Source organism: Streptomyces flaveolus, from assembly GCF_000716535.1.
Taxonomy (GTDB): domain Bacteria; phylum Actinomycetota; class Actinomycetes; order Streptomycetales; family Streptomycetaceae; genus Streptomyces; species Streptomyces flaveolus_A.
The window spans coordinates 1-55,702 of sequence record NZ_JNWV01000057.1; the positions used below are offsets into that span (position 1 = coordinate 1).

53 protein-coding genes and 2 pseudogenes (1 of these 55 cut by a window edge) are annotated in these 55,702 nt (G+C 71.4%); 25 read left to right on the plus strand and 30 right to left on the minus strand.

Translation table 11 applies throughout. From position 1 onward, the window contains the following. From OO52_RS53445 to OO52_RS41465, 4 genes and pseudogenes are all read right to left on the minus strand, one after another. Positions 1 to 168: pseudogene (locus OO52_RS53445) on the minus strand (LLM class flavin-dependent oxidoreductase); the annotation flags it as partial. Positions 169 to 374: 206 nt separating this feature from the next. After that, a complete protein-coding gene (locus OO52_RS53450; protein ID WP_231406201.1) occupies positions 375 to 770 on the minus strand; it encodes a DUF3566 domain-containing protein in 396 nt (131 codons plus the stop codon). Positions 771 to 1,462: 692 nt separating this feature from the next. Beyond that, positions 1,463 to 2,044, minus strand: coding sequence for a GNAT family N-acetyltransferase (locus tag OO52_RS41460; protein WP_030657311.1), 582 nt, complete (start codon positions 2,042 to 2,044; stop codon positions 1,463 to 1,465). A 286-nt stretch (positions 2,045 to 2,330) separates the two neighbouring features. Then, the gene (locus OO52_RS41465; protein ID WP_030657313.1) at positions 2,331 to 2,924 is read right to left on the minus strand and encodes a DinB family protein; all 594 of its coding nucleotides are present in this window, start codon (positions 2,922 to 2,924) and stop codon (positions 2,331 to 2,333) included. A gap of 103 nt (positions 2,925 to 3,027) precedes the next feature. Here OO52_RS41465 and OO52_RS41470 point away from each other — a divergent pair, with 103 nt between their 5' ends. After that, positions 3,028 to 3,873, plus strand: coding sequence for an inositol monophosphatase family protein (locus OO52_RS41470; protein WP_051819025.1), 846 nt, complete (start codon positions 3,028 to 3,030; stop codon positions 3,871 to 3,873). Positions 3,874 to 4,385: 512 nt separating this feature from the next. On the opposite strand, the gene OO52_RS41480 is transcribed toward OO52_RS41470, so the two are convergent. The 4 genes from OO52_RS41480 to OO52_RS41495 all read right to left on the minus strand — a co-directional run bounded on the left by OO52_RS41480 (position 4,386) and on the right by OO52_RS41495 (position 7,506). Beyond that, positions 4,386 to 5,297 carry an EamA family transporter gene (locus OO52_RS41480; RefSeq protein ID WP_030657319.1) on the minus strand — a complete coding sequence of 304 codons (912 nt, stop codon included), beginning with the start codon at positions 5,295 to 5,297 and terminating at the stop codon, positions 4,386 to 4,388. A gap of 64 nt (positions 5,298 to 5,361) precedes the next feature. Further along, positions 5,362 to 5,742, minus strand: a complete 381-nt coding sequence (locus OO52_RS41485) for a dihydrofolate reductase family protein (RefSeq protein WP_234339944.1) — start codon at positions 5,740 to 5,742, stop codon at positions 5,362 to 5,364. A 400-nt stretch (positions 5,743 to 6,142) separates the two neighbouring features. Beyond that, positions 6,143 to 6,700, minus strand: a complete 558-nt coding sequence (locus tag OO52_RS41490; RefSeq protein ID WP_030657323.1) for a pyridoxamine 5'-phosphate oxidase family protein — start codon at positions 6,698 to 6,700, stop codon at positions 6,143 to 6,145. Between the two features lie 143 nt (positions 6,701 to 6,843). After that, on the minus strand, positions 6,844 to 7,506 hold the full coding sequence (locus tag OO52_RS41495) for a TetR/AcrR family transcriptional regulator (protein ID WP_420711458.1): 663 nt from the start codon (positions 7,504 to 7,506) through the stop codon (positions 6,844 to 6,846). Between OO52_RS41495 and OO52_RS41500 the strand changes: the two genes are divergently transcribed. Further along, positions 7,456 to 8,157 (plus strand): MFS transporter, encoded by a 702-nt coding sequence (locus OO52_RS41500; protein WP_234339945.1) that lies wholly within the window; start codon positions 7,456 to 7,458, stop codon positions 8,155 to 8,157. The two genes, OO52_RS41495 and OO52_RS41500, sit on opposite strands and share 51 nt — an antisense overlap. A 35-nt stretch (positions 8,158 to 8,192) precedes the next feature. On the opposite strand, the gene OO52_RS41505 is transcribed toward OO52_RS41500, so the two are convergent. After that, positions 8,193 to 9,338 carry a serine hydrolase domain-containing protein gene (locus OO52_RS41505; protein ID WP_030657327.1) on the minus strand — a complete coding sequence of 382 codons (1,146 nt, stop codon included), beginning with the start codon at positions 9,336 to 9,338 and terminating at the stop codon, positions 8,193 to 8,195. 1,347 nt (positions 9,339 to 10,685) lie between these two features. Here OO52_RS41505 and OO52_RS52300 point away from each other — a divergent pair. From OO52_RS52300 to OO52_RS41525, 4 genes are read left to right on the plus strand one after another with little or no spacing between them, the layout of a single operon-like run. Then, entirely contained in the window at positions 10,686 to 11,222 is a 537-nt protein-coding gene (locus OO52_RS52300; RefSeq protein WP_030657330.1) for an EF-hand domain-containing protein, read from the plus strand. After that, the gene (locus OO52_RS52305; protein ID WP_051819033.1) at positions 11,219 to 12,352 is read left to right on the plus strand and encodes an isocitrate/isopropylmalate family dehydrogenase; all 1,134 of its coding nucleotides are present in this window, start codon (positions 11,219 to 11,221) and stop codon (positions 12,350 to 12,352) included. Before OO52_RS52300 ends, OO52_RS52305 begins: the two co-directional genes overlap by 4 nt. Continuing rightward, positions 12,349 to 13,053, plus strand: a complete 705-nt coding sequence (locus OO52_RS41520) for a cysteine hydrolase family protein (RefSeq protein WP_030657334.1) — start codon at positions 12,349 to 12,351, stop codon at positions 13,051 to 13,053. Before OO52_RS52305 ends, OO52_RS41520 begins: the two co-directional genes overlap by 4 nt. Next, positions 13,032 to 13,961 (plus strand): class I SAM-dependent methyltransferase, encoded by a 930-nt coding sequence (locus tag OO52_RS41525; protein ID WP_234337994.1) that lies wholly within the window; start codon positions 13,032 to 13,034, stop codon positions 13,959 to 13,961. Before OO52_RS41520 ends, OO52_RS41525 begins: the two co-directional genes overlap by 22 nt. 25 nt (positions 13,962 to 13,986) lie before the next feature. On the opposite strand, the pseudogene OO52_RS54395 reads toward OO52_RS41525, so the two are convergent. Then, positions 13,987 to 14,031 (minus strand): annotated as a pseudogene (locus OO52_RS54395) (hypothetical protein); the annotation flags it as partial. Between the two features lie 104 nt (positions 14,032 to 14,135). Here OO52_RS54395 and map point away from each other — a divergent pair. After that, complete coding sequence (gene map / locus OO52_RS41530; RefSeq protein ID WP_030657339.1) at positions 14,136 to 14,903, plus strand: type I methionyl aminopeptidase; 768 nt, start codon at positions 14,136 to 14,138, stop codon at positions 14,901 to 14,903. Between the two features lie 52 nt (positions 14,904 to 14,955). On the opposite strand, the gene OO52_RS41535 is transcribed toward map, so the two are convergent. Both OO52_RS41535 and OO52_RS41540 read right to left on the minus strand, forming a co-directional pair. Beyond that, a complete protein-coding gene (locus OO52_RS41535) occupies positions 14,956 to 15,624 on the minus strand; it encodes a hypothetical protein (protein WP_030657340.1) in 669 nt (222 codons plus the stop codon). 145 nt (positions 15,625 to 15,769) lie between these two features. Then, the gene (locus OO52_RS41540; protein ID WP_030657342.1) at positions 15,770 to 16,363 is read right to left on the minus strand and encodes a TetR/AcrR family transcriptional regulator; all 594 of its coding nucleotides are present in this window, start codon (positions 16,361 to 16,363) and stop codon (positions 15,770 to 15,772) included. Between the two features lie 136 nt (positions 16,364 to 16,499). On the opposite strand from OO52_RS41540, the gene OO52_RS41545 reads away from it, so the two are divergent. Then, positions 16,500 to 17,516: an NADP-dependent oxidoreductase gene (locus OO52_RS41545; protein WP_030657344.1), complete on the plus strand. Its 1,017-nt coding sequence runs from the start codon at positions 16,500 to 16,502 to the stop codon at positions 17,514 to 17,516. 322 nt (positions 17,517 to 17,838) lie between these two features. Next, a complete protein-coding gene (locus tag OO52_RS41550; protein WP_030657347.1) occupies positions 17,839 to 18,393 on the plus strand; it encodes a hypothetical protein in 555 nt (184 codons plus the stop codon). An 80-nt stretch (positions 18,394 to 18,473) separates the two neighbouring features. On the opposite strand, the gene OO52_RS41555 is transcribed toward OO52_RS41550, so the two are convergent. Beyond that, positions 18,474 to 19,769, minus strand: a complete 1,296-nt coding sequence (locus OO52_RS41555) for an MFS transporter (RefSeq protein WP_234339946.1) — start codon at positions 19,767 to 19,769, stop codon at positions 18,474 to 18,476. Positions 19,770 to 20,013: 244 nt separating this feature from the next. Next, complete coding sequence (locus tag OO52_RS41560; RefSeq protein ID WP_030657351.1) at positions 20,014 to 20,679, minus strand: DUF4097 family beta strand repeat-containing protein; 666 nt, start codon at positions 20,677 to 20,679, stop codon at positions 20,014 to 20,016. A 234-nt stretch (positions 20,680 to 20,913) separates the two neighbouring features. Between OO52_RS41560 and OO52_RS41565 the strand changes: the two genes are divergently transcribed. After that, positions 20,914 to 21,669, plus strand: coding sequence for a helix-turn-helix domain-containing protein (locus OO52_RS41565; protein WP_030657353.1), 756 nt, complete (start codon positions 20,914 to 20,916; stop codon positions 21,667 to 21,669). A 208-nt stretch (positions 21,670 to 21,877) separates the two neighbouring features. Here OO52_RS41565 and OO52_RS41570 read toward each other — a convergent pair whose 3' ends face one another. Next, entirely contained in the window at positions 21,878 to 22,309 is a 432-nt protein-coding gene (locus OO52_RS41570) for a MarR family winged helix-turn-helix transcriptional regulator (RefSeq protein WP_030657355.1), read from the minus strand. A gap of 154 nt (positions 22,310 to 22,463) precedes the next feature. Here OO52_RS41570 and OO52_RS41575 point away from each other — a divergent pair, with 154 nt between their 5' ends. Next, the gene (locus tag OO52_RS41575) at positions 22,464 to 23,870 is read left to right on the plus strand and encodes a DHA2 family efflux MFS transporter permease subunit (RefSeq protein WP_234329419.1); all 1,407 of its coding nucleotides are present in this window, start codon (positions 22,464 to 22,466) and stop codon (positions 23,868 to 23,870) included. 121 nt (positions 23,871 to 23,991) lie between these two features. On the opposite strand, the gene OO52_RS41580 is transcribed toward OO52_RS41575, so the two are convergent. Further along, the gene (locus OO52_RS41580; protein WP_051819036.1) at positions 23,992 to 24,213 is read right to left on the minus strand and encodes a hypothetical protein; all 222 of its coding nucleotides are present in this window, start codon (positions 24,211 to 24,213) and stop codon (positions 23,992 to 23,994) included. 336 nt (positions 24,214 to 24,549) lie between these two features. Between OO52_RS41580 and OO52_RS41585 the strand changes: the two genes are divergently transcribed. Continuing rightward, positions 24,550 to 27,189, plus strand: a complete 2,640-nt coding sequence (locus tag OO52_RS41585; RefSeq protein WP_030657361.1) for a hypothetical protein — start codon at positions 24,550 to 24,552, stop codon at positions 27,187 to 27,189. Between the two features lie 280 nt (positions 27,190 to 27,469). Here OO52_RS41585 and OO52_RS41590 read toward each other — a convergent pair whose 3' ends face one another. The 5 genes from OO52_RS41590 to OO52_RS41610 all read right to left on the minus strand — a co-directional run bounded on the left by OO52_RS41590 (position 27,470) and on the right by OO52_RS41610 (position 32,993). Continuing rightward, a complete protein-coding gene (locus OO52_RS41590; RefSeq protein ID WP_030657363.1) occupies positions 27,470 to 28,369 on the minus strand; it encodes a Gfo/Idh/MocA family protein in 900 nt (299 codons plus the stop codon). Positions 28,370 to 28,453: 84 nt separating this feature from the next. Further along, complete coding sequence (locus OO52_RS41595; protein WP_234329415.1) at positions 28,454 to 29,656, minus strand: ROK family transcriptional regulator; 1,203 nt, start codon at positions 29,654 to 29,656, stop codon at positions 28,454 to 28,456. Positions 29,657 to 29,672: 16 nt separating this feature from the next. Beyond that, entirely contained in the window at positions 29,673 to 30,539 is an 867-nt protein-coding gene (locus OO52_RS41600; RefSeq protein WP_030657367.1) for a carbohydrate ABC transporter permease, read from the minus strand. Next, positions 30,539 to 31,558 carry a carbohydrate ABC transporter permease gene (locus OO52_RS41605; RefSeq protein WP_030657369.1) on the minus strand — a complete coding sequence of 340 codons (1,020 nt, stop codon included), beginning with the start codon at positions 31,556 to 31,558 and terminating at the stop codon, positions 30,539 to 30,541. Before OO52_RS41605 ends, OO52_RS41600 begins: the two co-directional genes overlap by 1 nt. 31 nt (positions 31,559 to 31,589) lie before the next feature. Then, a complete protein-coding gene (locus tag OO52_RS41610; protein ID WP_030657372.1) occupies positions 31,590 to 32,993 on the minus strand; it encodes an ABC transporter substrate-binding protein in 1,404 nt (467 codons plus the stop codon). Positions 32,994 to 33,119: 126 nt separating this feature from the next. On the opposite strand from OO52_RS41610, the gene OO52_RS41615 reads away from it, so the two are divergent. Genes OO52_RS41615 through OO52_RS41630 form a run of 4 tightly spaced genes read left to right on the plus strand, consistent with a single transcriptional unit; the run spans position 33,120 to position 38,239 of the window. Further along, positions 33,120 to 34,166 (plus strand): zinc-dependent alcohol dehydrogenase, encoded by a 1,047-nt coding sequence (locus OO52_RS41615; RefSeq protein WP_030657374.1) that lies wholly within the window; start codon positions 33,120 to 33,122, stop codon positions 34,164 to 34,166. 19 nt (positions 34,167 to 34,185) lie between these two features. Continuing rightward, the gene (locus OO52_RS41620) at positions 34,186 to 34,986 is read left to right on the plus strand and encodes a sugar phosphate isomerase/epimerase family protein (protein ID WP_030657376.1); all 801 of its coding nucleotides are present in this window, start codon (positions 34,186 to 34,188) and stop codon (positions 34,984 to 34,986) included. After that, positions 34,983 to 36,338, plus strand: a complete 1,356-nt coding sequence (locus OO52_RS41625) for an MGH1-like glycoside hydrolase domain-containing protein (protein WP_030657380.1) — start codon at positions 34,983 to 34,985, stop codon at positions 36,336 to 36,338. The genes OO52_RS41620 and OO52_RS41625 overlap by 4 nt, the downstream gene beginning before the upstream one ends. Continuing rightward, entirely contained in the window at positions 36,335 to 38,239 is a 1,905-nt protein-coding gene (locus OO52_RS41630) for an amylo-alpha-1,6-glucosidase (RefSeq protein WP_030657382.1), read from the plus strand. Before OO52_RS41625 ends, OO52_RS41630 begins: the two co-directional genes overlap by 4 nt. A 345-nt stretch (positions 38,240 to 38,584) precedes the next feature. Here the strand turns inward: OO52_RS41630 and OO52_RS41640 are convergent, their stop codons facing one another. After that, the gene (locus OO52_RS41640; RefSeq protein WP_030657385.1) at positions 38,585 to 39,298 is read right to left on the minus strand and encodes an SDR family NAD(P)-dependent oxidoreductase; all 714 of its coding nucleotides are present in this window, start codon (positions 39,296 to 39,298) and stop codon (positions 38,585 to 38,587) included. Positions 39,299 to 39,726: 428 nt separating this feature from the next. Here OO52_RS41640 and OO52_RS41645 point away from each other — a divergent pair, with 428 nt between their 5' ends. After that, positions 39,727 to 40,884, plus strand: a complete 1,158-nt coding sequence (locus OO52_RS41645) for a YbfB/YjiJ family MFS transporter (RefSeq protein ID WP_051819038.1) — start codon at positions 39,727 to 39,729, stop codon at positions 40,882 to 40,884. 189 nt (positions 40,885 to 41,073) lie between these two features. On the opposite strand, the gene OO52_RS41650 is transcribed toward OO52_RS41645, so the two are convergent. Beyond that, positions 41,074 to 42,186, minus strand: a complete 1,113-nt coding sequence (locus OO52_RS41650) for an aminotransferase class V-fold PLP-dependent enzyme (protein ID WP_030657387.1) — start codon at positions 42,184 to 42,186, stop codon at positions 41,074 to 41,076. Between the two features lie 223 nt (positions 42,187 to 42,409). Here OO52_RS41650 and OO52_RS41655 point away from each other — a divergent pair, with 223 nt between their 5' ends. Then, positions 42,410 to 43,105, plus strand: coding sequence for a type 1 glutamine amidotransferase domain-containing protein (locus OO52_RS41655; RefSeq protein WP_030657389.1), 696 nt, complete (start codon positions 42,410 to 42,412; stop codon positions 43,103 to 43,105). Positions 43,106 to 43,622: 517 nt separating this feature from the next. On the opposite strand, the gene OO52_RS41660 is transcribed toward OO52_RS41655, so the two are convergent. The 4 genes from OO52_RS41660 to OO52_RS41675 form a co-directional block, all read right to left on the minus strand. After that, positions 43,623 to 44,534 carry a carbohydrate ABC transporter permease gene (locus tag OO52_RS41660; RefSeq protein ID WP_078877456.1) on the minus strand — a complete coding sequence of 304 codons (912 nt, stop codon included), beginning with the start codon at positions 44,532 to 44,534 and terminating at the stop codon, positions 43,623 to 43,625. Further along, the gene (locus tag OO52_RS41665; protein WP_234317350.1) at positions 44,531 to 45,385 is read right to left on the minus strand and encodes a carbohydrate ABC transporter permease; all 855 of its coding nucleotides are present in this window, start codon (positions 45,383 to 45,385) and stop codon (positions 44,531 to 44,533) included. The genes OO52_RS41660 and OO52_RS41665 overlap by 4 nt, the downstream gene beginning before the upstream one ends. A gap of 121 nt (positions 45,386 to 45,506) precedes the next feature. Next, the gene (locus tag OO52_RS41670; RefSeq protein ID WP_030657395.1) at positions 45,507 to 46,862 is read right to left on the minus strand and encodes an ABC transporter substrate-binding protein; all 1,356 of its coding nucleotides are present in this window, start codon (positions 46,860 to 46,862) and stop codon (positions 45,507 to 45,509) included. Positions 46,863 to 46,919: 57 nt separating this feature from the next. After that, positions 46,920 to 48,425, minus strand: a complete 1,506-nt coding sequence (locus OO52_RS41675) for an alpha-N-arabinofuranosidase (RefSeq protein WP_030657397.1) — start codon at positions 48,423 to 48,425, stop codon at positions 46,920 to 46,922. 291 nt (positions 48,426 to 48,716) lie between these two features. Here OO52_RS41675 and OO52_RS41680 point away from each other — a divergent pair, with 291 nt between their 5' ends. Further along, positions 48,717 to 49,736 (plus strand): LacI family DNA-binding transcriptional regulator, encoded by a 1,020-nt coding sequence (locus tag OO52_RS41680; RefSeq protein WP_030657400.1) that lies wholly within the window; start codon positions 48,717 to 48,719, stop codon positions 49,734 to 49,736. 96 nt (positions 49,737 to 49,832) lie between these two features. Here the strand turns inward: OO52_RS41680 and OO52_RS53460 are convergent, their stop codons facing one another. Beyond that, a complete protein-coding gene (locus OO52_RS53460; RefSeq protein WP_051847952.1) occupies positions 49,833 to 50,123 on the minus strand; it encodes a hypothetical protein in 291 nt (96 codons plus the stop codon). Beyond that, a complete protein-coding gene (locus OO52_RS53465) occupies positions 50,120 to 50,629 on the minus strand; it encodes an LLM class flavin-dependent oxidoreductase (protein WP_051854397.1) in 510 nt (169 codons plus the stop codon). Before OO52_RS53465 ends, OO52_RS53460 begins: the two co-directional genes overlap by 4 nt. A gap of 218 nt (positions 50,630 to 50,847) precedes the next feature. Here OO52_RS53465 and OO52_RS41690 point away from each other — a divergent pair, with 218 nt between their 5' ends. The 6 genes from OO52_RS41690 to OO52_RS41710 all read left to right on the plus strand — a co-directional run bounded on the left by OO52_RS41690 (position 50,848) and on the right by OO52_RS41710 (position 54,797). Next, on the plus strand, positions 50,848 to 51,753 hold the full coding sequence (locus OO52_RS41690; protein WP_030657402.1) for an NAD(P)H-binding protein: 906 nt from the start codon (positions 50,848 to 50,850) through the stop codon (positions 51,751 to 51,753). A gap of 30 nt (positions 51,754 to 51,783) precedes the next feature. Then, positions 51,784 to 52,257 carry a VOC family protein gene (locus OO52_RS41695; protein WP_030657405.1) on the plus strand — a complete coding sequence of 158 codons (474 nt, stop codon included), beginning with the start codon at positions 51,784 to 51,786 and terminating at the stop codon, positions 52,255 to 52,257. A gap of 97 nt (positions 52,258 to 52,354) precedes the next feature. Beyond that, positions 52,355 to 52,885 (plus strand): nitrilase-related carbon-nitrogen hydrolase, encoded by a 531-nt coding sequence (locus tag OO52_RS54110; RefSeq protein ID WP_199820051.1) that lies wholly within the window; start codon positions 52,355 to 52,357, stop codon positions 52,883 to 52,885. Between the two features lie 4 nt (positions 52,886 to 52,889). After that, positions 52,890 to 53,342: a nitrilase-related carbon-nitrogen hydrolase gene (locus tag OO52_RS54115; protein WP_267885038.1), complete on the plus strand. Its 453-nt coding sequence runs from the start codon at positions 52,890 to 52,892 to the stop codon at positions 53,340 to 53,342. Between the two features lie 31 nt (positions 53,343 to 53,373). After that, complete coding sequence (locus tag OO52_RS41705) at positions 53,374 to 54,090, plus strand: hypothetical protein (RefSeq protein ID WP_030657407.1); 717 nt, start codon at positions 53,374 to 53,376, stop codon at positions 54,088 to 54,090. A gap of 134 nt (positions 54,091 to 54,224) precedes the next feature. Then, positions 54,225 to 54,797 (plus strand): ester cyclase, encoded by a 573-nt coding sequence (locus tag OO52_RS41710; protein WP_030657410.1) that lies wholly within the window; start codon positions 54,225 to 54,227, stop codon positions 54,795 to 54,797. Between the two features lie 572 nt (positions 54,798 to 55,369). Here OO52_RS41710 and OO52_RS41715 read toward each other — a convergent pair. Beyond that, a protein-coding gene (locus OO52_RS41715; RefSeq protein WP_051819034.1) for a TetR/AcrR family transcriptional regulator crosses the window boundary here: on the minus strand, positions 55,370 to 55,702 show its 3' portion. 315 nt of this gene lie beyond the right edge of the window; the window shows 333 of its 648 coding nt (coding positions 316-648); its start codon lies beyond the right edge, outside the window — the gene reads right to left on this strand; its stop codon occupies positions 55,370 to 55,372.

Here is a 55,702-nt window from a genome sequence, read left to right on the forward strand (position 1 = left end):
CTCACCCATCGCGAAGACGTCCAGGCCGACCTCCTCGGCCTTCAGCGCGATGGCGACCATGGCCTTGATCCGCTCGCGCTCGGTCGGGGTCCGCCCCGTAGTGGGGTCCGGCGTGACATCGCCGACCGAAAAGATCCCGAACTGGGTGGGTATTGCGGAGTGTTCCACTGATGTCACGGGGACGTCCTCGGACTCGACGGGCCTGATGACTCGACGCTATGGCGCCGATTCGCCCCGAATGACCTGTCCGTGCACAGAGGTGTGCTCCGTAGCGCACGGTGTGCGCGGCGGGCTGCTCGCCGGCGTCGTCAGGCGCCGCCGGCGCGCGTGAGGACCGTAGGAAGCACCGCGGCCGCTCCGCGGCCCGGCTCAGGTCACCGCGACCCCGAACGCGGCCGGAAGGTGCGCCCGCGCAGGGAGCGGCGCACACGGGCCCGGGTCCTGGCCAGGGCCGGCAGGACCTGGGCGGCCGTCGGGGGCGGCTCCAGATCGTCGGTCACGGACACCTCGACGCCCCCGCTGTACAGCGACGACAGGTTGTAGAGGAAGGTGCCCAGGGTCGCCAGGCCCGTGCCCAGGACCACCTCCACGGTGACGACGCCGATCCCGATGGCGACGACGGTGCCCAGCTCCGGCAGGACGTCCGGCGCCATGGCCTCCATCATGATCCACAGGGCGACCGTGGTGGCGAGCGCCAGGATGCCGACCCCCGCGAGGAGCAGGAAGCTGGTCACCATCACCGACCAGGGATCGCCCTCGGATATGCGCATCCGGATCGTCCGAGGCCTGGGGGCGGCGCCCGCGCCGGACACGGTCGGACGGCCCTCGGCAGGGCGTCCCGTGACCGGGCCGGCCGGGCGGACGGACCGTGGCGCCGGTCCGGGCGGAGCGGGGGAGTGTGGTTCCGGTCCGGCCGGGGCGGGGGGCGCCGATGCGGACCCGACGTGATCGGCAACGCCGGACTCGTCCCCCGGAACCGACCGTTCCGCGGGGTGGGGAGGTGCGGCGGACCCGTTCTCCGGGGAGCTGCGGGCTCCGCCGCCCTGCTGCGCTGCCGCCTGCTCTTCGGCGATGGTACGGGGCCTGCGCTTGGCTCGACTCATGCCTGTCTCCCTGACTGGCCCGGCAGCCTCGCAGTGCCCTCGCACATCGAACGGGCCTCCGTCGACCGCCCGGCGGCCTCTGGGGCCTGCTGGTCCGTGCATCCGACCGTATGGGCGACAGGGCGCCCCCGCACCCAGACGACGTCCCGGAGACCGCGGCCGCGAACGGGCCGCGACGGCACGGCAACCGCCTCACGGCGGGCCGGACCGTACCCGCGGAGAGTTATCGGACCACCTCCGGGCGACACCGCCGAATGGGTGTACGAGCGTGTCGGCCGTACGACGGACACGCGCCCCGAAGGAATGAATCCCGAGGGCCACGGCGACGGCCGCCTCGATGCCCCAGCCGTCGTCCCGCCTCAGCCCGCGCGCCGTGCACCCTCGGACGCGCGCGCCCGCCACTGGTCCCCGGTCATCCGCCAGATGACATGGATCCCCACCTCACCGGGAGCGGTGGGCCCGTCGGGCGCCCGTACGCGTCCGGCCTCGGTGAAACCCAAGCGGGCGGCCACGGCCCCGCTGGCCGGGTTGGCGGCATCGTGATGGATCTCCACGCGGTCGATGCCCGCGAGCTGGAAGCCCTGGTGGACGAGAGCCCCGGCAGCCATCGTGGCGAGACCTCGTCCCGTCCAGCGGGGGTGGAGCCAGTAGCCGATGTCGAGTCCGCCCGCACCGATGCGTCGGTGCAGACCGCAACTGCCGGTCACCACACCACCTGTGGTGATCGCGTAGCCGAAGGCCTGCCCGGTCTCCCACTCCTCGTGGCTGCGGGCCAGGAAGCCGGCGGTCTGCTGCCGGCCGGGGTCGGCTGCCCAGGGCATCCAGGGCACGAGGTGGTCCAGGGACTCGGAGATCGCCTGGTCCAGGGCATCGAGATCGCTCGCCCGCCACCGGCGCAGTACGACCCGGTCGGACGTGAGGGTTTCGGCAGGCTCTTCCATGCCCGGATGTTCTCGCAGCCCAGCTCAGGGCCACAACACAATATGCCCGGCCGCGGTACTCGCTCGGGCAGCCCGCGGGAGCGCCGGGGGAGGGAAACCCCCACCGACGCCGCCACGGAACGGGAACCCGTCGGACGGGAACGGGCACTCGTCAGGCGACCGTGAGCAGATGGCGGGCCGGTCCTTCCCAGCGCCGGCTCTCCCGGCTTCCCTGTCCGCCGTTGCGGGTCATCTCGCTGTGGATGAACACGGAGCGGGGCGCGCAGGTGTGCGTGGGCGGCGTGGGTCAGGCGCCTCGGTCGGCTTCCCGAGCCGCGCGCTCCAGCCGGCTCCGATAGGTCTCCCACCATTCCGAGTCACCGGGCGCCATGCTGTCGCTGCCCTCGTTCATCCCCACCGCACCGTCCAGGAGTTCGCGGACGATGTCGGCGTGCCCGGCGTGCCGGTGCGTATCGGCGATCACGCGCACCACGGCGTGGTGCAACGTCACTTCGTCCCGGCCGTCGGGCCACCACGGCACCCTGCCGACCGTGTCCAGCGCCAGCGCGTCGATCGTCGCGTCGGCGTGCCGCCAGGCCCGGCGGTACAACTCCACGACGAACTCCCGTGACTCGTCGGCGGTGGCCCACATGTCCGCGTTGGTCTCGGCACCTTCGTCGAGCCAGGGCAGCGGCTCGCCGGACGGCCGTCCGAACGTGTCGCCGAGGTAGCCCAACTCCACGCCGGCCACGTGCTTCACCAGACCGAGCAGGTTGGTACCGGTCGGCGTCAGCGGGCGGCGGATGTCGTACTCCGAGAGCCCTTCGAGCTTCCACAGCAGGGCGTCACGGGCGGATTGCAGGTAAAAATTAAGGTCGGACTTGAAATCCGGTGTGATCATGCGGCAAGTCTGCCGCTCGCGCGATCTTCGCACACACCTTTTCCACCGCTCCCCGTGGGAAGCTTCGCCGGGGCGGTGGCTCCGCCTCGGTAGTCTGCACGGCGTGACCAACCCATACGCGGGCTTCGACGATGCCGCAGTCGCGATAGCCGGGGCGCGGGCCGGCGCGGACGTGGTCCGCACCATGTACGGCCGGCGGCTCAACCGCATCGACAAGGGTGCCGGGGACTTCGCCACCGCCGCCGATGTGGAAGCCGAGAAGACGATCCTCGGCGTCATCCGTGCCGCACGCCCTGATGACGCGGTGCTCGGCGAGGAGGGCGGGCGGCAGGGCGCCGCCGACGCTGTGCGCCAGTGGTTGGTGGACCCCCTGTGCGGCACGCTGAACTACGCCGTCGGCAACATGCTGGTGGCCGTCAACGTGGCGCTGCGCGACGGGGCGGCGGCGGTGGCCGACCCGTTCAGCGGCGAGGTGTTCTTCACCGACGGGAAGAGCGCCTGGGTGCGGCACGACGGGGCCGAAGACGCGCCGCTGACGCCCACTCCCGCTACCCGGCTGGTGGACGTCAACCTGGATCCGCCGTTCCCGAGTGCGCCCCGCTTCCGGGCCGTGGACCTGCTGGCCCACCCTGAGTTCGTCCAACACTTCCGGCCACGCGTCGTATCCACGACGCTGGCGCTGGCCTGGGTCGCTGCCGGCAAGCGCGCCGCGTACGTCACCGATGGCGGCGACCTCTCCGGGAGCGTTCATTTCGCGGCCGGCATCGCTCTGTGCCGGGCTGCCGGCTGCGTCGTCACCGGGATCGACGGCGCCCCGACAGGTGAGGCCGGTCGTGGGCTTGTGGTCGCCGCCGACGACGAGACCCACGGGCTGCTGATGTCGATGATCCGCAGCCGAGGCCAGTCCCGTGACCGCATGGGGTCGAGGTCGGATAGAACATCGGAATGAAGCAAGTAGGCGCCCTTTCCGCCGCAGTGGTCCTCATCGGCTGGTTGGTGTGGAACCTGTGGAACCTCTTCCGCATCGTGACGGGCCTTCGAGACCGGTCATGGCGGCGCCCCCTGTGGTGGACACGTGTTTGCTCCGTAGCGCTCTTCGTGGGCCTTACGACATGGATCTGGGGGGTGTTCAGAGGAGGGCTCGACATCCGCGAAACATGTCAGTTCGTCCGTCACGAGTACTACGACAGGGCGTACAGGGATGCACACGCAGCAGAATTCCAGTCGTTCTTTCCACTGCACAACAAGTGCAATGCTCACTTCGACCTGGTTCCCGCATGGGTCAATGGGTCCATCACGGTGTGTGTCGCCATCGCCCTGGCCGCGGTTGCTGTCCTCTTGAAGTTCGGCATCGCACACCTCACCGGATGCTCCAGGACGAAACGTCAGTCATGAGTCACGTCTGGCGTTGCGGCTGCCGCAACACTGGTGAACTTTCAGCGGAGCCACCGTCCTTGCGAGTCATGCGTCCGGGCGCGTGCCGCGGGTGGCGCCCGCCGACGCGGCCACCACGCACAGCACCGCCACCCACTGCGACCAGAGCAGCGACTCGTGCAGCACGACGAGGCCGATGAGGGCCGCCATCGCCGGTTCGAGGCTCATCAGGATGCCGAACACGCGCGGTGGGATCCTGCGCAGTGCTTCCAGATCCAGCGAGTACGGGATCACCGACGACAGCAGGGCCACGCCGAGCCCCGCGAGCAGGACCCACGGCTGAATCAGCGCCGTACCGCTGTCGGCCACGCCGAACGGAACGGCCACCAGCGCCGCGACGGCCATCCCCAGAGCCAGACCGTTGCCCTCCGTGGTGTGGCGGCCCAGCGCCGCGCCGACCAGGATGTACAGGCCCCAGCACGTGCCCGCGCCGAGGGCGAACAGGAACCCGACGAGGTCGAGGTCGCCGCGTCCCTCCATCAGCAGGACCACGCCGCCTGCGGCGAGCAGGGCCCAGAACGCGTCCAGCCATCGCCGCGACCCGGCCAGGGCCACCACCAGCGGCCCGAGGAACTCGGTGGTCACCGCGACGCCCAGCGGAATCCGGGCCAGAGCCAGGTAGAAGCACAGGTTCATCAGGCCGAGGACCACGCCGTAGCCGACCACGACGGTCCACGCGCGACGAGGCATACGCGGCGACGGCCGCCACCACACCACGAGCACCGCCGCCGCGAAGAACAGCCGTAACGCGACGGTCCCGAAGCTGCCCACCGCGCCGAACAGGTGCTTGGCCAGTGCCGAGCCCACCTGGACGCTGACGATGCCGAGCAGCACCAGCGCCGTCGGCGGGATCGCGCCGAAGCCACGTCCGGCCGGCTCGGTCAGGGAGAACCGGGGGGAGGGGCCGCGCTCAGCCGTGTCGACGTTTTCGGTGGCCACGCGGGGATTATTGACGGCCGGGCGCGACGCGTCACCCGATTTTCCCGGCCGGACCGAGGACCTTCTAGGCGGATGCCTTGGTGTAGGTGAGGATGAGGCACCCGTTGTCGAACACGCGACTGCCGGCGAGCTTGAAGGCGCGCGGCGAGAACGCGGCGCGGAAGAGGGGACTTCCGGATCCGGCCACGACCGGGTACTGCTTGACGATCAACTCGTCTATCTCGGCAAGGGGTTGACCCGCCAGGTCGGCACCGCCGCGGAGCCAGATTCCCAGCCCCTCCTCCTGCTTGAGCCGGCGGACCAGCGCGATCGGGTCCTCGGTGGTGACCTCGACGGCCGGATCGGGGCTGACGCCCAGCGAGCGGGAGAAGACGATCTGCCGCAGATGGGCGTAAGGACCGGTGAGTCCCGCGGCCAGGGCCGGCTCGTAGCTGCCGCGGCCCATGAGGATCGTGTCGGCACCATCGACGGCTTCATCGCGGCCCCGGACGGCGACTACGACTTCTTCTCCCCGTACCTCACGGAGGACTACCTCCCGTAGCTCACGGCGGACTTCCCGGAGACGTTGCCCACTCCGGCGCGCGCGGCCGGGTGTCCCGCACGAATTCCCTTGACCGCGGCCCGGGTTGCGGCCACGGCCGAAGATTCTGCGGCACCCCGGTGGACGAGGGGCTGGAACGGGGGCGCTTTCGCAGCCCGGACTCAGCCGTATCCACGCCACGCGGTGGGTCACGGAGCCCCCGGCGCCTGGCAGGCACGGCTGCGCCGGCACACCCCGCCCACCCTCATCACCCAGGGGAGCGAGGACACCTTCTTCGTGACCCGCTCAGATCTTCGTGACCCGCTCAGAACGTCCACCGAGTGTGCGAGTACACCCCGCCGTTCCGGCCGAAGCCGTACGCCGTGGCCGGGGTCAGCGCGAACACCACCGCGTCCCCCCTGCGGAACGCGTCGCCGATGCCGTGGAAGGGGCCCTCGGGTGAGGTGATGTGCGGCCCGTACTTCGCCTCGTACGCCGTGATCACCTTCTCCAGGGCCGCCCGGTCGGTGACGGGCTCCGCCGTCCCCTCGACGACCAGGTCGAGCCCTTCGGTGAGGGAGTTCCCCCCGGTGGTCAGCGCGCAGTGCGCGTCGTGGGCGAGGTTCCTCGCCTTCTGCTCCCCGGGGCCGGTGGCGAAGTACAGCACTCCGTCGTGCCAGGTGGCGATGACGGGGGTGACGTGCAGCCGGCCGTCGGGCCGCACCGTGGAGACCCAGAAGATCTCGGCGCTCTCGAGCTGCCGCTGGGCCTCGGCCCACTCGGTGGCGGTGACGTCCGAGGCGCCGGGGCGGGGGTTGGTCGCGGAGCTGTAGCGGGCGTCGAGCTCGGTCGTGGGGTGAGTCGCGGGGCCTTCTGCGGCCATGGTGGATCTCCCTTCTCTCCCTGGGACACCTGACACAGACCTGATGGGGGCCGGACGTGAAGCCCCTGCCGAAATCATCGTCCCCGGCCGCCCGCCTCACATCCCGTACCGGGCACGCGACCCGAGATCCCAGACCGGCCCGGTCACGGATCTCGCCGTGCCCCCAGGAGCCCGTCGATCATCAGGCCGATGGTGAAGTCGAAGCGGTCCTGCACCGTTCCGGCGGTCAGCTCGGCGGCGTAGCGCTTGGTCTGGGGGAAGGTGTCGGGCAGTGCGGCGAACCGGCGCAGCAGTTCGTCGCGGCCGACCACCCAGGTGTCGTCACTGCGGCTGAGCCGCCTGTTCGCCAGGGAGACCTCCAGGCTGTAGGCGTTGACGTAGAGCTGGAGCGAATCGATCGCCCAGGCGGCGACCTGCGGGTCGACGCCCCCGGCGAGCACGATGGCGAGCATTCCCTCGCTGACGCGCAGCGTGTCCAGATTGGACGGGGCGGCGGCGAAGGCCGCCTGGGAGATGCCCGGGTACCGCAGATACTGGTCGCGCAGCTGGGTGCAGACGCCGATGAGCTGCTGCCGCCAGAGGGCGGGGTCCGGCTCGGGCAGGTCGATCTGCGCGCACAGACGGCCGATGAGCAGCTCGTCCAGGTCCTCTTTGTTGACCACGTGGGCGTAGAGCGACGACGGTCCCGTCTCCAGCGCTGTGGCCACGCGCCGCATGGTCAGGGCCTCGTAGCCCTCTCTCTCCACGATGTCATGATGGCCGCGGCGGTCGTCCTGCTCGCCCTGTTCGTCGTCTCCCAACGGCACAGCGAGCACCCGGTCATCACGCCGTCGCTGTTCCGCAGGCGCAGCTTCGTCGTCGGCCTGGTGATCGTGGCCGGGTTCTACGCGTCGCTGAGCGCGTTCGTCCTCGTCGTCAACCTCCTGCTGCAACAGGGCATGCGCTGGACGCCGTTGCACACGGGCCTCACGCTGATCCCCTGGGCCCTCGGCACCGCCGTCGCCGTCCTGCTCTCGGGCGCCGTACTCGCGGAGAGACTGGGACGCACCGGCCTGCGCGTGGGGCTGGCCGTCGCCGTCCTCGGCCTGCTCGGCCTGTGGTGGTCCCTCGCCCACTGGGGCGCCGGCATCACCGTCTGGAAGCTCGCGCCCGCGCTGCTGCTCACCGGCTTCGGTTCCGGGCTGGTGTTCGTCCCGCTGGTCGACTTCATCATCGGCGATGCCACCGCCGAGGAGGTCGGCACCGGCGCGGGACTGCTCAACGCCGTCCAGCAGTTCGCCGGCGCCCTCGGCGTGGCCGCCCTCGGCACGGTGTTCCTCGCCCGGGTCGGACACCCGTCCGTCGCCTCCCACCTCGCCGCCGCGGAACTGGTCCTCGGCATCGCCGCGGGTCTGAACGTCGTGACGCTCCTGCTGGTGGGCCTGTTGCCCAGGCACGCCCAGCAGGCGCACGGTTAGGGACGGCCGCGCCCTTCGCCCCCGGGGCACCGGTTTCAGCCGCGGGCCACGCTCCTCCAGAAGTCCCGCATCAGCGGCGTCGGTGCCGGGTTCTCCATCGCCACCTGCGTCAGGAGGATCGCCACCGTGCCCGTGGCCGGGACGATATGCGCCGTCGTACCCGTGCCGCCCACCCAGCCGTAGCGTCCGGGGACGTTCCAGGGGTCGGCCGGGGTGACGTCGACCTGGCCGCCGTAGCCCCACCCCTGGCCCTCCAGGAAGAGGGTGGCGCCGGCGCGCTGCTCCGCCGTGAGGTGGTTGGTGGTCATGCGGCTGACCGAGGTACGGGTGAGGAGCCGCCGGCCGTTGCCCTCGCCTCCGTTCAGCAGCATGCGGGCGAAGGCCAGCCAGTCGTCGGCCGTGGAGACCAGGCCCCCGCCGCCCGAGTGGAAGCGCGGGAGGCGGCTCCACAGCCCGTCGGGGGTGTCCGCCGGTTCCAGGTTTCCGTCCGGGGAGGGGGCGTAGGACGAGGTGAAGCGGTGCCGCTCGGCCTGAGGGACCTCGAAGGCCGTGTCCTTCATGCACAGGGGTTCGAAGATCCGTTCCGCGAGGAAGTCGGGGAGCGTACGGCCCGAGGCGCGGGCGACCAGGATGCCCTGGAGGTCGGAGGAGGTGCCGTACAGCCAGGCGTCTCCCGGGTGGTGCAGCATCGGCACCCGCGCGAGGAGGTCCAGCCAGGTGTCGGGGTCCGGCCAGTCCTGGAGGGCGCGGCCGTCCTTCTGCACGGTGAACAGGGCGCGCACCGCCGGGAGGGTGAAGTCGTCGGGGAAGCCCCAGCCGGTGCGGGAGCTGAGCAGGTCCTCGACGGTGATCGGACGGGCCGCCGGTACGACGTCGTCGACCGGGGCGTCGGGGGCGCGCACCACGTTCGGCTTCGCCAACTCCGGCAGCCACCGCTCGACCGGAGCGTCCAGCGCGAGCCGCCCCTCCTCCACGAGCATCAGCACCGCCGCCGCTGTGACGGGCTTGGTGATGGACGCGATGCGGAAGAGCGAGTCCCGCGCCATCGGCGCCGTGCCGCCGGCGTCCACGGAGCCGACGGTCACCACCTCCACGTCGTCCCCCCGGGCGACCAGGCCGACGGCACCCGGCACCTTCCCCTCGTCGACATACCGGTGCAGGGTGTCGCGGAGCGTGTTCATCGGTGGCCTTCCCCTCGGATGGTCGTCCTGTGTACGACTCCCCACGCGGCGGAAAGTCATCGGCTCCGCTGCTCCGCCGGGGTGGCCCGCCGGGCCGGAGGGCAACCGGGCGGCCACGGCCGCCTGTTCGGCGTCAAGGGCGGCGGGACACGGGCTGGGCGGCCGGCAGCGCGGGAAGCAGACCGTCGGTCCGTCGACGGGGGCAGCACGGCGTCGAACGGGCCGTAGCGGTGGGCGGCGCGCCACCAGTAGCCGTGGAACATGCTGTCGCCCAGGGTGGATCCCAACCGCGGGATCCAGCTCCTCGGCGACACCGCGGCGGCGGCACGCGCACACGCCCTCATGCACACCCTCATCGGCGTGGACCGCCGGCCGTGGGGTCGTAGCCCTGCACGAGGGCCCCAGGGGCCGCCGTAGCCTGGGCACCGGCAGACCCCGGGACGAGCAGGGCCGTGGGCAGCCGCGCTCGGACGGTGGAGGGTCGGAGGTGTCCGGACGGCCGCGATGCGCGGCGCGGTCACCTGATCCACCTGGGGAGTTGCCCATGGAATACCGTCTTCTGGGCCGTTCCGGCCTTTCGGTGTCGGCCCTCGCGCTGGGCACGATGACGTTCGGCGACAGCACCCTCGCAGGACGAGGCGTTCGCGCAACTGGACGCGTTCGCCGAGGCCGGCGGCACGCTGGTCGACACCGACTTCTCCGTGATCCGGGCGGCGATCGACCTCATCCGGTACCTGCCGCTGGTCCGGCCGGCCGGGCGGGTGGGAGGAGTCCTCGAGCGCCGGACCGTGCGGCGCCGCACGGAGCAGATCTCCGGAATCCTCGAGCCGGGCGACGGCATCGACGGCGTCACCGTTCACGACGGTCGCGTCCGGCCAGTCGAGCGGGCCTTGCGGCGTGGACGACACCACGGTTGGCGACGGGTCCCTCATCCGCGTGAGCCATGCGTCACGCACGTCGGACCCCTCGGTGCTCAACATCTGCGCGTGTGCCCGATACGTGTCGGCCCCGAACACCGTCCGCTGCTCCTCGCCGTACAAGGCGAGGCGGCGGTCGAGCGACTCGGGGCCGTGCGCCCCCCCTTGACCGAGCCGCGCAGCCGCCGGCGCCCGTCAGGCGCTCGCGCGGAAGTACCGCACCCCCAACCCCCGCCCCTCCCCGAACGGCGCCGCTTTCCAGGACCGTACCGCTTCATGCGCGCGCCACCCGATTGCCTTCTTTCGTGTGCACACACTGGGATTTCCCGGCCGGCCCCCAGGCGGCGAGCCGATAGTGGAGGGGCCGCCAGGGTCCGCCCGGGATCCGGCGGCGGCCCATCGGACAGCGCTACAGCAGAGGTGACACACCATGCCCACCACCGAGGCGAACGACCGCGTCCAGCTCGTCTTCTCCCTGTTCGACGCCGACGGCAACGGCGTGCTGGAGTCCGAGGACTTCGAGCTGATGGGCAAGCGGGTCGTCGCGGCGGTGCCCGAGGCCGGCGACACCGCGAGGAGGGCGATGCTCGGCGCCTTCCGCCGCTACTGGGAGACGCTCGTCCGGGAGTTGGACGCCAACGGCGACGGGCGGATCAGCGCCGAGGAGTTCACCGCCGTGGTGCTCAACCCGGAGCGGTTCGACGCGACCGTCGACGAGTTCGCGGACGCCCTGGCCACCATGGGCGACCCGGACGGCGACGGCTTCGTCGAGCGCCCCCATTTCACCGCCCTGATGACGGCCATCGGCTTCCAACGCCCCAACATCGACGCCCTGTTCGACGCCTTCGAACCGGTCGACGGCGACCGCGTCCCCGTGATCACCTGGGCGGACGGCATCCGGGACTACTACCGCCCGGAGAAGGCCGGCATCCCCGGCGACCACCTCACCGCGGGCCCGGTCCAGTGACCGACCCCCAAGTCGGCGTAACCCCAGGGGAGTTACGTACCGCGAGGCCTGTCATCGGCCTCGCGGCGGGCCGGGGGACCGGACCCGAGGTCGCGGACGTCTTCGAGCGCGTGCTCGGCGCGCTGACCGCCGCCCACCCGCACGGCGTGACGATCGAGCGCTCCCCCCGCCTCTACCACTCCTACGTCTCGCTCCGCGCCGAACGGGACGTCGCCGCAATCCGGGCGCTGACCGCGGAGGACGCGGACCACTACGAGCGGTTCTGCCGCACCCGGGCCGAGCAGGGCACCGAGGCGGTGTTCCGCACCGCCATCAACGCCCAGTCGCTCTACCTCGTCCGGCAGCGGCTGCGCGCCGTGAAGGTCGACCTGCTCACCGACGCCGGGCGCGCCCTGCTCCTCGTCCGGGACCAGGCCCAGGGCTTCTACACCGGGGACAACCGGCACACGCCCGGCGAGGTCACCCGCACCATGACCTTCAGCCGGGAGATCACCGAGGCCGTCGTCACCTACGCGTTGCGGCGAGCCCGGCGGGAATGGCCGGACGGGCACCTCGACCGGGTCGTCATGGCGTACAAGTTCCACCTGCTGGACGGCGCGCTCGACGCCTGGGTGGCCGACCTCGCGGACCGGCTCGGCATACGCATCGACCTGTTCCAGCCGGACACGGTCAACCGCAACCTGCTCACCCACGGCCTGCCCGACCGCACGCTGATCGTCGCCGGGAACGAGTGGGCCGACATCATGCACGTCATGCTGCTCGACCGGTTCGGCTCCGACCGGCAGGAGAACCGCTGCACCGAGAACGTCTGCCTCGACCCCGGCCTGTCCGGCCTGGTCGAGTACCAGACGGTGCACGGGTCCGCCGACGACATCGCCGGGCGTGACCTGGTCAACCCGGTGGCGACGATCCGCGCGGCGGCGCTCGTAGCGGAACGCCACGCCGGATGCCCCGGAGCGGTACGGGCCACCGAGCAGGCCCTGCGCATGCTGGACGAGCGGGGTGTACGCACCCCGGACCTCGGCGGGCGGCACTCCACCACCGCCGTGGTCGACGCCCTGCTCGACCGCCTCGACGTGCCCGGAGCCGACGGGACGCCGAAGGACGCCGCCCTGGTCGGCGGGTCATGACCGCCGGGGAACCGGACGGGACGACGGCCCTGGTCGTCGTGGACCTGCAGAACGACTTCTGCGCCGGCCCGACGGCCCGGGCCCGCTTCGGCACGGCCCGGGCACGCTTCGGCGAGGACAAGTCCCACTTCGGCGAGGACAGGGACCCGGCGGTGCTGGAGTCGGCCGTCGCCGGCTGTGTCCGGGCGGTGGCCCGGGCCCGCGAGCACGGCGTGGAGGTGATCTTCGTACGGTTCGTCGGCGACCCCGAGCACCAGGGGGCCGCCTGGCGGCTGCGGGACCGCACCCTCGGCAAGCGGCCCAAGTGCCTGGAAGGCTCCTGGGGGGCGGAGTTCCACGCCGTCGCCCCGGCTCCGGGCGAGCGGGTCTTCACCAAACGCGCCTGCTTCGACGCCTTCCTGGGCGACGGTTTCGCGGAGCATCTCGCCGCGCGGGGCGTGCGCCACCTGGTCCTCGCCGGGCTGTACGCGGACGTGTGCGTGGACTCCACCGCCCGTACGGCGTTCCAGAAGGGTTTCCACGTGACCGTCCTGACGGACTGCACCGCCGCGCTGCACCTGCCGTACGACGCCGTCCTGCGGTTCATGCGCGTCGTCTACGGCGCCCGGACCACGACCGCGCACGACCCACGGGCGTGGACCGCGCCCGGGCCCCGGCCCGAGGAGACCGAGGAGGAGCCGTGCGTCCTGCCGCCGGGCTGAACAGCGGTGTGACGGAGGGCGTGGGCCGTACCGCCCTCCTGGTGGCCGCGGCCCGTGCCATCGAGACCCATCGCCCGGATGCTCTGGCCCGGGACCGGTTCGCGGAGCACTTCGTGCGCGCGGCACCGGTCTCGGCGGGCTGGCCGGTCCGCCCGGAGCAGGTGCCCGCCGGTGACGCCGACCCGCTGTGGGGCCGCCTCGGCCGCTACTTCGGCCTGCGCACCCGCGTCCTGGACGACCACCTGCTCCGCTCGGCGCACCGGGGCGCCCGCCAGGTGGTGCTGCTGGGCGCGGGCCTGGACTGCCGGGCGTTCCGGCTGGGCTGGCCGCCGGGCTGCCAGGTCCACGAGGTGGACACCACCGGGGTGCTGGCGTTCAAACAAGCGGTCCTCGACCAGGCCGGAGCCACTCCCGCGGCCGACCGCCGCACCCTCGCGGCCGACCTCCGGCTCGACTGGAGCGAGGCACTGCTGGACGCGGGCTTCGATCCCACCGCTCCCACCGCGTGGCTGGCCGAGGGGCTGCTGCTCTACCTCCCGGCGGCGGCCGAGCGTCGCCTCATCGCCACGATCGACCGGCTGAGCGCGCCGGGCAGCACCCTGGCCTACGAGATCAAGCACGTCACCGAGTCACCAGGGGTACGGGCCGGGCCGGTCTACACCGCGGCGAGACAGCGTCTCGGCATCGACCTGCTCGCCCTGTTCGACGGTGAGCCACGCCCCGACTCGGCGGGCCGACTCGCCGGACGCGGCTGGACGGTGACGGTCCGCACCCCGTACGACTTCACCGCCCTGCACGGCCGCGGCCCCCGCCCCGAGCCCGACGACGCCCTGGCGGCGAACCGCTGGATCTTCGCCGAGGCCCCCGCCCGGCGCGGTGACCTGTCTGGCGTCGGAAGAAGCTGGTGAAGTCGCCGGCATCGCGGAATCCGAGGCGGTGAGCACAACTGCCGACGGGTAGGCCGGTGTGGCCGAGCACCCGTTTCGCTTCGAGCAGCCGCTCCTCGGGGCAACCGGCACCGCGACCGTGATACTAATACCGGTATAAGTATTGGGTCGACGTGCTCCCGGGGAGACAAGGACATGGTGGAGATCAAGACCGATGCCGCATTGGACGCGATGCGGGAAGCCGGACGTGTGGTGGCCCACGCCCTGGCCGCAGTGCGAGAGGCAGCCGGCGTGGGCGTGTCCCTGCGGGAACTGGACGAAGTGGCCCGGTCGGTTCTGGCCGAGGCCGGGGCCGGCTCCCCGTTCCTCGGATACCGGCCGTCCTTCGCCCCGGTCGCGTTCCCGGCCGTGATCTGCGCGTCCGTCAACGACGCCGTCTCGCACGGCATCCCCACCGGCTACCGGCTGCGCGACGGCGACCTGGTGAGCATCGACTGCGGTGCCGAGCTCGACGGCTGGACGGGCGACGCGGCCATCACCTTCACCGTGGGAACACCTCGCCCCGGGGACCTCGATCTGATCGACGCCACCCAGCAAGCCCTCGACGCCGGCATCGCCGCCGCCCAGGTGGGCGGTCGCATCGGCGACATCTCCCACGCCATCGACACCGTCGCCCGCAAGGCGGGCTGCGGCATGCCCGCCGACTTCGGCGGCCACGGCATCGGCCGCAGCATGCACGAAGACCCTCACGTCCCCAACCGCGGCCGGCCCGGACGTGGCTTCCCCCTCCGGCACGGCCTGGTACTCGCCATCGAACCCATGCTCATGGCCGGCGGGCGGAACACCTACCGCACCGATGCCGACGGCTGGACCCTGCGCACCACCGACGGCAGCAGGGCCGCCCACATCGAGCACACCGTCGCCATCACCGACGAGGGCCCCCGCATCCTGACCTTGCCCTGACGTCCTCCGCCCGCCCGGCCAGGCTGATGATCTTCCGCTGCATGCCTACGGTCTACGGCTCACCGCTCACGTCGGAGCGGGGTGTGCCGTACCAGCGCCACGTGGTGAGGCGCGGCCGGCCGGGAAGTTCCGCGCGCCCGGTGGCCCAGAGGAGGGTCGGCCACCGGGCGGTATCGGCCGGGGCGTCGGGGAAGAGCCGGGCCAGCACGCGGTCGCACAGGTCGGCGGGCGGCGTCCACTCCAGTCCCAGCCCCTCGGCGACGTCGTGGGTGTGCACCAGGATCTCGACGATGCCCATCGCGGCGAAGCCTTCGGGATCGGCGGCGCCGAAGACGTGGTGTGCCCGGACCGTGGGCGGTGTGGTGCGGACGATCGCGGTCAGCAAGGCGCCACTGGCGTCCAGCACTTGCAGCAGACCGGCCGTACCGGCCTCGCGGTCCGCGAAGACGGTGTTCGCCGGGCCGCCGGGCCTCCTCCGGCTCCACGCGAAGGGGACATGGGTGTCCAGTGGCGGGTTCGCCGGGCCGAGCTGGACGGCGTAGGCGAACAGGTCGTCGGCGAGGTGCTCGACGGTCTCCCAGCAGTCCCACTCCAGCGAACCGGCCTTGACACTCCAGTCCCGCGCCTCGGCCCCACGCAGAGCGGCGAGCGCCGAGCGGACGGCATGTTCGACGTCGGCCGCGGTGATGGGGCCGCTCGCTGATCCCTCTCCTCCGGTCATGGCGGGACCGTATCAATGATCATGCGCACGGCGGACGGGTAACGGTCAAAAGCTCGGCCGCGGACGGGTGATGGCCAAGGGCCCGGACGTAAGGCCGCTCCTCGTCGAGTGCGTGGCCGAGTCCGCCGCTCCGCTGGTGACGGTTTCAGACGCGGGCGCCAGGTTGGCGATCCCCCTCGGCGTCGCCGCTCCCCGCGCTCGTCAGGATCGCGCTCGTGATCACCTCGAAGAGGTGATCGGAGCGTGGCGCGAGCGAGGGCTGGTCACCGAGCCACGCGAGGGCCGCCACCAGCGCGAACAGATCGGTGCCGTCGATGTCGGCCCGCGCGGTGCCCGCGGCCTGGGCGCGGGCGAGGAGGCGCGCACCGGCTGCGCGCAGGGTGACGCACGAAGCGTGGAGTGCGGACTCGGTGTCCTCGATGGCGGCTGCCATCAGTACGGTCACGCCCCGGTACTCCGTGGTCCACGCGACGCAGTCGCGGAGCCACGACACGAGGGCGTCCTCGGGCGTGCTCGACGTTTCGAGCTCGCCCGCCCGTGCCGTCAGCTCGTCGAAGCTCTTGCGGAGCAGGGCGTCGAGCAGCGCCTCGCGCGTCGGGAAGTGGCGGAGCAGGGTGGCGAGTCCCACGTCGGCTCTGCGTGCGATGTCGCGCAGCGACGCGTCGACGCCGTGCTCGGTGAGGACGGCGCCCGCGACGGCGAGCAGGTGGTCACGGTTCTTTCTGGCGTCGGCCCGCATCTGCCCCTCTTTACTATCCGGATCAGTGGTCCACTTGACGATCCGGATCAGTGGTCCATATATTCGGATCAGTGGTCCACTTATGTGGATCGCTGATCCGGATAAGCGTATCCCGCGGCGCGGGCAGGAGAGAACGATGCCGACACACACGATGAGGGCGGTCCGGCTCCACGAGCACGGCGGCCCTGAAGTCCTGCGGTACGACACGGTGCCGATCCCCGAGCCGGGGCCCGGTGAGGTGCTGGTCCGCGTCCACGCGGCCGGCGTCAATCCTCCGGACTGGTACCTGCGCGACGGGCTGACCAAGATGCCCGGGAAGACGGAATCGACCGTCAGCCTGCCGGTGATTCCGGGGACGGACGTCTCGGGCGTCGTCGAGGCCGTCGGCGCGGACGTGGACGGCCTCGCCGTAGGTGACGAAGTCTTCGGCCTTCTGCGGTTTCCCAGCTTCGACGGCAGCGCGTACGCCGAGTACGTGGCCGCACCGGCGTCGGACCTCGCACGCAAACCGGCCGGCATCGACCACGTGCACGCCGCCGGCGCGCCCATGGCCCTGCTGACGGCGTGGCAGTTCCTCATCGAGCTCGGACACGATCACCCCTCTCCCTTCCAGGCGGCGCCGCATCGCCCGGTGGCACTCGGCGCAGGCACGACGGCGCTCGTCAACGGCGCAGCGGGCGGCGTGGGGCACTTCGCGCTACAGCTTGCGAAATGGAAGGGCGCACATGTCATCGCGGTGGCATCGGGCGCGCACGAATCGTTCCTGCGCGAGCTCGGCGCCGACGAGTTCATCGACTACACCCGGAGCCGTCCCGAGGAACTCGTGCACGACGTCGACCTCGTCCTCGACACCGTCGGCGGCCCCCACAGCAGCCGCTTCCTGCGTACGCTCAAGCGCGGCGGCGCCCTGTTCCCCGTGTTCCCCGGGGACTTCGACGAGGAGGAGACCGCGAAGCTGGGCGTCACGGTGTCGAGCGCGCAGGTCCGCTCGAACGGTGCTCAGCTCGCCGTAGCGGGACGCCTGCTCGACGCGGGCACGGTCCGTGTCGCGATCGACAGCACGTTCCCGCTCGCGGACGCCCGGGCGGCGCACGAACGCGCCGCCCGAGGGCACATCCAGGGCAAGATCGTGCTCACGGTCGTCACTCACTGAGACCGGCGCTGGAGCCACGGCACCCCAGGTGGCCGGCAGGCCGCGGATGGCGCGGGAGCCGGCCCGAGCCAAAGGATTCCGTCCCCGTCCCTCTCTGAGGGCGGGGCCGGGGGCGTGGGGGAAACCCGACGGTCTGCCTCCGGCCTGGCCCATGGGTGGATTTTGAGTCCGCTCGACAGCGCTCCGCGCGACCGCTGACCACACTGGGACGCATGGTTCGACTGCGTACCGCGCTGGGCACGGCGACGGACCGGTCGACCACCAGCCCGCTGTCCCTCCCGCGGGGCAGCCACCCGCCCATGGTGCCGATAGGAGGAAAGCGATGAGTGACTCCAAGAAGGTCCTGTCCGACCTGGTCCTGTCCACCTCGACGGAGCACGCGCCGGTCGACGCGCCCTGGGACGCGATCGACATCGCCGACTGGCTGCTGAACCTTCCGGACAAGGAGTACCAGCGCTGTGCTCCGCCCGATCACAAGGCGGCCGGTTACACCACGACCGACGACGGCAGGCCGATGTCGATCAACGTGGAGATGATCGGCACCGGGCTGGTGATCCAGCACTACGTCGCCGAGGTCGCCGAGAAGCACCACTGCCACATGGTGTCCCTCTCGGACGTGCTCACTCCGCACGGCTGGACGACGGTCCAGGTGATCTGGGACCTGTCGGTCGAGGAAAACGGCGACGGCACCCTCACCTACACCAACCAGGTCACCAGCCACCCCACCCAGGAGTTCATGGACTTCATCGAGAAGACCGGAACCAGCTTCGAGGAGGCCGCCGCCGCACGGCAGGCCGCCTCCGGTGACCACTGCCGGCGCGAGACACCGCTGTACGCGGCGAGCATCGCACGCCACGCACGGGCCAGGGCCGAGTAGATCTCCGGTCCGGAAGTGCCAGGACACGGGCCGGGGCGAAGGGACGGCAACCAGGCACCCTGGTCCGGTCCGGCATTCCGTCAGGAGGGCATGGCGTTCCCCGGGTCCTTCCCGGGCAGCGGCACGTCGGCCTCCGGAGGGGTGGTGGAGGTGGGTGTCCCGGCCACGAGGGGCGGGGGCGGGTCCGGCGTCGGCGTGCGCAGCGACCGCACGCCGGGGGACAGGAGCGCGGCCAGCGTGGCGGTGACGATCAGGCCCGCGCACACCAGCAGCATCCGGTCGGTGCCGAAAGCGTCGGCAGCGGGCCCTGCCAGGGCGAGGCCGAGCGGGGCGAGCGCGAGAGAGCCGAACCAGTCGTAGGAACTGACCCGGGACAAGGTCTCCTCGGGTACTTCACGCTGCATGGTGGTGGCCCACAGCACGCCGAAGAAGTCCAGGCTGACGCCGGCGGCGAAGGCACCGGCGGCGACACCCCACAGAGGCGCGCCGGCCCCGAGCAGGGCCAGGGGCGCGGCGGTGGGCAGGGTGAACAGGACCGCGGCGAGGATCGGCCGGCCGACGCGCGTCCGGGCCGCGGCCCCGGCGCCCGCCACGGATCCCAGGGCCTGGGCCGCGACCACCAGCGACCAGGCACGGGCCCCGCCGAAGTGCGCACGCGTCGCCAGCGGGCCCAGCACTCCGGCGCCCGCGTTCATGGCGGCGACCACGATCGAGTACTGGACGACGACCACCCACAGCCACTGGTGGGAAGTGAACTCCCGCCAGCCCTGGCGCAGATCGGTCCAGCCGGAGTGGGACTTCCGCGGGCGGCGGACCAGTCGCAGCGAGGAGGTGAGTGCGGCGCTGACGATGAAGGACAGGCCGTTGAGGGCCAGCGCCCAGCCGGCGCCGACCCAGGCCACGGTCACGCCTGACAGGGCCAGTCCCAGCAGGAGCGACGTGTTGGTACCCACCCGCAGGAGGCCGTTGGCCCGCTGGAGAACGTCCGCGGGCACCAACTGCGGGATCACCCCGTCCATCGCCGGCGAGAAGAGGGCGGTCGCGACACCTGCCGTGACGGCCAGCGCGCACAGCCCGGCGAGCGGAGCGTGCCCGCTGAGCACCATCGCGGCGAGTCCGCCGTAGGACAGGGCACCCAGTACGTCCGAGACGGCCATCAGCCCGGAGCGGGAGACCCGGTCGGCGATCACACCACCCACCAGGACCAGCGCGAGCTGCGGAACGGCCTGGCAGGCGACGACGAGTGAGAGTTCCGCCGGGGTGGCACCGGGCAGCGAGAGGACCGCGAAGGCCAGGGCGACCCGGGCGAACCCGTTACCGAGAACGGACACGATCCGGGCGAGCACAAGGCGGACGAAGCCTGCGTTGCGCAGCAAGGAGGAAGGACGCTCGGCGAGGGACACGGACGGGCACCCTACGCCGCTGCCATGTTCACGGCACAGTGATCCGGCCACTGCCGCAGGGCGAGGCAGCCACCGTCTCGCCACCGGGGGCGCCTCGCGAGACGTCGTGCGGGCGCAGGCCGCCCGGGATGGTCGGGACGGTCGGCAGGGTCCTCGGCGACGGCCGAGCGAAGCTCGGGCGCGCTGGACCCGGCCGGACGGTCCTGGTTCCGCACCCTCAGAGGCTGCGGGCGGAGATGTCACCCTGGGAGGTGGTGGCGCGGATGGCGAGTGCGGCGGTGCCGTCGTTCCGGAGGGCGTTGTCGACGCGGCCGCGGCCGGTCTCGGCGTCCAGGGTCGCCGAGACGCCGTCGGCGGCGGCGACCGAGATGTCGCCGGACTGGGTGCGGAGCACGACCGTTCCGTGAGCGGCCTCGCTGATCCGGATGTCGCCCCTGGCAGTGCTGATGTCCGCCGAACCGTTCAGCCGGCCGACCTCCACGTCGCCGTCGACCGCGGTGAGGCGGACGCTCGCGGCCTCGTCGACCTTGATCCGGCGGTACGCGCCGTCGAAGGCGACGTCCCCGAGGCGCCCGACTCCCCGGAGCTCGGCGCCGCCGGCCTTGCCCTCGACGCCCGAGCCGGCGGGCAGTTGGACGGTGACCTCCAGGGACCCGGAGGGACCGAAGAGCTGGTTGCCGGCGGCCGGGGCCGTGATCCGCAGGACACCGTCGGCGTAGGTGACGGTGGTCTGCTCGGCGGCCTTGGTGTCGCGGCCCTTGGAGGGGTCGGCGGGCAGGACCTCGACGGTCGTGTCGGCGCGGTCCGAGGCGATGAACTGGACGCGCCCGGCGGGGATGTCGATGACGGCGGAGATCGGGGCGGGGGTGTCGAACTTCTGCATCGTGCTCTCCCGTGTTCGTTCTTGTTTCCGACATTGGAAACGCTACGTTGCATTCCATGCTCCGACAATGCATGCGTTGCACTGGGAAGACATTTATGCAGCTCAGTGAGGTCAAAGTGTTGCAACGGCTCCATAGGTAACGCAACGACAAGTCCTGACGTTATTGCAATGAGTGAGAGGTGAACGCTATGGTGGGGTCCTACGACCGCCGTGAAGGATCCCGAGGAGGCCACGTTGCCGGGAGGCAGGCTCACCCAGCAGGAACGCCAGCAGATCGCGCTGGGGCTGGCCGACGGCCTCGCCTACGCCGAGATCGCCCGGCGCCTCGGCCGTCCGACCTCGACGATCACCCGTGAGGTGATGCGCAACGGCGGCCCCACCGGCTACCGTGCCGAGCTGGCCCACCGCGCCACCGAACGCCGCGCACGCCGGCGCAGGCCCGCCTCCGTCAAGGGCCCGCGGTCGGTTGCCCAGCCGCACGGACGCGACGCCGAGGCCGTGGCCGAGTACGAGGAGACGCTCACCACCGTCCTCATGGCCTCCGGACTGCCCAAGATGACGGCCCGGGTGCTGACCTGCCTGTTCACCACCGACGCGGGCAGCCTCACCGCGTCCGAACTGGCCCAGCGCCTCCAGGTCAGCCCGGCGTCCATCTCCAAGGCGATCACGTTCCTGGAAGCCCAGAGCCTCGTCCGCCGGGAACGCGACGAACGCCGCCGCGACCGCTACGTCGTGGACGACGAACTCTTCTACCAGGCGACGATCGCCAGCGCCCGCGCCAACGACCAGCTCGTCGAAACCGCACGCCGGGGCGTCGCCGTCCTCGGGCCCCACACCCCCGCCGCCACCCGGCTGGAGAACATCGCCCGCTTCCTCGACTTCATCAGCGAAAGCATCACCCGCGCCGCCGAGCAGGCCCGCGAAGTACTCCACACCAAACCGGGAACCTCCCCTAACGACACCGCCCGGCCCGGTCCGAACCGCGGATAGCCTGCCTGCCGGGTTGTACCGCGGCGCCGACGCGACCGGGGTACGACGGCGGTACGGCGACGCGGCCGGCCCCGTCCACGCCGCGCACCCGCGAGGCGTTCCGGCGCGGTACCGCAGTCGGCGTGGCCCGCGACGCGGACGGCGGCACCGCGAGGAGGGCACAGCCGGTGTGATCCGCGGCGTGGGGTGCGCGCAGAGGGCGGCGCCGTCAGACCGTGTGGTCGCGGATGCGTGCCAGCAGCGCCCGCAGTTGTTCGCGGTCGTCCGTGTTCAGCGCGGCGGTCGCCTCTGCGAGGGCGAGGCGGTCGATCTCCTCCGCCTCCCGGTGGCAGCGCAGCCCCTCGTCGGTGAGCCGCACCAGCAAGGCCCGCCGGTCCTGCGGGTGGCGTACCCGCTCCACGAGGCCGTCGCGCTCGAGGCTGTCCACGATCGTGGTGGCGGTACGGGCCGCGATGCCCGCCATCTCGCTCAGGTCCCGCATCCGCAGCGGCTTCTGGGCCTGGGCCAGCATGCGCATGGCACGCAGCCGGGCCACGGAGGCCCCCTTCTCCCTCAACCGGGCCTCCACGAACTGCCGTAGCCGGTGCGTCGTCTCGTACAGCTCGTCGATCAGGATGTCGCTGCTGCCCTGCACTGCCATGGTGCCCAGTCTCCCCTGTCCCGCGGCATGGAATCCATATGCTGAGCAAGAGCATAGTGAGTATGCTCAGCATATGCGCCGACGTCACTCCGTGCTGTCCGCACTGCCCGCCCGCATCAGCCAGCGTCTGGTCGTCCCCGTCGTATGCGTCAGCGTGACGTTCATCGCGATCGTCGACGGAGCGATCACGACGGTGGCACTGCCCTCCATCGCCCGTCAGTTCCGGCTCACCACCGCCGCGCTGGACGGGGTGGTCGTCGTCTATCCGGTCTGCCTGGCCATGGCCATACCGGCCTCGGCCTGGCTGGTCGAACGATTCGGCGGCAAACGCGTCCTGCTGACCGCCCTGGCCGGTTTCCTCGGCTCGTCGCTGCTGTGCGGGGCGGCGGCCGGGCTCGGCCAGCTCGTCGCCTACCGGGCCGTACAGGGGTTGTCGGCCGGCGTCCTCTTCCCGGCCTCCAGCGCGCTGCTCTTCGGCACCTTCACCTCCGCCGAGCAGGTGCGCCTCTCCCGGTACATGATCATTCCGCAGCAGATCGCCCCGGCCACGGCCCCCGTGCTGGGCGGGCTGCTGGTGGACCACCTGTCCTGGCGGTGGGTCTTCTACGTCAATCTGCCGATCGGTCTGCCGGCCGTACTCTTCGGCACGCTGTTCCTGGCCGGCGACCGCGGCACCCGGCCAGGCCGTTTCGACCTGCCCGGCCTGCTGCTGAGCGCGGGGGCGCTGGGCACCGCGATGTTCGGCATCAGCGAGGGACCCAACCGGGGCTGGACCTCCGCCACCGTCCTCGTCTCCCTCGTCCTCGGCGGGGTGCTGCTGGCCGCCGCTGTCGCCGTCGAACTGCGCACCGCTCACCCCCTGCTGCGGCTCAGGCTCTTCACCGACCGGCTGTTCCGGGACACCAACCTGATCAATCTCGTGGGCCTCATCCCCATCATGGGCGCCCTGTACCTGACCCCCCTCTTCCTCCAACAGGCCCAGGGCCGCACGGCGCTGGAGTCGGGACTGACCACCTTCCCCGAGGCGTTCGGCGTCCTGCTGACCGTGCAGATCGTCGGCGTCCTGTACGCCAGGGTCGGTCCGCGCCTGATCGTCGGCTGCGGCATGACCGGTGCCGGCGCGGTGCTGCTGCTCCTCGCCACCTGCGACGCGGACACCGGCCTGTGGACCTTCCGCGGCTACATGTTCCTGTTCGGGGCCGCGATCGGCTGCTTCTTCATCCCGACCACGGTCGCCTCCCTGGCCACCATCGCCCGGACGGACCTCGCGCAGGCCACGATGCTGAACACCGTCGTACGCCAGACCGGCGGCGCGCTCGCGCCGGCGGCGGTGACCACGGCCCTCGTCCTCGGCACCCCGCCGGACGCCGTCGCGGCACCACCCGTCACCGCGTACCAGCACGCGTTTCTCGCCCTCGCCGCGATCGCGGCGGTCACGGCGGTCTTCGCCTTCACCCTGCCCGACGGCCCTGCCCGCGCCGCCGCCCGCGGCAGCGGGACGGGAAGCGGGACCGGCCGGCCCGCCGTCCGCCGGCGCCGGCGCGACCGGGTCGGCTCCTGACCGTCCCTGGGGCAGCAGTGGCTACGGGCCCTGGCGTCGCGGGTGAGCCGTACGCCCGGCGCCCGGGACCGACGGAAGGCACGCCTTCACCGCGCAGCCGCGCACCGACGAGGGCCGGAAGTCACTCCCCGTCCTCGGGCAGGTGGAAGTAGACGGTCCCCGACCACCAGGGGCCGTGCTCGGTCGTCTCCGACGAGATCACCACGTCCTGGATCGCGGCGGGGCCCAGCGCCTCGATGGCGTCCGCCAGCCTCCGCAAGAGGGCGGGAACACTGTCGCAGCCGGGGCCGACGGGGTTGGCCTGCGAGAAGTGGCGCGCAGTCCAGTGCGTCGGAGTGTCCATCACGGACCGATCGTAGAGTCTGCCGACGGCCAGTCGGCACGGGAGGGCTGGGACCGGCGACTCAGCCCGGACGGACGAGCCAGTGACCGACCGCCTGGCCGGCCGTACGAGCGGAGGCGCGCCCGTGTCGGCGCGGCCTGACACCGCGGCGGCCGTGGCCATCGGCGGCGGTGCGCCCGTCACCGTCCCGGCCGGCTCACTCGCCCGTCACGGTCGCGGCATGCCGGTGTCGATGGCAGGTTCTGGTCAAAAGCTTCTTCAAGTGACGGACACCTCCCGTCCCCGGTGGTCGGGTTCTCCTCGACGGCTGTACAACCCCCGTTTCCGGAGGACCTGGTGTCAGCACCGACCCGTAAGAGACGATGGCTCACGATCTGCGCCATCACCGCATCCGCCGCACTCGTCGCGACACCCGCGGGCGCCGCGCCCGGCAAGGGCAAAAAGCCCTTCGGGGCGCGCGTCCTCGCGCAACTCGCCGCCGCACGCGACACATCCATAGGGGCTGTCAGCCCCCGGGCGAAGGCCGAGGACGACGACGGCAACGAGGCGGACGAGATAGCCGAGGGGGCGGACCAGTACGCCGAGGCCCGCACCTCGCCCGGCGTCGTCGCCCCCGGCGCGTACGGCGCCGCCTGGACCGGTCTGACCAACCTGCCCCGCACCGGCGGAGGTTGGCGCCACATCACCGGCCTGCCGTACGACTCCGACGACTCCCGCTACCGGGACATCGACTCCAACTCCAGTGGCGGATCCGGCGATGTGACCGGCCGGATGGCCGCGATCGCCGCCGACGACGACGGGTACGTGTACGCGGGCAGCGCGGGCGGCGGTGTCTGGCGGTCCCAGCGGGGCGGCGGGCACTGGAAGCCGATCAGCGACGAGCTGCCGTCCCAGTCCACCGGCGCGCTCGCGCTCGACGGCGCCGGGCGGCTGTGGCTGGGCACCGGCGAGGCGACCACCAATGCCGACGCCTACCTCGGCAGCGGCGTCTACGTCCTGTCCCACCCGCACCACGGCACCTTCTCCTCCCGCAGCCGGGTCGGCGGCGACGAGCTGGAGTCCACCACCATCCACGAGCTGCGCTTCGGCGGCGGGAAGGTGTGGGCGGCCACCAGCGCCGGCGTGTGGAGCCACTCCACGAAGACGCTGAAGGGCGCCTGGAAGCTGGAGTACGCGCCCAACCCCGACTACCTGCCCGGCGGTTCGAAGGACGACGACCCCGACGCCGCGTACAAGAACATCGCCAACGACATCGCGATCGACCCGAAGGACCCGAGCAAGGTCGTGCTCGCGGTCGGCTGGCGCAGCGGCGACGACTACAACGGCTTCTACACCCTGGTCAACGGCACCTGGACCCGCATCACCAGCGGTTTCGGCGACCTGCCGACCGACGCGGACAACGTCGGCAACGTCACCTTCGCCCGCTCCGCCGACGGCTCGCGCTACTACGCCGTCGACCAGTCGCCGGAGCAGCTGAACACCAACCCGGACAGCGGCCTGGAGGGCGTCTTCGTCTCCAAGTCCGGTTCACCGGCCGGGCCCTGGACGAAGATCGCCGACTACAAGGGGCTGGCGGGCTCGGGCTCCGCGCTGACCACCGCCGGTTACATGCCGGGCGTGCAGGCCTGGTACAACCAGTTCCTCACCGTCGACCCGAGCGACCCGGAGCACGTCTACGCGGGCCTGGAGGAGGTCTACGAGACCAAGGACGGCGGCAGCACCTGGTCCACCGTCGGCCCGTACTGGAATTTCACCTTCCCCTGCTGGAGCATCGACCCGGCCAAGCAGACCGGCGACTGCGACCAGACCACCCACTCCGACCAGCACGGCGTCGCGATCGGCCGCTACCACGGCAAGAGCTTCGTGTACGTCGGCAACGACGGCGGCGTCTACAAGCGCCCGGTCCACGGCTCGCAGGACGCCTCCGGCCACGCCACCGACTGGACCTCCCTCAACGACGGCACCATCGACACCCTCCAGTACTACTCGGTCGGCATCGGCAAGGACCTCGACCACGGCGGCGTCTCGGTCACCGGCGGCCTCCAGGACAACGGCCAGTCCATCCTGCGCGGCGACGACAAGGTCATGGGCTCCAACTTCGGCGGCGACGGCGGCGACACGCTGACCGATCCGGCCAACGGCTGCGACATCGCCGAGGAGTACGTCTACCTCGCCATCCAGGTGACCCAGAACTGTGCGGTCAACGACGGCAGTTGGACCACCGTCCCGGCCAAGGCCACCTCGTACAACGTCGCCCCGGCCGACAACGCGACCGGTGAGGCACGCTTCATCGCCCCGCTGGCGGCCGACATGAAGAGCAGCTCGACGTGGATCGCCGGCGGCCGGCACGTCTGGGTGCAGACCCACGGCTACGCCATCCGCAGCGGCGACGAATGGAAGAGCGTGTACGACCTCGGCGCCGGCCGCACGGCGACCGCCGTCGCGGCCTCGGGCGGCAAGGTGTACGCGGCCTGGTGCGGCCCCTGCAACAACCAGGGATTCGCCCGCGGCATCTCCGTCGGCAACGAGGACGGCACCGGCTGGCACGACATCGCCCTGCCCGTGGACGGGACCGTGCCCAACCGCTACCTCAGCGGCTTCGCCGTCGACCCGAAGAACGCCGACCACGTCTTCCTCGCCGTCAACGGCTTCTCCCGGCACTGGACCGAGGGCCCCGGCGCCGGCGTCGGCCACGTCTTCGAGTCCACCGACGCGGGCACCACCTGGAAGGACATCTCGGCGAACCTGCCCGACGTGCCGGCCAACTCCGCGATCGTCACGCCGAACGGCGGACTCGCCGTCGCCACCGACCTGGGCGTCGTCTACCGCGCGCCCGGACGCACCAAGTGGCAGCGGGTCGGCAGCCTCCCGGCCGTCGCCGTGCTCCAGCTCAAGCTGAGCCCCGACGGCAGCACCCTGTACGCGGCCACCCACGGCCGCGGCATCCACACCATCAAGGTGCGCGACCTGGGCTGACGCCCACTGCGCGCTGAAAAAGGGGGAGGGGTGACTCCGGGGGTTTACGGGGTCACCCCTCCTGCGCGTACGGGGAGACGGCCGTGCCGAGGGCGCAGTGAGGCAGGCCTTCGGGACCGGCCGGCAGTCTCGGGCACATGGGCCTTCAAATCGGCCTCTTTCGCCGTCGCGCTGGAGGGCCAGCTTCATGGATCCGAAGCAGAGAGCGGTGTTCGAGGAGTTCCTCGCCCGGCAGGCAAACCTCGACGAGCAGTGACGCGCCGGCGCTCGATCCCGCCGGCTACGACGTCGTCCGCATCGCCTGGTCCATGAGGCGTTGCAGGTACAGCCCGCGCGCCGCGTCGAGCTCCGTCGGCTGGTTCGTGCGCACGGCGGTGGCGAAGCTGCGACGCAGGATCGGCCAGCACTCCTCGTGGTCGATCTCGGCCGTGTCGTAGAGCAACGGCGCTTCGGAACCGTAGAGTTCGATCCGGGTGAGCGCGCGGGGGACGGCCACGGAACCGGACAGGGACGCCTGGCTGACGGCCCCGTTCTCGTGCTCGCAGGTCAGTTCGATCCACCGGCGGGGGTCGCCGGAGCCGCGTATCCCGGTGATGGGCGAGACGGCGGTGTCCAGGAGGTCGAGCAGATGCGGGCCGAGGTCGAGCAGCGCACCGTGCTCGAGGCGCCACCCGGTCGCGAAGTCGCCGCCGAGGAACGCTCCGTGGAGGTAGCAGGAGCGGGCGCCGCTGACCTCGCGACCGCGCGCGGCGTCGAGGAAGGCGTCGGTGACCGGGTGGTAGCGCTTGGTCAGGACGAGTTGCGAGACCACGCCCGCGGCGAGCACGGCATCGGCGACGCGCTGCGCCGCGGGCAGATCCGGACCGAGCGGCTTCTCCAGCAGCAGCGCCTTCCCCCGCCGCGCGGCCGCCGGCACCAACTCGGCCTGCACGGCGGGCGGAACGGCGAACGCCACGGCCTCGCACCGGTCGAGGAGGTCGTCGAAGGAGGCGGCGACCTGTGCTCCGTAGGGTGCGGCGGTCTGCCGCGCGGCGTCGGGGCGGCGGGCCCACACCGCGGCGAGCCGGGTCTCCGGCCCGGCGGCGAGCATACGGGCGTGCATGGCCCGGGCCCAGGGGCCGGCGCCCACGAGGCCGACCTCGACGGGGCGGTGCGTCCAAGGGTCAGAGGTGACGGTCACGGTCTTCCTGTCTGTACGAGAGTGCCGCGCGAGCGAGGACCCGGCATCCCCGCTCGCTGCGGCGGGTGTTGCGCGGGCGGCCCGTCAGCCCGCGAGGGAACTGAGCCGGGCGTCGGCCCGGTCGGGGGAGTAGAGGATCTCGACGACCATGGCGGCCGCCCCTATGACGCCCGCGTGATCGCCCAGGCGTGAGGTGACGACCTGGAGGTTGGCGGTGGCCCGGGGGAACGCGCGCTGGTAGAGCAGTTCCCGGACACCGGTCATGTACGGTGCCCCGGAGAGTTCGCCCGCGATCATGAGAACGCCGGGGTTGAGCAGGCTGACCACGGTCACCAGGACCTCGCCGGCCCTGCGTCCGGCCTCCCGGGCCAGCCGGACGGCGTCAGGGTGCCCCTCGGCGAGCAGGTGCTTGACATCGGAGGCCGACGTGGCGTGGATGCCGAGGGCGGTCAGGTCCCTCGCCAGCGCCCGGCCGCTGGCGACGGCGCCCAGGCAGCCGTGGGAGCCGCACATGCACAGGGCGTCGGACCGGTCGTGCAGCCGGATGTGGCCGATGTCGCCGGCACCGCCGTCGATGCCCCGGTACACCTTGCCGTCCACGACGACGCCGGCGCCGATGCCGGTGGAGACCTTCACCAGGACGAACGCCGAGCAGTCCCGGTGGTTGGCCTGCTGCTCGGCCAGCGCCATGAGGTTGGCGTCGTTGTCCACGAACACGGGGACGGGCCCGTCCTCCAAGCTCCCGCCGACGTGCTCGGCGTAGGCCTTCTGCAGGCGCTGCGGGATGGGGTACCGGTCCCAGCCGGGCATGATCGGCGGTTCGATGACCCGGCCCGTCTCCCACTCCACGGGACCGGGAACGGACAGCCCGATCCCGCAGACGTGCCCCGCGTCGACACCGGCGGCGGCGATCAGGTCCGGGAACCACCCGGCCAGTTGGTCCAGCACCACCTCCGGGCCCTCGGCGATGTCCAGCGGTCCGGTGTTCTCGGCGAGGATGGTGCCCCCGAGGTCGAGGACCGCGGCACGGGCGTACCTGGTCTCCAGGTCCACGGCGATGACCGAGGCGTGCCTCGGGTCGAAGACGATCCGCTGGGACGGGCGGCCCCCGGTGGAGGAACCCGTGACGTGCCTGAGCCATCCCGCCCGGTTGAGCAGGTCCAGTCGCTGGCCGACGGTCGAGCGGGACAGTCCGGTGATCCTCTGGAGATCGGCGCGGGTGTTCGCGTGGCCGCCGCGGATGAGCTGCAACAGCTCGCCCGCGCTGGTCTGGCTCGGTGTCAGCATCGGTTCCCTCATGGTCTCAGCTCTTGTCGGCACCGCTGGTCAGGCCCTCGGTGAGCAGCCGCTCGGCGGCGAAGAACAGGAGTACCACGGGGATCGTCAGGACCACCGATCCCGCCATCAGCACGGTCTTGGGCACCTCGACGCCGTTGGACAGCTGGGCCAGGCCCAGCGGCACCGTCCACTTGCCCGGGTCCGCGGCCAGGAAGAGCAGGGCGAACAGGAACTCGTTCCACGCGATCATGAAGACGTACAGTCCGGTCGCCATGAGGGACGGCAGGGCCAGGGGCAGGACCACCTTGCGGACCGTCTGGAGCCGGCTGCACCCGTCGAGCGCCGCCGCCTCCTCGATCGAGGAGGGGATGGTGACGAGGTAGTTCTTCAGCATGTAGATGGCCACCGGCACGGTCTGGGCGACGTAGACGACGGCGAGTCCGACCAGGCTGGAGGACAGGTGCAGTTTGGCGAAGACGACGAACAGCGGGACGGCCAGCAGCGTCGCCGGGAACAGGTAGACGGCGAGGAAGAGGGCGCTGACCTGGCGGTGGCCGAAGAACTTCAGCCGGCTGATCGCGTAGGCCCCGGGCACCGCGGCCAGCATCGTCAGGGCGACGGTGCCGAGCGACACCAGCGCGGAGTTGAGCAGGAACCTCAGGAAGCCCTGGCCGCCGTCGTCGGTGGAGCGCAGCACGTCGCGGTAGGTGGAGAGGGTGAAGTCCTTCGCCGAGACCCACAGGGAGCCCGGATCGAGCAGCAGCGCGTCGATGGGCTTCAGCGACAGCAGCAGCATGTAGTAGAAGGGCACCACCGTGATCACGGCGAGGAACGCGATGACCACCCAGCGCGCGACGCCGAAGAATCTCTCCTCGAACTGAGCCCGGCTCATCACGACTCCTCCTGGACCTTGTTGCCGAAGAACTTGAAGTAGAGGCCCATCAGGATCATGAGCGCGACGGCCAGGACCAGGGCCTGGGCGGCCGCGGCGCCCACGTCGTAACGGGCGGTGAGGAAGTCGTAGACCCGCACGGCCGCCACGTCGGTGCCGGCGCCGCCGCCGGTCAACAGGTAGACGTCGTCGAACTTGTTGAAGGTCAGGATGAAGCGCAGCACGCACAGCAGGGCGATGACGGGCATCAGCTGGGGCAGCAGGATGTGGCGGAAGCGCTGGGTGGTGGTCGCGCCGTCCACGAGGGCGGCCTCCTCCAGCCCGCCGGGCACCGCCTGGAGCCGGGCGAGGATGAACAGGAACGCGAAGGGGAAGTACCGCCAGGTCTCGAAGGCGATGACGGTCAGCAGGGCCAGCGGGACGTCGAAGTGCAGTGCGAGCAGGTGGACTTCGTACGAACGGGTCGACAGGAAGGCGATGGGATCGTCCCAGCCGAACAGGCGGCGGCCCCAGTCGTTGACCACGCCGTACTGCGGGCTGAGCGCCACCTCCCAGACGAAGGAGACCGCGACGACGGGAGCGACGTACGGCAGCAGCATCGCCGCGCGCAGCAGTCCGCGGCCGCGGAACGGCTTGCGCAGCGCGAGCGCGGCCACCAGGCCGAGGGCCACGGAGCCGAACGTGGCGCCGGCGGTGTACAGCAGGGTGGTGGTCAGACTGGACCAGAAACCGGCCGAGCCGAAGACCTGGTCGAAGTTGTCCAGGGTCCAGTTGCCGAACAGGCCCATGCCCTGGATGTCGACCAGCTTGGCGTGCTGGAACGCCAGCAGGACGGTCCACAGGATGGGCAGGATCACCACCACGAGGACCACGACGAAGGTGGGCGAGACGAACGCGAGTCCGGCGCGGTTGGCGCGGCGGCTCGCCGTCATGGGGCGGCGGACGTGTTCGGCGGGCCGGTCCGTGGACCTGCCGCCGGTGTGCCGGCGCTGCGGTGTGCCGGCTGGAGCTGTTGTCATGAGGGGACCTTTGTGACGTGCAGGAGGGCGGCTACTGGAGGGACTTCTGCAGGGCGGTGACCTCGTCGTCGGCCTCGCCGGCCGCCTCGGAGGGGGAGATCTGGCCGCTGGTCATGGCGCCGATCGCCTTCGGCACGGGCAGTTCGCCGTTGGTGGCGCCGACGAGCGCGCCCTCGCCCTGGGTGATGCCCCACCGCCGCATGTTGCTGACCCCGGCGGCGAGCTGGTTGAGCAGGCTCGCGGGATAGACCTTGTCGAAGGGCTGCTTGGTGTCGACGCCGATGCTGCTGTGGCGCCAGGCCTCCAGGTATCGCCCGGGCTGCGCCGCGGTGCCGGTCCGGACGGGGATCTTGCCCTCGGGCGCCATGCCGAACCAGGACTCGTAGCCGGTGCCCATCATGTACTCGATGAACTCCCGGGAGGCCGCGGTCTCGGCGGTCTTGGTGGTCACCCATGAGGTGATCTCCCCGAACTGGGCGGGCCGGGCGGCGTCGGGGCCCTTCATGGCGGTGACGATGCCGCTGTTGCGCGACAGGTACCGCGGGTCGTCCTTGCACTGCGGGCAGCTCGGCAGGGCGTCCTTGCGCAGGCCGGCGAGTTCGTCCAGGAGGAACGAGGACCAGATGATCGCCGAGGACTGGCCCGCGAAGTAGGTGGCGCGGGTGGAGTCCACGGTCTGGGTTCCCGGAGCGCCGTAGGTGCGGGCCAGCTCGTCATAGGTCTTGAACGCGGTCTCGCACTGCGGCGATTGGAGGGCGACCTGGTGCCGGTCGTCGACGAGCTGGCAGTCGTCGGCGAGTGCGATGCTCTCGAAGCTCTGCGAGGTGAAGGCGTCGCCCGGGTCGGTGGCCACGGAGATGCCGTAGCGCCCCTTCGTGGTCAGCGCCTTGGCGCCGGCGAGTGCCCTGGCGTAGGTGTCCGGAGCCTTGAGGTGCTTCTCGTCGAACTGGTCCTTGCGGTAGACCAGCAACTGCAGCCAGGCGTCGGAGGGCACGCCGAGGCTCCGGCCGCCGTCCGAGGTGAGCCTCAGCGCGTTGGCGTTGAAGGTCCCACGCCCCAGCTCGTCGATGATCTGCCGGGGTATGCCGGTGTTGAGCAGGCCGTTGCTGTACATCTGCCAGACCTGGCCCATGGGCGCGGCGCCGATGACGTCGGGCAGCGAGCCCGAGGCGGCGGCCGACATGATCAGCTGAGGCATCTGGCCCTCGTCGACCCCGACGAGATGGACCTTGATGCCGGTCTTCCTCTCGAATCCCTTGACGATCTTCTGCGTCACGGCGACGCGGTCCGGGAGGTTCTCCTGTGACCAGACCGTGATCTCCCGGTCGGGTCTGCCCGGCCCTGTACTGCCGGCGCAGCCAGTGAGCAGCCCCAGACCCAGGGCCGCCGTGATGCCCACCGCGATCGTCTTCGATCGCCGGCTCATGGTGTGCATTGCATGTCCTTGCTACGACTTCCGTCTATTGAGAACGCATCACAGCATCACTTTTGCTGGTTGACAAGACATAAGCTCGGGATATTGTCGACGCAACCGCACTCGCAACCCCTTCCGGAGTCATCCGTGGAACGCGTCGTCCAATTCACCGGCCCCCGCCAGGTGGAGGTAACCGAGCAGGCCGGGGCCGATCTGCCCCCCGGGCACCTGCGGGTCCGCACCCGCTACTCGGGCATCTCGGCCGGCACCGAACTCACCGCCTACCGCGGGACCAACCCGTACCTGACGCGCACCTGGGACCCCGAGGCCCGGCTGTTCCGCGACGGCGCGGCCGGCATCCAGTACCCCGTGGCCGGCTGGGGCTACTCCGAGGTCGGGGAGGTCGTCGAGGTCGCCCCCGACCTGACCGGGACCCCGGGCCTGCCGGCCGTCGGCGACCTGGTCTGGGGCATCTGGGGCCACCGCAGCGAGGGAATCGTCCCCGCGGAACGCATGATCGGCCACACCCTGCCCGCCGGCCTCGAGCCGCTGGCCGGCGCCTTCGCCCGGGTCGGCGCCATCGCCTACAACGCCGTCCTGGCCGGTGACATCCACCTCGGCGAGGACGTCGCCGTCTTCGGCCAGGGCGTCATCGGACTGCTCACCACCCGCCTCGCCCAGCTGAGCGGCGCCCGCGTCACCGCCGTCGACGCCCTCGACGGCCGTCTGAAGACCGCAGAGCGCTACGGAGCCCGGCACACCCTCAACGCCCGCACCGACGAGGTCGCCGAACGCATCCGGGAAGCCACCGGCGGCCTCGGCGCCGACCTCGCCATCGAGATCAGCGGCGCCTACCCCGCCCTGCACACCGCGCTGCGCTCGGTCGCCGTCGGCGGCCGGGTGGTGGCCTCCGGCTTCTACCAGGGCGACGGCATCGGCCTGCGTCTCGGCGACGAGTTCCACCACAACCGCGTGCAGCTCATCTGCTCCCAGATCGGGGGCGTCCCGCCGCAGCTGTCCCACCGCTGGACCGTGGAGCGCCTCCAGCAGACCTTCCTGCGGCTGGTCGCCGAGGGCCAGGTGGACGTCACCTCCCTGGTCAGCCACGTCGTCCCGGTCGCCGACGCCGCCGACGCCTACGTGCTGCTCGACGAGCGCCCCGCCGAGGCGCTGCAGGTCGTGCTGGAATTCTGAACGTCTCGAAAGGCCCCTCATGCTCAAGACCGCGGCGCAGGAACAACTCCTGCCCGGAGACACCCTGCAGGCCAAGTGGGAGTTCGCCCAGGAGGCGGGCTACGACGCCATCGAACTGCGCGGCAAGGGCGACTTCCACTTCGCCTCCCGCCTCGACGAACTGAAGCAGGCCCGCAAGGACGGCGTGGTCATGCCCACCGTGTGCGTCGACATGCTGCACTTCCTCGGCGCCTTCGACGCGGACCTGCGCCGCGACGCCATCGACCAGATGAAGTCCCAGCTCACGGTGATCGCGGAGATCGGCGGCCTGGGCGCCCAGACCCCGGCCTCGTACGGCATGTTCTCCCGCCGCCTGCCGCCCTTCGAACCGCCGCGCAGCGAGGAGGAGGACCGCGAGGTCCTGCTGAGCGGCCTGACCGAACTCGGCGAGCACGCCCGCAAGGAGGGCGTGACCCTCTTCCTGGAGCCGCTGAACCGGTACGAGGACCACATGGTCAACCGGCTGGAACAGGCCGCCGACCTGATCCGAGCCACCGGCCTGGACTCCGTCAGGATCGGCATCGACAGCTACCACATGAACATCGAGGAGAGCGACCCCGCGGCCGCGATCCTCGCGCACGCCGACGTCATCGGCCACGCCCAGGTCTCCGACTCCAACCGCTTCCAGCCCGGAGCCGGCCACCTCGACTGGCCCGCCTGGCTCGGCGCCCTGCACACCATCGGGTACGACGGTCACCTCGCCCTCGAATGCCGGCTCACCGGCGACCCCGCCGAAGCCGTCCGCTCCGTCCCCGGGTTCCTCAAGAGGTCCGGCGCGTGAAGTCCCTCCTGGACCGGCCCGCGCCCACCGCGACCGCAGACCTGACCCTGCGGCGCGGTGCGGCGCGGGTCCTCATCGACAACTGGACCGGCGCCTCGACCGTTCCGTCCCGCACCCTCTATCCGCACCAGTGGAGCTGGGACTCCGCCTTCATCGCCATCGGGCTGCGCCACCTCTCGGTCCGCCGCGCCCAGCAGGAGCTGGAGTCGCTGCTGTCCGCCCAGTGGGCCGACGGACGCATACCCCATATCGTCTTCAACCCGGCCGTACCGGACGACGCCTACTTCCCGAGCCCCGACTTCTGGCGCTCCTCCACCGCCGGCCGGGCGGCGGGCGCGCCGGCGTCACCCGAGACGTCCGGCATCGTCCAGCCACCGGTGCACGCCCTGGCGGCCTGGCTCGTGCACCGCGCCGACCCCGCGGAATCCCGCCGACGCGGCTTCCTCACCCGGGTCCGCCCACGCCTCGCCGCCTGGCACGACTACCTCCTGGGCCACCGTGACCTCGGCGGCGGCGGACTGGCCGCCGTGGTCCACCCCTGGGAACCGGGCATGGACAACAGCCCCTGCTGGGACCGGGCGCTACGACGCGTGGAACCGGCCGCTCCCGACGCCTTCCGCCGCGCAGACCTGAACCACGGTCACCCCGCCGACAGACCCACCGACCTGGACTACGGCCGCTACGTCAGCCTGGTGACCGACTACCGTGACGCCGGCTACGACGACCGTGCCGCGCGGCACCCCTTCGCGGTGGAAGACCCGTGCTTCAACGCCCTGCTGATCGTCAGCGAACGGGCTCTGGCGGCCATGGCACGGGAGACCGGCGCCGACGCGTCGGTGCACATCGCCCGCGCCGACGCGCTCACCCGGCACCTGGTGACCCGGCTGTGGGACGACCGCGCGGGCCTGTTCCGCGTCCGCGACCTGGCCACCGACACCCTGGTCGGGGAGGACTCCGTCACCGGCCTGGTGCCGCTGCTCGCCCCCCACCTGCCCCAGCGCGTCGTCAGCCGTCTCGTCGAGACGCTCACCGGCCCGCGCTTCGGCGCACCGGCCACGCGCCTGGTCCCGAGCTACGACCTGACCGGCCACGCCTTCGACGCCCAGCGCTACTGGCGCGGCCCCGCCTGGTTCAACACCGCCTGGCTGGTCCACCGCGGTCTGCGCACGCACGGCCGGGACCAGGACGCCGAACGGCTGCGGCGGGGATTCCTCCGCGAGGCGGGACGGTCCGACTTCGCCGAGTACGTCGACCCGACCACCGGTGCGGCCCGGGGCGCCCGGCACTTCTCGTGGACCGCCGCGCTCACGCTCGACCTGCTGTGTGCCGACCCCAAGGAGCCCACGCCATGACCTCGGCCGACACCCTCGTCCAGCTCGTGCGGGACGCCACCTTCGCGCGTGTCGACGCCGCCGGGGGCATCCACGGCACCCACGGCACCGCACCCGACGGACTGTTCCTGCGCGACGGCCGCCACCTCAGCCGCTGGCACCTGACCGTCGACGGCACCGAACCCGTCGCCCTGGTGCCCGCCGACACCGCGACGGACGACACGGCCGTCTGCGTGCTGACCCCGCAAGGGACCCGGGACAACCCGCCCGCCTACACCGTCTTCCGTGAACAGACCGTCAGTGCGGGCGAGTTGACCGAGCACCTGCGCCTGGTCAGCAATCGTCCCGAGCCGGTCACCGCCCGCGTGGAGATCACCGCCGACGCCGACTTCGCCGACCTGTTCGAACTGCGCGCCGACGACCGGCACTACGCCAAGCCCGGCGTCCGCCGCGAGACCCACCACACCGACGACGGACTGGTCTTCGACTACCGACGCGCCGACTGGCACTCCCGGACCACCGTCGTCAGCGACCCTGCCCCCGCCGGTCACGACGCCGTCCCGGACCTGCCCACCGCCCGTACGCTGCGGTGGGACCTGCCGCTCGCCGCGCACGGCGAGGCCGAACTCCGGGTCACCGTCCGCGCCCTGCCGCACGGACTGCCGTCCGGGGCTCCCGCCGTGGCACGGCCGAGCCGGCGGACGACGGCGCCGGCCGACGACCTGGCCCGTACCTGCGAACGCGGCCTGGCCGACGTGGACCTGCTGACCATCGCGGTCACCGGCCTGGACGGCGAGGAGGTCGCCGTCCCCGCCGCCGGCATCCCCTGGTTCCTCACCCTGTTCGGCCGTGACTCACTGCTGACGTCGTACTTCCTGCTGCCCGACCGGCCCGGGACGGCAGCCGCCACCCTGAGCGCCCTCGCGGCGACCCAGGGCCGTCACCACGACCCCGTGAGCGGCGAACAGCCCGGACGCATCGTCCACGAGACCCGCCACGGCGAACTCGCGCACTTCCGGCAGGTCCCCTACGGCCGCTACTACGGCGCCGTCGACGCCACACCGCTCTTCCTCGTCCTGCTCCACGCCCACTACGAGACGACCGGCGACCCGGCCCTCGCCGTACGCCTGGAGCGGCACGCCCGGCGAGCCGTCGACTGGATGTTCACCGACGGCGGCCTGGACGAGCACGGGTACCTCGTCTACCAGCCCGATCCGAACGGTCTGGTCAACCAGAACTGGAAGGACTCGGCGGGTGCCGTCTGCTTCGCCGACGGCACGCAGGCCGAGGGGCCCATCGCCGTCTCGGAGGCCCAGGGTTACGCCTACGACGCCCTGGTCCGCACCGCGGAACTGGCCGCCGTGGTCTGGCAGGACCCGTCCTACGCCCGCCGCCTGCGCGAGGCCGCCGAGGGGCTGCGCACCCGTTTCGCCAGCGACTTCTGGATGCCGGACGCCGACTTCCCCGCGCTGGCCCTGGACGGCCGGGGGCGCCAGGTCGACGCCCTCGCCTCCGACGCCGGCCACCTCCTGTGGTCGGGGATCCTCGACCCGGCACGGGCCAGCCGGGTCGGGCAGCGGCTGCTGGAGCCGGACTTCTTCTCCGGCTGGGCGATCCGCACGCTCGCCGCGGGCCAGAAGCCGTACCATCCGCTGTCGTACCACCGCGGCAGCGCCTGGCCGCACGACAACGCGGTCATCGTGCTGGGCCTCGCCCGGTACGGCCTCGCCGACCACGTCCGCACGGTCGTGGACGGCCTGGTGGCGGCGGCCTCCCCCTACGGGTACCGCCTGCCCGAGGTGCTGGCCGGCTACGACCGTACGGCGACGGCCCGGCCGGTGCCCTACCCCCACTCGTGTTCCCCGCAGGCCTGGGCGGCGGCGGCCCCGCTCGCCCTGCGAACGGCGCTGAGGATGGTGTGAAGCATGCGCGGGGATCGCGCCACCCGGCTGACGGGGGATCAGGCGGGCGCTATGCGCTCCAGCACCTTGGCGGCCGCGGCGATGTCACAGCCCTCCAGACGCGAGAACACATGGCGGCGCACGCTCGCGAGATTGGTGGGCCAGGCCTGCTTCAGCTGCGTCCACCCGGCGCTGGTGAGAACGGCCAGCCAGGCCCTCCCGTCGTCGGGTGACTTCTCAGGGGTAGGTAGGTGATGACCCTGCCCAGAGCCCGCAGGAAGGCCTCCTCGTCGCGGTTCAAGGGCTTGATGGTCGTCGCGTCTGCCATGGCCACAGTGTAGACAGGCGTCCGGTGGCCGCCCCGGGTCAGTGACCGGCGCTCTGACCGCCGTCGACGTGCAGGATCTCGCCGGTGACGAAGGGGGCGTTCTCCAGATAGAGAACCGCGTCGACGACGTCCTGGACCTCACCCATCCGGCCGACCGGATGCAGCGCCCCCAGGGTGTCGTGGTACTCCTGCGGATGCATGGGCGTCCTGATGACGCCGAGTGCGACCGCGTTGCTGCGGATCCCCCGGTCCGCGTACTCGATGGCGAGGGCCTTGGTGGCGGACTGCAGGCCGCCCTTGGTCAGTGAGGCCAGCACCGAGGGAGTCGCGGAACTGGCGTGATCGACGAGGCTGGTGGTGATCTGGACGATGTGGCCGCCACCCTGCCGGAGCATCTGCTCGACGGCCAACTGGGAGATACGGAAGAACCCGGCCACGTTGATGCCCGTGACCGTGTCGTAGTCGGCCTGCGTGTACTCGTGGAACGGCTTGGAGACGAAGACGCCGGCGTTGTTGACCAAGGTGTCGATGCGGCCGAACCGCTCCAGCCCGGCCGAGATGACACGCTCGGCGGTGGCGGGGTCCGCGATGTCTCCCCGCACGGCGACGACGTCGGGATCCTCCGAGGGCGCGATGCCGCGGGAGGTGGCGACGACTGCGTGGCCGAGCTTGCGGTAGCCCTCGACCAGGGCGGCACCGATGCCCTGGGACGCACCGGTGATGACGGCGACCCTCTGATCCGGTTTGCTCATGGCGATACTCCAGAGTGATCTTCGCTGGTCGAGCGACTCCCCAATGGTGGCGCGTCTCCGGTGGGGCGGCATGTCGGGACGGACGGTCCGCCCGGGCAACGGACCGGCCGGGACGCAGCGCGCTCGGGGCCGCCGGGACACGTACGGACACGTGCGGACACCTTTCCCCGTGTCACGTGTCTCGGCGCGACGGCGGCCCTTCTGCGAGGCTCAGGTTCTCAACTGGGAGGAAACCGGTCCTGGATTCTGCCGGGCGGCGGGCGCAGCCTGTCCGCATGGGAAGCAGGCGGAACATCGTGCCGGTGGCTCCTGGCGGCGAGGGGCGGACGGTCACCGAGTCCTCGTCGGCCCGGGACCCGGCCCGGGGAGGCCCGCGGAGTTCGCCGTGGGCACACGTCCTCCGGGCCGCCGCCGCGCTCGCGGCCGGGATGGGCGTCGGCCGCTTCGTCTACACCCCCATCCTCCCGCTGATGCAGGCGCAGGCCGGACTGTCGGCCGGAGCGGGAGCGAACCTGGCGACCGCGAACTACGGGGGATACCTGGCCGGCGCGCTCGCCGGCATCTGCGCCCCGCGGCTGGTGCGTTCCCGGCTCGTGCTGCGCGGCTGTCTGCTCGCGCTGGTGGCCACCCTGGCGGGGATGCCGCTGACCCGCAGCGGCGTCATCTGGCTGCTGCTCCGTCTCGGTGCGGGCTTCTTCAGCGCGATGATCTTCGTGATCGCCGTCAGTTCCCTGCTCAGCCACCTGCGTGAACACCCGGCCCACCTGCCCGGCTGGGCCTTCGGCGGGGTCGGGTCCGGCATCGCCCTCTCCGGCCTGCTCGTCCTCGCGCTGCGCACGGTCGGCGACTGGCAGGCCGCGTGGTGGGCCTCCGCCGCGCTCGCCGCGACGCTCACGCTCGCCGCGTGGGGCCTGCGTCCGGAGGCCGCCGCCCAGCCGGCTCCCGCGACGTCCGCTCCGGGGGCACGCACGAGCGGGCCGCGCACCCACCGCTGGTTCGGCGCCCTGTTCGTGTCCTACACGCTGGAAGGGGTCGGCTACATCATCGCCGGCACCTTCCTGGTCGCGGCGATCAACCAGACGTCCCCCGGCTGGATCGGCGGCGGCGCCTGGGTGGTGGTGGGTCTGGCGGCCATCCCCTCCTCCGCCGTGTGGGCCGGACTGGGACGCCGCTGGTCCATGCCGGACCTGCTGCTGGCCGCACTCGGTGTCCAGGCCGTGGGCATCGCCCTGCCCGCGCTGGTCGGGGGCGTGGCGCCCGCGCTGATCTCCGCGGTGCTGTTCGGCTCCACCTTCATCGGTGTGAGCACGCTGGCGCTGGCGGCCGGCGCGCACCTGCGGTTCCCGCGCGCCGTGGCCCTGCTGACGGCCGGGTACTCCGTCGGGCAGCTCCTCGGCCCGCTGGTGGCGACGCCCCTGCTGCACCACGGCTACCACCAGGCCCTGCTCCTGGCCGCCGCCGTCGTGCTGGCCGCGGCGCTGACCGCGTTCGTGCTCCGCATCGGGTTCCCGCACACCCTGCCGGCGCCGGACGCCGTGCCCAGCGCGGAGACCGGGGCGACCGCCGAGACCCCGACGGGCCGGTGACCCGAATCGCCGGTAGCACGGCAGCGGGCCCGGGAAGACCGTGAACCCACACCCCGGGTCCGCACGTGTACCTGCTGACAGGCCCCCGCCACACCACCCCCTCGTGGCGGGACGGGGCGGCCGCCCCACGTGGTGCGCACTACGGGCGGCCGCCCCTCAGGAAGCGGGTGCGCGTGTCCGCCGGCCGTCTCAGCTCCGCAGCGACGAGAGCGCGGCGGCGACCCGGTCGGACACCTCGGGCGGGGTCGAGGCGTGCGGGGAGAACCTGAGTGAGTCGGCGCGCACCGTCGGAGTGACGCCCTCGGCGTGCAACGCCTTCGCCACGAGGGACGGTTCGTGGCCGGGCACGGTGAAGGAGAGGATGCCCGCGCGCCGCGCCGGATCGGCGGGGGACAGGACGCGGCCCCCGCACCCCTGGACGGTCTCGGTGAGTTCGGCGATGCGCGCGGCGATCGCGGCCTCGATCGCCACCACGGTGTGCCGTTCGACGAGGGTCAGCGCGGACGCGAACGCGGCGGCCGTCACCGGGCTGAGATGGGTGATCGACCACCGTCGCGCGTCCGGGGCCGGCGGGTGCGCCGTCCCGTCGAAGAGTCCGGCGTCCTCGACCCCCGTCCAGCCGGTGAGGACCGGCTCCAGGCGTTCCAGCGCCCGGTCGGACAGCGTGGCGAAGCCGGTGGCCCAGCCCGCGCGCAGCCATTTCTGGCCGCCCGCCACCACTACGTCCGCCGCGTCCCAGGGCATCGCGGCCACGCCGAACGCCTGGATGGCGTCCACGATCAGCAACCGGTCCGGACCGATCGCCTCGCGCAGCGCCGCGAGGTCGGCGCGGAAGCCGGTACGGAAGTCCACGGCGCTGACGGACAGGGCGACCACGTCATCGGTCAGCGCGGTGCGGACCAGGTCGGGGGTGACACCGGCGCCGGGCGCCGGGTCGAGCCGGCGTGGTGCGGCCCGGCCCAGGTGCGCGGCGCGGTGCCAGGGATAGTGGTTGGCCGGGAAGTCGGTGCGCGGCGTAAGGACCACGCCTTCCCGGATGCCGAGAGCGGCGTGGAACAGGCCGGTGGACGTGTTCGGGAGCAGCACGGTGTGCCGGGCGTCGGTGCCCGCCAGCCGGGCGGCCGTGTCCCGGGCGGCCTCTTCCGCCCGCATCAGGACGTCCACGGTGGTGTGGTCGGCGCTGGCGGACTCCTCCAGGGCTCGCGCGCTCGCGGCCACGGCGTCCCGCGACGGCGGTCCGAAGCGTGCGAAGTCGAGGTACCCGGCGGGCGTGTCGAAGTGGGCGGCGTACGACGTGAGCACGGGGCTCGTCCTTCCGGGCCGGTGCGGGTGCGGGCGTGGTGCAGCGCCACGCACGGTACGCGGCTCACACCGCGCGGAGCTCCCCGGGGTGCCGGTGCCGGTCCGCTGCAGAGCGCGGCGGCGCGCCTCCCGCCCGCATGCGCCCGGACGGAGCCATACCTAGGCTGAAGAAGTTCGCGTCCTCCTACAGGACATCGATCTCGGACGAAGAGGAGACGCGCTGATGGCCAGGGTGCTGTTCATCGTGAGCGGGGCGACCTACTGGGTGCTCAAGGACGGGTCACGGTACGCGACCGGCTACTGGGCCGAGGAGTTCGCGATGCCGTACAAGGCGATCACGGAAGCCGGTCACGAGGTCGTGGTGGCGACGCCGGGGGGTGTGACCCCGAACGTCGACATGATGAGCCTGCGTCCTTCCATGGCCGGTGGTGAGGACGGGGCGCTGGAGCTGGAGGCGGTCATCCGCTCCGCGGAGGAGCTGCGCCGGCCGCTGAAGCTGTCGGACGTCCGCCTGGAGGACTACGACGCGGTGTACCTGCCCGGTGGGCACGGTCCGATGTCGGACCTGGCGTACGACGCCGACGCCGGCCGGCTTCTGACGGCGCAGCTCGCCTCGGGCAGGCCGCTGGCCATCGTCTGCCACGCACCCGCCGCGCTGCTGTCCACCAGGATCCGCGGGGAGTCGCCCTTCAAGGGCTACCGGGTGACGGGCTTCACCAACGACGAGGAGGAAGCCGTCGGACTGGCCTCCAGGGCGTTGTGGCTGCTGGAGGACGAGCTGAAGGACAAGGTGGGGGTCGAGTACAGCCGCGGCCCGATGTGGGAGCCGTACATGGTGGAGGACCGCAACCTCATCACCGGGCAGAACCCGCACTCGGCGGCGATACTGGCGGACCGGTTGCTGGAAATCCTGAAGTGAGGGCACCTGACCGGGGCGGGCGAACTCGGCGCTCTTGACCGGGACTTCCGACCTCCGGGCAGCCGGGTGCGGGAAGCAGTACCGGGCCGGGTCGCGCTGCTCGTCCGGCCGGCTCTCGATGCCCTGACGCCCGACATGTGCTCGATCCGGGTCTTCGTCCGCGAGGGCGCCCGGCCCGCTCGGCCCAGGCCGGCCGGACCCGGCTCGGGCACGAGTTCCACTCGGAGACCTGGAACCTGCTGGCCGACAAGGCGGGCGCGGGGCTTCTGAAGGACAACACGCGGCAGATCGGCGCGGCTGAGTTCACCGACGCCGACCACGCCCTCGCCAGGGCCCTGCTGTCCGCCGCCCGGTGCCTGGCGGCCGGCGCCATCGGCCTCGTCTCAGACGTGACCCAAGGGCGTGACCCGGCCGGTGTCCCAGGTCGTGGTCGTGGAGCGGCTCGGCACCACGGGCGCGCACCTGCCCCTGGTGACCTGACGCCGGCCGTCGGCCCCGTCATGCGGCCCGGGGTCCGCTATCCCTTGAGGCCCGACCGGGAGACCCCCTCGATCACCCAGCGCTGCGCCACGACGTACAGCAGCAGGACCGGCACGCTGGCGATGACCGCGCCCGCCATCAGCAGGTCGTAGTGGATGTTGTTGGCGTTCTGGAAGTTGGCGAGTCCGGCGGGCAGGGTGAGCGATTCGGGGCTGAGCAGCACGTACAGCGGCCACAGGAAGTCGTTCCAGTTGGCGAGGAAGGCGAGCATGCCGAGCGTGGTGAGCGCGGGTTTGGACAGGGGCAGGACCACCTTGACGAAGATCTGCCACCTGTTGCAGCCGTCGAGTTCGGCGGCCTCCTCCAGTTCGGCCGGCAAGGTGAGGAAGAACTGGCGGAGGAAGAACACCCCGAACGCGCTCGCCGCGCCCGGGACGATCACCGCGGGCAGGCTGTCCACCCAGGCCAGCTCGTTGACGATCAGGAAGTTCGGGATGAGCAGCACCATGGGCGGCACGAACAGCGTCGCGACGATCGACGTGAAGAACACCCGCCGGCCTGCGAACCGCATCCGCGCCAGCGCGTAGGCGGCGGGGGTGGCGGTGACGAGCACCAGTGCGGCGTGCGCCGAGGCGGCGAGGACGCTGTTGAGCAGCCACCGTCCGACCGGGCTGTCGGTGGCGCCGAGGACGTGCCGGTAGGCCTGCACCGTGGCGGGGGAGGGGACCCACTGCGGATCCGTGGACCCGGCGGCCTCACCCGTCTTGAACGAGGTGACCAGCATGTACAGGAGCGGGCTCAGGTACAGCGCGGCCACGACGGCCAGAACCAGGTGGAGCAGGGACCGGCGCAGGCGCCGGGCGACGCGGGGCGCCCTCTCCGGGGGCCGCCGCTCGCCGGGGAAGGGGCCGGTGGCGGGCGGCCGTTGTCGTGTCGTCGTACCGGTCATCGCTCCTCCTGGCGTTCGCGGAAGACGCGGAAGACCACGGCGCTGGCCGCCATGAGAGCCAGGGCCAGAACGAAGCTCATGGCGGAGGCCGACCCCATCTCGAAGCGTCGCAGACCGGTCTCCGCGATGAGGAAGATGGCGGTCTTGGTCTCGTCCGCGGGCGCGCCCCCGGTGATGATGTAGGACTGGCCGAACATGTTGGCCGAGGCGAGCAGCGTGGAGTTCACGACGAACAGCGCCACGGGCCGCAGGCCGGGAAGGGTGACGTACCGGAACCGCTGCCAGGCGCCCGCCCCGTCGACCCTGGCGGACTCGTAGAGTTCGGCGGGGATGTCCTGCAGTCCGGCGAGGTAGATGACGGAGTTGAATCCGAGCGTCCACCACACGGTGACCAGGACGAGGGCCCACCAGGCGGCCGGGGTGTCGGTGGTCCACTGGATGTCGTCCGGCAGGCCGATGACACCCAGATAGTGGTTGACCAGGCCGATGTTGCCGTCGAGCAAGAACCGCCACAGGAGACCGACGACCGCCACGCCGAGGACGTACGGCGCGAAGTAGACGGCCCGGTAGAGGTTGCGTCCGCGGAACTTCCCGTTCATCAGCAGGGCCGTGAACAGGGGCACGACGAGCAGCAAGGGCGTCGACAGCAGGGTGAAGACGCCGGTCGCGCGCATGGCCTGCCAGAAGCGGGGGCCGTCCACGCCCTGCGGATCGAACAGCTCCCGGTAGTTGTCCAGTCCCACGAAGGGCTTGGCCGGCAGATTGATGTCCCACTCGTGCAGGCTGATCCACAGGCCGTAGCCGATGGGGACGAGCACGAAGGTGAGGAAGAGCACCAGGTACGGTGCCATGAAGACGTAGGGGGTCCACCACTGGTGGGACCGTGAGCCGGTCCGGACCGCGGCGCGGTCCGGGACTCGCGGTGCACCCGTGGTGGACGGCGGTGTTGTCAGCCGTCGCACCGGGTCTGCCTCACTTCGCGTACTTCCGCTTGTTCTCGGCCAGGATCTTGTTGGCGGTCCGCACGCCGTCGGCCAGGGCGTCGGCCGGCGACTGCCGGCCGAGGACGGCCTTCTGGACGGCCAGTTCCAGTGCCTTGCTCTGCACGTCTCCGAGTCCGGGCAGCGCGGGCAGGAAGCGGAAGACGTCGACGTCCCGCGCGAGGGGCGTCTGCGGCAGCCGGGCCACCTCGGGGCGGGCGCGCACGCTGTTGCGGGCGGGGATCATGCCGGCCTTGGCCCACTCCGTGGACCGCTCGCTCATGTAGTCGATGAAGAACTTCGCGGCCTGGACCTTGTTCTTGTCCCGCCCGGCCTGGGACGTCAGCACGAAGTTGTGGCCGGCCGTCCACACGGCGGGCGTCGAACCGATCGTGGGTACGGCCGAGAGGTCCCACTTGATCTTTCCGGCCGTCGACTTGAGGTCGTTGATCTGCCAGATGCCGTCCCAGGTGAAGCTGACCTTGTCGTTCTTGAAGGCGTTGTACTGGGAGTCCTGCGCGACCTGGGCGGGGCTGTAGCCCTTGCGGATCTGCTCCACCATCCAGCCCAGGGCCTGTTCGCCGGCGTCCGAACCCCAGAGCGCCCGCGTGCCCTCCGCGTCGTACAGCTCCCCGCCGAACTGCCACAGCAGGCTCATGAACATCAGGTGCGCGGGCCACTTGTTGGGCATCCAGAAGGGGTGGGAGACACCCGCGGACCTCAGCTCCGCGAGCGCGTCCTCGTAGCCCGCGCGGTCGCCCGGCGCCTCGCGCAGGCCCGCACGGGTCAGATGGCGCACGTTCCAGTAGTCGGCGAGGCAGTGCACGTCGAGCGGAACGCTGTAGCGCTTGCCCCCGAAGACGCCGGCCTGCCACACGGCGGGGATGAAGTCGGACTCGGTGAGCTTCAGGGCGGACACGACGTCGTCCAGCGGCATGAGCGTGCCGCGTACGGCGAAGGTGGCGATCTGGTCGTTGTGGATGACGGCGACGTCCGGACCCTTGCCTGCGCTGATGGCGGTCGGCAGGGCGGGGTAGAGGTCCTCCCAGCGCCGGGTGGTGTTCCTGACGGAGATGCGCCCCTCGTACTCCTTGTTGAACGCGGCCAGCATCGCCTGCATGTGCGGACCGTCGCCGCCGGTGAAGCCGTTCCAGTACTCCAGCGTGACCTTGGGTCCCTTGTACTCGCCCCCGCTGAAGGCCGGCGCGTCGGCGGCGTCGCCCTGTCCGGCCCCCACCTTGGTGCCCCCGCCGCACGCGGTGAGGAAGCCGGCGGCCGTCACACCGGCGGCGGCGCCGAGGAACGCTCTGCGCGGAACCGGCGGGAGGGGTGAAGTAGTGCTGCGCATGCTGTGCTCCTTGGGATGGGTTCTTCGTCGGCCGGGACAGCGGTGCCGTGCCTGGGCTCAGGCATCGGTGAGGCGGATCATGGTCCAGCTCACGGGCGGCAGTTCGGCGCCGAGGCCGCGGTCGTCGGTCTTGGTGCCCGCCACGGCCCTCGGCCGGACACGGTCGGGGGCGGCCTCGGTGTTCGTTGCCGTCGGATCCGGGTCGTGCAGGACCACGTGCTCGGCGACCCGGTGCCGGGGAAAGGCACGGAGATCCACGGACAGGGCCAGGTCCTCCCGGCGGCTGCGGTTCACCGCGAAGAGGACCACCTCGCCGCTCTCCTCGTCATGCGTGGCCGTCGCCCACAGGGCGGGGACCGGGCCGTACTTCGCCGTGTCCACGAGCGGGGACTCCGGTTCCACCCGCAGCACGGTCCCGCGGGCGTGGCGCGCGGTGCGGGCGAAGGGGTGGAAGATGGTCTGTCGCCAGGCGGGACCCTGCGCCCGCGTCATGATCGGCGCGATGACGTTGGCGAGTTGGGCCTGACAGGCCGCCCCCACGCGGTCGGCGTGCCGGAGCAGGGTGATCAGGAGGCTGCCCACGACCACCGCGTCGGTCACGTCGTAGACGTCCTCGATCAGCTCGGGAGCCTCCCGCCACGGCAGGGAGGACTCACCGCCGAAGCGGCTCTGGTACCAGACGTTCCACTCGTCGAAGGACAGTTTGATCTTCTTGTCGCTGCGGACGCGGGCGCCGACGTGGTCGGCGGTGGCCGTGATCGCGGCGATCATGCGGTCCATCTCCTCGCCGCTGGCCAGGAACGAGTCGAGGTCACCTTCCTCGGGCTGGTAGTAGGCGTGCAGGGAGATGTAGTCCACGAACTCATAGGTGTGTTCGAGGACCGTGGCCTCCCAGGAGGCGAAGGTGTCGATGTGGGCGTTGGAGCTGCCGCAGGCGACCAGCTCCAGCCCGGGGTCGAACCGCTTCATCGCGCGGGCCGTCTCCGCCGCCACCCGTCCGTACTCGTGCGCGGTCTTGTGGCCCATCTGCCAGGGGCCGTCGAGTTCGTTGCCCAGGCACCACATGCGGACGTCGTGCGGGTCGGCCACTCCGTGGGAGCGCCGCAGATCGGACAGGGCGGTCCCCGCGGGATGGTTGCTGTACTCCAGCAGGTCCAGCGCCTCGCCGACGCCGCGGGTCCCCAGGTTGAGCGCCATCATGGGTTGCACCCCGGCCTTGCCGGCCCAGGCCATGAACTCGTTGAGGCCGAAGGCGTTGCTCTCCAGGCTGCGCCACGCCAGATCGAGTCGCCGGGGCCGCTCGGACACGGGCCCGACGCCGTCCTCCCAGCGGTGGTTGGAGACGAAGTTGCCGCCCGGGTAGCGCACGGTGGTGACGCCCAGCTCCCGCACCAGATCGAGGACGTCGGTGCGGAAGCCGTCCTCGTCGGCGGCGGGATGCCCGGGCTCGAAGATGCCGGTGTAGACGCATCTGCCCATGTGCTCCACGAAAGAGCCGAACAGCCTGCGGTCGACGGTGCCGGTCGCGAACGCCGGGTCAAGGGTGAGACGGGCTGTGGCCATACGGGGGACTCCTCGGTTCTGTCGGACGACTGGCGGGCGCGCCCGTACCGCCGCCGCTTCCGGCCACGGGCCAAGAGGGCGACGACCACGGACACGACACGTGCCGCCGTCTGTGAGGAGCTACGATTACATCGTTGAAACAGCGTCGTAAAGTGCTCGGGTCGCATGGATTCGAAGGGTGGCCCCGGCCGCGGAGGGGAAACGGTTGCCGCCAGGGGCCGGCCGTCTGCGAGTGTGGCCCTCGACGCGCTAGTGCAAGCGCCTTCTCCGGGCGCAGTGGAAGGTGATCTGGTGGGAGCAAGTCTCAAGGACGTCGCGGCCCTGGCCGGAGTCTCGGTGAAGACCGTGTCGAACGTGGTGAACGGCTTCACCTACGTCGCGCCGCCGACGCGGGAGAAGGTCGAACGCGCGTTGGCGGAACTGGACTACCGCCCGAACCTGTCCGCCCGCAACCTGCGTCAGGGCCGCACCGGTGTGATCGCCCTCGCCCTGCCGGAACTCGACGCACCGTACTTCGCGGAGCTGACGCGCTTCGTCATCGACGCGGCGGCCGAGCGAGGCTGGACCGTCATCATCGAGCAGACGGACGGTCGGCCGGAGCGGGAACGCCAGGTGCTCGAAGGGATCCGCGCGCAGCGCGTCGACGGCCTGATCTTCAGCCCGATCGCGGTCGGGCGGGAGGAACTGGCCGACCGCGACGCCGGCACCGCGCTCGTCCTGCTGGGCGAGCGGGTCATCGACGGCCCCACCCACCACGTGGCCATCGACAACCAGTTGGCGGCGAGGGAGGTGACCGAGCACCTGTTGTCACTCGGCCACACCCGTATCGCCGCCATCGGACGGCAGACGAACCCGAGCGCGAACACCGCCCGCCTCCGGCTCGCCGGCTACCAGGAGGCCCTGCACTCGGCCGGCCTGCCCTACGACGAGGCGCTCGCCCCGCCGACGGACTCCTACCACCGGTCCGACGGTGCCGAAGCGATGGCAAGGCTGCTCGCCCTGGACGAGCCTCCGCAGGCGGTCTTCTGCTTCAACGACCTGCTGGCCCTCGGGGCTCAGCGCACCGCACTCGCCCGTGGCCTGCGCGTACCGCAGGACGTGGCCGTCGCGGGGTTCGACGACATCGAGGACGGACGCTACAGCACCCCCACGCTCACCACCGTCTCCCCCGACAAGGAGCAGATCGCCCGGGTCGCGGTGGAGATGCTGCAACAACAGATCCACGGTTCGCCGCGCGGCGCCACCCGCCCCGGTCCGCACGAGATGACCGCGGCACACAGGCTCCTGGTACGGGAGAGCACGACCGGTTGACACCGGTGGCGGGGTGTCGGTGCCGAGGCGGTCCGACCGCTTCGGTGGCGGGGGAGAAGAGGCCGGGCTTCTCCCCCGGTAGCGTGCCGCCGTCGCTCAGGCCGTCTCCGAGCCGAGGGCGGCCGGTTCCTCGGCGAGCAGTTCCCTGACCCGTGGGGCGACTTCGCGGCCCAGCAGTTCGATCGTGCGGGCGCGGGCCTGCCGAGGCAGGTGCATGACGTCGTACTTGAGGTCGAAGCGACTCAGCCGCAGCTCGCGGGCCATCTTGGCGATCTTGCGGGCGACGGTGTCCGGGGATCCGACGAACAGCGCGCCGTGGTCGATCTCCCTTTCGTAGCGCTCACGTGTGGGTGCGTAGAACCCTCGCTCCTGCGCCAGCGCGGTCACGACCGGCTGCCAGTACCGCCACCAGGTCTCGACCGCCTCCTCGTCGGTGTCGGCGACGAGTCCCAGGGAGTGCTGGCCGACCGGCTGCGGGTCTCCTCGAACAGCGCCTCGTAGTCGGCGAGGTCGTAGCCGAACAGGGAGAACGACTCCGTGGCCGACGCACGGCCGAGCACGAGCTGGGCACGGCCGTTCGACACGGCGTCCAGCGTCGAGAACTCGTGGTAGAGCCGCACGGGATCGTTGGTGCTGAGCACCGTCACGGACGTGCCCAGGCGGATGTGTTCGGTCGCGGCGGCCACCGCGGAGAGCAGGACGGGGGTGGCGCTGTCGACGTGACCCGCCCGGTAGTGCTCGCCGATGCTGAACACGTCCAGCCCCGCGGCCTCGGCGAGCTTGGCCTCCTCGACGAGCAGCCGCACGGTCTCGGCGTCGCCGAGTGTCCGGCCGCCGTCCGAGGCGACCTCTCCGAACGAGTTCAGACCTACCTCGAAGGCCGGGGCCGTCATGGTGCCCTCCCTGGGCGGCGCGGGCGGTCCGTCATGGGTTGCCGCCGAGACGTGAGTGCTTGACGGATCAAGTATTACATCAACTTGCCGCGTCAAGTAAACCGGCGAAGGGGCCGCGTGGTCTCCCGGTGCACACCTTGCCTCTCCCGCATTACGCGCATATGCTCCTAATGCAGGTGGGGGGGCGATCCCCTCGTCACACAGAAGGAGACAGACCTATGGCTGCCGATCACCCCGCCCTCATCACAGGCGCGGGCGGCGTGGCCCGCAACGTCGTCGAAAGGCTGCGCGCACAGGACGTACCCGTGCGTGTCATGGTCCGCCGGGACGACGACCGGGCCGCGCAGCTCCGTGCCCTCGGGGCGGAGGTCGTCCTCGGAGACCTCACACGACCCGAGACCGTCGCGAGCGCCCTGGAGGGCGCCCGGAGCATGTACTTCGCCATGCCCGTCTCACCGGACCACCTGCTCGCGGCGACCGTCGTGGCGAGCGTCGCGCGGGAGTACGGCGAGTTGGACGCCCTGGTCGACCTGTCGCAGATGACCGTGTCGCAGATGACCGCCACGAGCACCGCGGAGTCCCGGCAGCAACGGCTGCACTGGCTGGCGGAGCAGGTGTTCGACTGGTCGGGCCTGCCGGTGGTCCACATCCGCCCGACGTCGTTCCTGGACAACCCGCTGTTCACCGCGCTCCCGGCACGGACGATCCGCGCGCGGGGCACCATCGAGCTGCCCTTCGGCGCGGGGCGCACCTCGCCGGTCGCCGTGGACGACGTCGCCGGGGTGATCGCCACCGTACTGCGCGAGCCTGCTCCGCACGTGGGGCACGTCTACGAACTGACCGGCCCGCGCACCGTCGACATGACGGAGATGGCCGAGGCCTTCTCGAAGGCGCTGGGGCGGCCGGTGTCGCACGTGGACGTGCCGCTCGACCGGTGGCGCGAGGAGGTGCTCTCCACGATCGGCCTGCCGCCGCACGTCGAGCAGCACATCGTCACCATGTGCCGCCTGCATCAGGAGAACCGGTACGACCGGGCCTCCGGCGACGTCGAGCGTCTGACCGGCGCCCCCGCCCGGACGATCGAGGAGTTCGTGGCGGCACGCAAGGACTTCTACCTGGGCTGATGTGCCCGCTCAACGAAAGTGATCAGAGAAATGACCATGAAACTGGAACTTCTTGTCCTGCCCGTCTCGGACGTCGACCGCGCCAGGGCCTTCTACGAGAAGGCGGGATTCCGGCTCGACCTCGCCAAGGACGTCACCGACGACTACCGGGTCGTCCACCTCACGCCGCCCGGCTCCGAGGCCTCGATCATCTTCGGCAAGGGCCTCACCACGGCCGCGCCGGGTTCGGCCCAGGGTCTGTACCTCGTCGTCACGGACGTCGAAGAGGCCCGCGCGGACCTCGTGGGCCGTGGCATCGAGGTGAGCGAGGTGTTCCACGACGGCAAGGGCCTCTTCTTCCACGGGCACGACGCCGGGGACGTCGTGCACGACGGCCAGGGTCAGGAGCGGATCGCCGGCCCGCACCCGGAGCGCGCCAGCTACGGCTCCTACGCCACCTTCAGCGACCCGGACGGCAACGGCTGGGTGCTCCAGGAGATCACGCGGCGCTTCCCCGGCCGCTGACCGCCTGCCCCCAGGGGCCCTCAGCGCCGGCGCGTTTCCAGGACGCGCGGCCTGTTCCGCGAGGACACCTCCACCCCCACCCCGAAGGAGACCGTTCATGACAGTCGTACGAGCCGCCGCGGTTCAGATCAGCCCCGTGCTCCACAGCCGCGCCGGCACCACCGCCAAGATCGTGCGGAAGATCCGCGAGCTGGGCGAGCAGGGCGTCCGGTTCGCGGTCTTCCCCGAGACCGTCGTCCCCTACTACCCCTACTTCTCCTTCCTGCAGCCGCCCTACATGACGGCCAGGGAACACATCCGTCTGCTTCAGGAATCGGTGACCGTACCGTCCGCCGAGACCGAGGCGATCGCCGAAGCAGCCCGCGAAGCCGGGATGGTCGTCTCCGTCGGCGTCAACGAGCGTGACGGCGGCACCGTTTACAACACACAGTTGCTGTTCGACGCGGACGGCACGCTCATCCAGCGCCGCCGCAAGATCACACCCACCTTCCACGAGCGGATGGTCTGGGGTCAGGGCGACGGTTCGGGCCTGCGCGCGGTGGACAGTGCCGTCGGCCGCATAGGCCAGCTCGCCTGGCTGGGAACACAACCTGCCGCTGGCGCGCTACGCCCTGATCGCCGACGGTGAGCAGATCCACGCCGCGATGTACCCCGGCGCCTTCGGCGGCCGGCGGTTCGCCGACCAGATCGAGGTGAACATCCGCCAGCACGCACTGGAAGCGGCCTGCTTCGTGGTCAACGCGACCGCCTGGCTCGACGCCGACCAGCAGGCGCAGATCGCCGCGGACACCGGCGGACCCGTCGCCGCGGTCTCCGGTGGCTTCTTCACCGCCATCGTCGACCCCGAGGGCCTTCTCGTGGGCGAGCCGCTCACCTCGGGGGAGGGCGAGGTCGTCGCGGACCTGGACCTGGCCCGGATCGACCTGCGCAAGCGCCTGATGGACTCGCGCGGCCACTACAGCCGTCCGGAACTGCTCAGCCTCCGGATCGACCGCACACCGGCGCCGCACGTCCACGAGCGTGGCACCCCCGCCCCGGTGCCGGCCGCCCACGCGACGGAGGAGGCCGGCGCGGGTGAGGCGTAGTGACACGGCCCTCCTCGAAGGGAGTTCTCCCATGCGTGATCTGGTCGGCACCGTCATCGAGGCGCACGGCGGCCTGGACCGGTACGACCGGTACGGCTCGGCCACGGTGCACTTCCGGCTCGGTGGTTCACTGTGGCGGCTGAAGGGGCGGGAGGGAATCCTGCGCCATGCGGCCGTGCGGCTCGACCTGCACCGGCAACACGCCAGCCACTATCCCTTCACCGCCCCCCGGTTGCGGACCTCCTTCACCGCCGACCGGGTGGCCGTGGAGACGGTCGGCGGTGAGGTGAAGGCCGAGCGGTACGACCCCCGCGCCTCGTTCCCGAGCGACGTGCGGGCTCCCTGGGACGATCTGCAGGTCGCCTACTTCGCCGGATACGCCATGTGGACCTACCTGACGTCCCCGTTCACCTTCGGCTCCGCCGGGTTCGAGGCCGTCGAACTGTCTCCGATCGCCGTGGAGGCAGAGACCTGGAGGCGCTTGCGGGTCACCTTCCCGGACCACATCGCGACTCACTGCCGCGAGCAGGTGTTCTACTTCGGCCCGGACGGCCTGCTGCGCAGACACGACTACACGCCCGAGGTCATCAACGCGGGCGCCGCCGCGCACTTTCCCTCCGCGTACGAAGAGTTCGACGGGATCATGGTTCCGACCCGGCGCCGTGTCTTCCGGCTCGGCGAGGACGGAACGGTGTTCCGGGACACGGAACTCGTCACCATCGACATCGAAAGCGTGCTGTTCATCTGAAACCGGCCCCGAGGTCGCCGACAGCTTCGGTCGATTCAGTCGCCGCCTATTCAATAGGTAAGGTGTTACCTTAATTGGAGGGTCCCCTCTCGGGTGTCCGTCCGCAGCCCACCGCAGAGGGAAGGCACGACCACATGGCGATGCACGCCTCCGACCTCGGTCACGCACTGTTCAAAATCCTGGAGACCGGTGACCCGGCGCTGGCCGCCGAAGTCGTCCACGACGAGTTCCACAACCGCGAAGCCGCGGTGTCTCCTCCTGCCTGCCGGATCCCCGGCCCGTCGGGCGTGCTCGCCTCCGGCGCGTGGATGCGGTTCGCGTTCAGCGACCTCCGGCTGCCCGTCACCGACACCGTCACCAGCGACTCCCAGGTGTGGGTTCGACTGCGCATGCAGGGCCGTCACACCGGTGCCTTCGTGCTCTTCAACGACCAGGGGGTCGAGCAGGTCGTGCCTCCCACCGACCGGGAGATCGACTTCGAGCAGATCCACGTCCTGGACCTCCGCGACGGCAAGGTCGTCCGGCACGAAGCCGTGCGGGACGACATCACGATGCTCGGTCAACTGGGCGTCTTTCCCCCCGGACCGGCCGCCGGGATGCGCATGCTGTCCTGGCGACTGACCGGCCGGGCCGCACGAGCCGCCTCCGAGGTCTCGGCGCGAGCAGCCGAGGCCGCGGCGGCGCTGCCGCAGGCCAACACGGTGTGAACGGGGTGCCCTCTTCGCTCGGCGCACCGCGCCGACGGGAGGCGGCCGGCATGTGAGCCGTGCGGCGGTAGGGCGCCGACCGGACAACCGGAGAAGGGGGGTCGGCACCTCGCCGGAGGAGGTCGTGGCCCTCCTGATCACCCGCGCGCAATGGCCGTCTCGGCTCGGCCGAGTACCGGCGCACGGCGTCATCATCGTCGCACCGGCACCACGGCGGACGGCTCGCCGGTCGCCGTTTACTCCAGCGCAGGCTCCGCTGGGCACGGTTCAACCACCGGACCGCGCCGGTGTACGCGAACGACGTCACAGCCACTCCGCAGGGCCGCACGCCGGTCACGGGCGCAGCGACGTTGCGATGCGCTTCGGCAACGTACACCGGCGGCGTTCGTCGGCCACGCCCGCCTCGAACACGTCAGGCCGGAGCCCGTGCGGACGGTGAGTGGTGCCCACCCGCTTACTGTTCGGGTGTTCCCCTGTCATGTCGGCGCCGGACGACGCGAGGCACGTATGCCGTACCCGGCCGCGAGCACGGAGGAACGAGAATCCGACGACATGCCGGACCGGTCACCGCGCTACTGCGGCGGCCGGTGTTCTGGCGCCGATCCCTGAGAGAGCAGGGTGGCGACGGCCGTGTGCCGCAGAAAGGTCTCTGCCCGCTCCCACGACCAGCCGTTCTCTATCACCAGGGTGCGCCAGCCGGACGGACCGAACCAGAACCAGAGGAGATCCGCAGTCTCCTGCTCGGGGAGGTCCGGCGAGGGGGTGAGGGTGTGCAGGTGGTGAGCGGCTGTCCGCAGGGCCTCCCGGTAGGCGGAGGTCGCCCGTTCCCACAGGGCCGCGCCGTTCTCATGGACGGGCAGAGCCGCCCGGATCGCTTCGTGCACCCGGAACTGCCCTTCATTGCC

What these genes read in the sequence shown, in the direction of transcription:
- OO52_RS41505 (WP_030657327.1), bottom strand. Translation starts at nt 9,338, where the DNA reads ATGAACACGCTCCGCGACACCCTGCACCGGTATGTCGACGAGGGGAAG.
- OO52_RS53465 (WP_051854397.1), bottom strand. Translation starts at nt 50,629, where the DNA reads ATGACGGCCCCGGCCTTCGAGGTAGGTCTGAACTCGTTCGGAGAGGTC.
- OO52_RS53450 (WP_231406201.1), bottom strand. Translation starts at nt 770, where the DNA reads ATGCGCATATCCGAGGGCGATCCCTGGTCGGTGATGGTGACCAGCTTC.
- OO52_RS41540 (WP_030657342.1), bottom strand. Translation starts at nt 16,363, where the DNA reads ATGCGGGCCGACGCCAGAAAGAACCGTGACCACCTGCTCGCCGTCGCG.
- OO52_RS41465 (WP_030657313.1), bottom strand. Translation starts at nt 2,924, where the DNA reads ATGATCACACCGGATTTCAAGTCCGACCTTAATTTTTACCTGCAATCC.
- OO52_RS52300 (WP_030657330.1), top strand. Translation starts at nt 10,686, where the DNA reads ATGCCCACCACCGAGGCGAACGACCGCGTCCAGCTCGTCTTCTCCCTG.
- map (WP_030657339.1), top strand. Translation starts at nt 14,136, where the DNA reads ATGGTGGAGATCAAGACCGATGCCGCATTGGACGCGATGCGGGAAGCC.
- OO52_RS41570 (WP_030657355.1), bottom strand. Translation starts at nt 22,309, where the DNA reads ATGGCAGTGCAGGGCAGCAGCGACATCCTGATCGACGAGCTGTACGAG.
- OO52_RS41645 (WP_051819038.1), top strand. Translation starts at nt 39,727, where the DNA reads ATGGGCGTCGGCCGCTTCGTCTACACCCCCATCCTCCCGCTGATGCAG.
- OO52_RS41675 (WP_030657397.1), bottom strand. Translation starts at nt 48,425, where the DNA reads ATGGCCACAGCCCGTCTCACCCTTGACCCGGCGTTCGCGACCGGCACC.
- OO52_RS41655 (WP_030657389.1), top strand. Translation starts at nt 42,410, where the DNA reads ATGGCCAGGGTGCTGTTCATCGTGAGCGGGGCGACCTACTGGGTGCTC.
- OO52_RS41690 (WP_030657402.1), top strand. Translation starts at nt 50,848, where the DNA reads ATGGCTGCCGATCACCCCGCCCTCATCACAGGCGCGGGCGGCGTGGCC.
- OO52_RS41550 (WP_030657347.1), top strand. Translation starts at nt 17,839, where the DNA reads ATGAGTGACTCCAAGAAGGTCCTGTCCGACCTGGTCCTGTCCACCTCG.
- OO52_RS41500 (WP_234339945.1), top strand. Translation starts at nt 7,456, where the DNA reads ATGGCCGCGGCGGTCGTCCTGCTCGCCCTGTTCGTCGTCTCCCAACGG.
- OO52_RS54110 (WP_199820051.1), top strand. Translation starts at nt 52,355, where the DNA reads ATGACAGTCGTACGAGCCGCCGCGGTTCAGATCAGCCCCGTGCTCCAC.
- OO52_RS41670 (WP_030657395.1), bottom strand. Translation starts at nt 46,862, where the DNA reads ATGCGCAGCACTACTTCACCCCTCCCGCCGGTTCCGCGCAGAGCGTTC.
- OO52_RS41560 (WP_030657351.1), bottom strand. Translation starts at nt 20,679, where the DNA reads ATGCAGAAGTTCGACACCCCCGCCCCGATCTCCGCCGTCATCGACATC.
- OO52_RS41665 (WP_234317350.1), bottom strand. Translation starts at nt 45,385, where the DNA reads ATGGCACCGTACCTGGTGCTCTTCCTCACCTTCGTGCTCGTCCCCATC.
- OO52_RS41460 (WP_030657311.1), bottom strand. Translation starts at nt 2,044, where the DNA reads ATGGAAGAGCCTGCCGAAACCCTCACGTCCGACCGGGTCGTACTGCGC.
- OO52_RS41705 (WP_030657407.1), top strand. Translation starts at nt 53,374, where the DNA reads ATGCGTGATCTGGTCGGCACCGTCATCGAGGCGCACGGCGGCCTGGAC.
- OO52_RS41640 (WP_030657385.1), bottom strand. Translation starts at nt 39,298, where the DNA reads ATGAGCAAACCGGATCAGAGGGTCGCCGTCATCACCGGTGCGTCCCAG.
- OO52_RS41580 (WP_051819036.1), bottom strand. Translation starts at nt 24,213, where the DNA reads ATGGACACTCCGACGCACTGGACTGCGCGCCACTTCTCGCAGGCCAAC.
- OO52_RS41610 (WP_030657372.1), bottom strand. Translation starts at nt 32,993, where the DNA reads ATGCACACCATGAGCCGGCGATCGAAGACGATCGCGGTGGGCATCACG.
- OO52_RS41620 (WP_030657376.1), top strand. Translation starts at nt 34,186, where the DNA reads ATGCTCAAGACCGCGGCGCAGGAACAACTCCTGCCCGGAGACACCCTG.
- OO52_RS41595 (WP_234329415.1), bottom strand. Translation starts at nt 29,656, where the DNA reads ATGCTGACACCGAGCCAGACCAGCGCGGGCGAGCTGTTGCAGCTCATC.
- OO52_RS41545 (WP_030657344.1), top strand. Translation starts at nt 16,500, where the DNA reads ATGCCGACACACACGATGAGGGCGGTCCGGCTCCACGAGCACGGCGGC.
- OO52_RS41535 (WP_030657340.1), bottom strand. Translation starts at nt 15,624, where the DNA reads ATGACCGGAGGAGAGGGATCAGCGAGCGGCCCCATCACCGCGGCCGAC.
- OO52_RS41490 (WP_030657323.1), bottom strand. Translation starts at nt 6,700, where the DNA reads ATGGCCGCAGAAGGCCCCGCGACTCACCCCACGACCGAGCTCGACGCC.
- OO52_RS41520 (WP_030657334.1), top strand. Translation starts at nt 12,349, where the DNA reads ATGACCGCCGGGGAACCGGACGGGACGACGGCCCTGGTCGTCGTGGAC.
- OO52_RS41485 (WP_234339944.1), bottom strand. Translation starts at nt 5,742, where the DNA reads ATGGGCCGCGGCAGCTACGAGCCGGCCCTGGCCGCGGGACTCACCGGT.
- OO52_RS41695 (WP_030657405.1), top strand. Translation starts at nt 51,784, where the DNA reads ATGACCATGAAACTGGAACTTCTTGTCCTGCCCGTCTCGGACGTCGAC.
- OO52_RS41630 (WP_030657382.1), top strand. Translation starts at nt 36,335, where the DNA reads ATGACCTCGGCCGACACCCTCGTCCAGCTCGTGCGGGACGCCACCTTC.
- OO52_RS41605 (WP_030657369.1), bottom strand. Translation starts at nt 31,558, where the DNA reads ATGACAACAGCTCCAGCCGGCACACCGCAGCGCCGGCACACCGGCGGC.
- OO52_RS41660 (WP_078877456.1), bottom strand. Translation starts at nt 44,534, where the DNA reads ATGACCGGTACGACGACACGACAACGGCCGCCCGCCACCGGCCCCTTC.
- OO52_RS41710 (WP_030657410.1), top strand. Translation starts at nt 54,225, where the DNA reads ATGGCGATGCACGCCTCCGACCTCGGTCACGCACTGTTCAAAATCCTG.
- OO52_RS41600 (WP_030657367.1), bottom strand. Translation starts at nt 30,539, where the DNA reads ATGAGCCGGGCTCAGTTCGAGGAGAGATTCTTCGGCGTCGCGCGCTGG.